This is a genomic window from Pseudomonas sp. PD9R, assembly GCF_019200975.1.
GTDB lineage: Bacteria > Pseudomonadota > Gammaproteobacteria > Pseudomonadales > Pseudomonadaceae > Aquipseudomonas.
Genome location: NZ_JAHTMR010000003.1, coordinates 517,139 through 570,629 on the forward strand (window position 1 = coordinate 517,139; position 53,491 = coordinate 570,629).

The window sequence follows — 53,491 nt, forward strand, 5'->3', positions numbered from 1 at the left end:
CCTCGACCATAACATCGGTCGACTGATCGATTACCTGCGTCAGAGCGGGCAGTACGACAACACACTGATCGTGTTTATGTCGGATAACGGCGCGGCGGGGGAGAACCACGCCCAGTTCTATCCGCCGGGTGCGCATACCGATAATAGTTACGCCAACCTTGGGCAGAAAGGTTCACAGATCGACTATGGCTTGCGCTGGGCCGAGGTCAGTGCTGCACCGTTCCACCTGTTCAAAGGCACCACCGCAGAAGGCGGCATCAGCGTGCCGGCGATTATCCGGATGCCCAAGACCCAGCGTCGTCAGGGTGTGGAGCGTGGCATTGTCCGAGTAGATGACCTGGCACCGACCTTTCTGGAACTGGCGGGAATCGCGGTGCCCACCGAAGCGCCAACAGGCACGAGCAAACACCCGATTACCGGTAAATCAATGCTGCCGATGCTCGCCGGCAAAGGCAGCCCTCACACCAATGACAGCCTGGCCGGGGAGCTGTTCGGCAATGCTTATTACCGCGAGGGCAGCCTCAAACTGTTGGGCATGCGACCCCAGGCAGGCTTTGGCGACAACGCGCAGCCATTGCAATGGCAATTGTTCGACGTGGCGCAAGATCGTGGGGAAACCACTGACCTGGCTGCCTCCCAACCGGATACGGTACAGCGGTTGAAGGAGGCTTGGTTGAAGTATGCCGAGCAGGTGGGGGTGGTGTTTGCTGCGCATTGACCTGAGCGCTTAGATGCCCGCGTGAAATTTCGAGGGAGGGCTGCCTTTATGCACTCGGTCAGATGCATGATGGCAGACACCGTACATGAACCCTTTTTGATCTGCCCATAAATAACATCTCCCAACTCATACAGAGGAATACCCACTAGGGTCTTCCACGGGGTCAATCCAGTCCCCAGTTGCTTCCATCCGATTGGGCTAAATCAAGTATCGTGAATGTTGTGTTGGTCTTTGGTAAATTCGGCCGACAAACAGACTGCTTGGCACGCAGCTTCAGATACTGAGCTTTAAATTCGGAAATCTTCATGGCAAAGAAATCAATAGCATCCTCCACCGACACATCGGTGACAGCAGCCAAGAAGGGTTCCAGCCTGACCTTGATCGATGTTGCCAAGGTGGCGGGTGTTTCGCCGATGACCGTTTCCCGGGCATTGCATCGACCGGAATTGGTTACCGAGGATACTCGCGAAAAAGTTCGTGAAGCCGTGCGTAAGACTGGATATGTACCGAACATGCTGGCCGGGGGATTGGCGAGTAATAAAAGCCGTTTGGTCGCGATTTTCCTCCCGACTATCGCGAACTCAATTTTCGCAGACACCGTGCAAGCACTGATGGACCGCCTGACCCAAGCGGGCTACCAAACTCTGCTGGGTCTTACAGGCTACTCCGCCGAGCAGGAAGAAAACCTGCTTGAAGCTGTTCTTGGTCGGCGTCCGGACGGGATTGTTTTGACTGGCACACTGCACACCGAATCCAGTCGGCTACGCATTGCTCAGGCCGGTATTCCGGTCGTTGAGGCGTGGGACTTGAGCGAAGCGCCCCTGGATATGCTGGTCGGTTTCTCTCATGAAAAAGTGGGGGAGGAGACCGCACGGCATTTGTTGAAAAAGGGCTACAAGCGTTTCTCGGTGGTGACGATCAGTGATCCTCGCGGGCTGCGCCGTTGCAACAGCCTTATCGCGGAGTTGAAGCGCCACGGCATCGAACAAGTGCCCATGGAAGTGTTGGCGCCGCCAGCCACGCTCGAAGTCGGCAGGGAAGGGCTTCGACGGCTGTTGGAGCAACCAGTTCGACCCGACATCGTGGTGTGCAGCTCTGACACAGTGGCACAAGGCGTTTTGGCAGAAGCCGCCAGCCGAGCGATGAATGTGCCCTCTGACCTCGCCGTCATGGGATTCGGGGATTTGAGCAGCGCGGCACAAGTTTATCCATCGTTGTCGACCGTCAGCGTGGATGGCAAAAACATTGGTCTGCAAGTGGCTCAGGCACTGCTCGAGCGCTTTGAACAACCCAATGCCAGTCATCATCCTGTGCGAATCGATACAGGCTTCACCCTCATCGACCGCGCCAGTACCTAACCTGAAAAATCTCTTTTACCGACAAACGCACGGTTGAATGATTGCGCAATCAGTGTAATATCGGCTCAAAGGCTCTATCGACGGGGCCTTTTTTAGCAACCCACATGATTGCGCAATCATTGCCCGATCAAGCCGCTATCAGGAGCTGCAAGGGCCACAAGGATTCATTGCTGTACTCACAATAAGGAAAATAATAGTGATCAACCCTACGCAAGCGGTAGCGAAGACGAACGTCCGCTATCTAATCCTCGTGATGATTTTCATCGTCACAGTTTTCAACTACGTTGACCGGGCGACGCTGTCCATTGCGGCCCCCAGCATGCGCACTGATCTTGGCTTCGATGCCATGACCATGGGCATCGCCTTCTCGGCATTCGGCTGGGCGTACACATCGATGCAACTGCCTGGCGGCATTATCCTCGATCGATTTGGCTCTCGAGTCGTTCTCGGGATGAGCCTCATCATCTGGTCGGTTTTTACCTTTCTGCAAGGCTACGTTGACCTGTTCAGTTCGGCCTTTCTCGCGCTGTTTGTTTTGCGCTTCATGATGGGTGTTGCTGAAGCACCTGCGTTCCCCGCCAATAACCGTTTGACCGTTATGTGGTTCCCGCGCCACGAACGTGGTTTGGCCACGGCGGTGTTCCAGTCCGCTCAGTATTTTGCCCTGGCCGCCTTCACTCCCTTGATGGTCTGGCTGGTCAGCACCTGGGGTTGGCAGCACGTGTTTTGGGTGACAGGTGGCGCCGGTATCCTGATTGGTTTTATGTGGTTCCGGATGGTTCAGGAACCACGCAAAGACAAGCGTGCCAATCAGGCTGAGATCGACTACATCGAAGCTGGAGGTGGCCTGCCAACTATCGGTGACGTGAAAACGCCATTTAGTTGGAAGCGCATGAAGGCCATCGGTGGCAATCGCATGATGGCAGGCATCTATCTTGGGCAGTTTTGCCTGACGTCGATTACCTGGTTTTTCCTGACCTGGTTCCCGACCTACCTGATCGAAGCCAAAGGCATGACCATGCTGAAAGTTGGTCTGGTCGCAGCCATTCCACCTATCGCCGGGTGCCTGGGTGGCATGATCGGCGGCGTCTGGTCGGATTGGATGCTACGCAAAGGCTTCAGCCTCACCGCAGCCCGCAAGACCCCCATCATCTGTGGCTTGTTGCTCTCCAGTAGCATCATGGTCGCGAACTACACCCAATCGATCACCTTGGTGATTCTGGTGATGTCCGTCGCCTTCTTCGCCAAAGGCGTGGGCAACCTGGGCTGGTGCATTGTCGGTGACGTGTCCCCGGCGCGGGCCATGGGGGTCAGCGGCGCTATGTTCAACTTCTGCGGCAACCTCGCCAGCATTGTTACGCCTATTGCCATCGGCGTAATGATCAACCAGTTGGGATCCTTCGATGTCGCGCTGATGTATGTCGCGGGTATGGGATTGCTCGGCGCGTTTTCCTACCTGTTTATCGTCGGGCCACTCAAGCGCCTGCAACTTGATGATTTTGAAGAACTACCGGTCAACCCTGTCGAAGGCGCTCCGGTGAACACTCAGTTTTCAAATCCACGTACCTGATCTCTTTCAAGACCTCATCACTGTTAAGGAGAGCTCCATGCTCGCACAACAAGAACCTATCAAATCCTCCGACGATGATCGCATTGCATGGGTTCGGGTCTCTTCGGTATTTTTGCCTCTGGCCAATCCCATAAGCGATGCCAAGGTGCTAACGGGACGGCAAAAGCCGATGACCGAGATCGCGATCCTGTTCGCGGAAATCGAAACCATCGATGGTCACCGTGGCCTTGGTTTCAGCTACTCCAAGCGTGCAGGCGGGCCGGGTCAATTCGCCCACGCAAAGGAAATCGCTCCGGCGTTGATCGGGGAAAACCCGAGTGACATTTCCAAGCTTTGGACAAAGCTGTGCTGGGCTGGCGCATCCGTAGGCCGTAGCGGCATGTCGACTCAGGCCATCGGTGCCTTCGACGTGGCGCTGTGGGATTTGAAAGCCAAGCGCGCCAACTTGTCACTGGCCCGATTGCTCGGTGCTCAACGTGATTCCGTACGCTGCTACAACACCTCAGGTGGTTTCCTTCACACGCCGCTTGATCAGTTGATGAAGAACACCGACCTGTCCCGTGAGAAGGGCATTGGTGGTATCAAACTTAAAGTCGGGCAGCCGGATTGTGCCATCGATATTGAGCGTGTGAGCACCGTGCGCAAGCACCTGGGGGACAACTTCCCTCTAATGGTTGATGCCAACCAGCAATGGGATCGCCCGACTGCGCAGCGCATGTGCCGCCAGTTCGAAGAGTACAACCTGATCTGGATTGAAGAGCCGCTGGACTGCTATGACGCCGAGGGCCACGCCGCGTTGGCACAACAATTCGATACGCCGATCGCCACGGGTGAAATGCTCACCAGCGTTGCCGAGCACGCCGAGTTTATCAAGCTGCGCGGCGCTGACTTCTTGATGCCCGATGCACCACGAGTAGGCGGTATTACCCCTTACCTGAAGGTCGCCTCAATGGCCGAGCAAGCGGGACTCATGTTGGCACCGCACTTTGCCATGGAGTTGCACGTTCACTTGGCGGCCGCATACCCCACCGAACCGTGGGTCGAACATTTCGAATGGCTTGAGCCGCTCTTCAATGAGCGCCTGGAAACGCGCGACGGCCGCATGCTGGTTCCCACACGTCCTGGTTTGGGGCTGACACTCAGCGAGCAAGTAAAACCGTGGACCGCGCAAGAAGCCGAGGTGGGCACTCGTCCTTGAAGAACCTTTGGTCGCCCGGTGTGTATTGCACATCGGGCGGCCGTTTTAATCCGTATGCTTTCGTGCTCTCAACCACCTGAAGAAACATCTGCGAAAGGGAAGCTATCCCTGCTTCTTTACATGAAAAAGGGCATGTCCAACTGAAGTGTCCTGTCTGGCAGATCGACAAAAAATACAAACCACAATTGTGGTCAAGTCAAAGACTTCCTCTTGCAACAACTCATCGCCAAGGCCGGCGAAACAGAAGAGTCATTCAAAAGTTTCGCAGTATTATTCAATACATTGTTCGCTAAACCCTCTGAAACTGGCCTCTCAAAAATAACAACAGTTAGGAGGAAGTCATGAAGGTACTCAATATCTGCGCCAGCCTGCTTGTCCTTGCGACCACGTTCGCCAGCGTCGCACACGCGGCGGACAAACCAGAAATCAAGGCAAAAGTTGCATTGCAGGAGAGCGCTTCGTGGGACGGGACGCCTTATGAGTCTTACCCCAAGGGGCAGCCGCAACTCACGATACTGGAAATAACCATACCTCCCCACACGGCATTGCCTTGGCATCACCATCCCGTTCCGAATGCGGCCTACGTGGTGTCAGGGGAATTGACGATCGAGGACAGGCTATCGGGGACACGGCATAAGGTGGAAGCCGGGCAAGCATTCGCTGAGTCGGTGGGCGCCAGCCATCGCGGCGTAACCGGCGATCAGGCGGCCGTCGTGATAGTGACCTATTCGGGTGTCGAGGGCATCCCTCTGTCTGTTCCCGACAAAGGCGAAAAAGCCGAATTCGAACACGTCGAATAAACTGCCAGGTGGATGCGCCGCAAGGCCGGTTGTGCACCTTGCGGCCGTTTCGCCGTTTCATCGCGCCAACATGCCGCGTGCTCGACTAGAACACCTTGATCGGTACATTGACGATAAGCCTGAATTCATCGAGATTGCCTTCCAGTTGATATTCACTGGCACGGTGCGAAGAATAACTGGTGATCAGACTGATGTTCTTGAAGGTGCCCGATTGCACTGTGTAGCTGGCATTGGCGCCCACTTCATAGTGGCTTTCACCGCGCTGCTTGAGTACCGAGTTGTAGATGCCGTTCGGGCCACCGTCGTAATGACTGCCGTCGATGCCCATGCCCTTGATGTACCAGAGCGTTGTCTTGAAACCAGGTAGACCATAGGCGACCCAATCGTTGTTGTAGAACACCCCGATCGAGCGCTCATTGGGGCCGTTGAAGAAGGACATCATGGTATTGGGCAGGCTGATGGCATTGGATTCGTAGGGATAATCAAAATACTCGTCACCCTTGATTTGTTGCAGGCCTATCTTCAGCGAGTGGTTGCGCCATTGGGGAGTGATACTTACACCGTAGGCCTGCTGGTCGATTTTTCCGCCGATTTCGCGGCCACTGGACTGGGTGTTATAGGCGTCCAGTTGCACATCTACGTTCACCGATCCCCAGTTGGTTTTCTTGCCCAGGCCCAAATATTCGCGATCCCAGATGTCGTCGAAGCGAGAGACATAGGCGCTGCTGCGCCAGCCACCGGCAGAGATATAGTCGGCCCCGGCGTAAGCGTTGAAGTCACTGGTGACCAGGGGCGAACCGTAAGTGGGAGTCAGGTCCTGGCTTCCGGCCCCAGTCCGCGGCGAGCCCTTGTCGAAGTAGCCAGACTTGATCGTTAACCCTTCGATGTCACGACTTTCCAGGGATATCCCATTGAAAGTTGAAGGCAATGTACGGGTGTCGGTGTAGGACATCATCGGTGTCCTGACTTGCTGCCTGCCAATCTTGAGCAGTGTGTCGGCGACCTTGAACTTCAGCGTCGCGATGCCGAGTTTGCTCCAGTCATCAACCACATCGCCGTCCTGGTTGACCATCAATCGATTACTGCCGCCTGCCGCCGCTGTTCGGCTGCGCTCCAGCGCCACTGCGGAAAAGGTCGAAAGATCCAGCCCAAACTTCACCGGTCCCTCAGTGAAGCCAGAGACGAAGTCGAGTCTGACGCCTTCCAGCCAGGCAGTACGGTCACGCAGCTTGCGTACACCCTCTGGTGTCTGCAGTTTGAAGTAAGTGGCTCTGTGGCCGACTTCATGTGAGTACCATTGACGGGTATTGAGCGTCAGTGAACTGTCTTCCAGAAAGCCCTGTTCCTGGGCATTGACGGGGGAACTAGAAATAGCGGCCGCCAGCGAGCCGACCTTGAAGAGCGCCAAATTAACTTTGCGATACATAGACTTTGCCTGTTGTTGTTTTTAGGGCAGATAAGAAAAAAGTCGCCGAGTCATCGTTATGAATAGTTATTGCGCGGGCAGGGCGTCGCCCGACTTGTCCACCAGACCGCGGGCGGCCTGATGGTGGTCGTTCAGATAATTAGTTGCCGATTTAGCGGCTCGGGCACTTGGAAGTCATCAAACAGCAATGAAGTTGTATGCCGGAGCCTGCGGCATCAGTTGAGATAATCCTTCACAAGTTTCAGCCAGCAATCGGAGCCGATGCGAATCAGCTCGTCATTGAAGTCGTAGTGCGGGTTATGCACTGAGCAGCCATGAAACTCGCCGTCGCCGTTGCCCAGGAAGAAGTAGCAGCCGGGGACCTCAGTCAACATCCACGCGAAGTCTTCTGTCGCCATGATCTTCGCAGCGTGCGGCAACAAGTGGCCGGGCTTGAATAGCGGCTCCAGGCATTGGCGAAGCATCTCCGTCTCCTCCGCCGTATTGACGAGCGCCGGCGCCAGTTGCGTGGTTTCAAGTTCGATTTCGACGCCGAACATCTGTTCATGGCCTTGGGCGATCTCCGCCAAGCGCTGATTGATTTTGCCTTCGGTCTGCGCTGTGTCGGTACGCACGCTGATCAGCATCGATGCGGTGTCGGGAATGATGTTGTAGACGGTGCCAGCTTCGACCATGCCAATGCTGATCACGGCGTGCTCATCAACGCTGAGATTGCGCGACTTCACTGTCTGGATCGTGTTGATCAGGCTGGCCAGCACCGGTATTGGATCGACAGCGCGCTCGGGCATTGCGCCATGACCTCCGCGACCTTTAATCAACACGCTCACGCATTCCGAAGAGGCCATGGTGGGGCCCGCCTGTACCACAGCGGTCCCCACAGGAATTCCCGGCAAGTTGTGCAAAGCAAAGATCGCATCACAAGGGAAACGTCTGAAAAGACCGTCATCCATCATGGCCTTGGCTCCGCCCAAGCCTTCCTCGTCAGGTTGGAAAATCAGGTTGAGCGTGCCATTGAAGTCAGGCGACTGAGCCATTCGCCACGCTGCAGCCAGCAGGATAGCGGTATGGCCATCGTGGCCGCAGGCGTGCATGCGTCCCTCGATTCGGCTGGCATGGGCGAAGCGGTTTTTCTCCTGCATCGGCAGGGCGTCCATGTCGGCCCGCAGGCCCAATCGGCGAGTGCCGCTGCCTCGACGCAGTACGCCGACCACGCCATGTCCACCGATGCCGCGATGAACTTCGTAGCCCCAGTTTTCGAGCTTGCTTGCCACCAACTCGGCGGTCAGCGGGGTGTGCTCGCCCAGTTCAGGGTTCTGGTGGATTTCCCGGCGCAGCTGGATAAAGGCATCCAGGTCCAGTTCGCCGCGGGTTTGGTTCAATGCGTTCATCAGGTCACTCCCGACCAGGGTTTTCGGGGAATACAGCCAGGCACGCCAAACTGATGGCGCCGCCGACAAGCAGGTACAGTGCTGGCGCCTGGGGGTTATCCAGGGCCGTTGTGAGCCACGTGGCGATCAATGGGGAGAAGCCGCCGAACAAGGTAACGCCGAAGCTGTAGCTGACTGCGGTGCCCAGCGCGCGGCGATTTTTCGGAAAGGCTTCCATGATCAGGGCGAAGAAGGCACCCGAACCGATGCAGCCAGGCAGCACCAGAATCGCGATGACGAACATCGCCACCCACAAATTGGTGCTCAAACCGAGCAGGTAGAAGGCTGGCCACGCCAGTAGCACGGGCAGGGTGATCGTCCAGGCCAGCAGTTTCTTGCGCAGCCCGTGGCGATCCGCAAAGCGCCCGGCCAGGGGCGTGATGACAGCCAGACAGGCACTTGCCACGCAGGCGATCGCCAAGGCGCTACGTTGCGGGTAGCCCAGGGTGACCGTCAGGTAAGCAGGCAAATAGAAAATGAACAGGTAGATGCCGATGGTGGCGCTGGCCATCAGGCCGATCGCCAGAAGGGTGTGACGCAGATCGATGTGATCGCGCAACCGACCGTCGCGTTTAGTCGGTTGGGCTTCGTGAGTTTCCGGCAGGCATCGACGGATGTACCAGCCCAGCGGTCCGATGAGCAGCCCCAACATAAAGGGGATGCGCCAGCCCCAGCTTTCAAGCTCATCTACGCTCAGCGTATTGGTGAGCAGTAAACCGAGACCGGCCCCCACCATGGCCGCGTAGCCTTGGCTGGCAGCCTGCCAACTCACATTGCGACAGCGATTGGCGGTAGCGCTGGATTCCATCAGATACACCGACGCGGTGCCTATTTCACCTCCAGCTGAAAAACCCTGCGTGAGGCGGCCCGCCACCAGCATCAAGGTGCCGAACAAGCCGATATCCTGATAAGAAGGCGCGAAGGCAATCATCGCTGTGCCGAAGGTCATCAAGCTGATCGTGAGGCTCAAAGCGGCTTTCCGACCACGGCGGTCGGCAAAGCGACCAATCACGAGAGCGCCCACCGGGCGCATGAGGAAACCCACGCCAAACGTGGCCAGCGACATCAGTAGCGACGCCATTGCAGACTGTGCGGGAAAGAAGTTCTTTGCGATCACCACAGCGAAGAAGCTGTAGATCGTGAAGTCATACATTTCCAGGGCGTTGCCTAGAGCGCAGGCGACGGTGGCTTTCCTGGAACCGATCACGGAGGGCGTCACGGCGCAAAGGAGGGGGGGCGCTTGCAGAGTAGTCATCGATTTTTCCTGTGACAGTTTTGTTGTGGCCCGAATATCCGGCAAACACTGTCACTGCGCACTTGCGCTTTTCTTCGATGATTAACCGTTAGTTAAGATGCAGGGTCGCCTCTGCGAAAGACGGCGCCAGTTCGGTGCGATATTGCCCGATTATCGATCACGCGCACTGTTTGACGACAGCGATTCAGTCGACGTGGCAAGCGTCGCAGGTGGCTGTTGTATGTTTGAACCCAAATTTCCTGCGAGTCACGGCGTCCGGCCCCAGGAAACGGGGACAGACTTAACCGTTGGGCATATCGTTGCGTTTTTCTTAAGTTGTTTGAATCGATTGCGCATTAGCGCGAGGTATCGATTGATTGATTCTTTGAGAGCACGCCTTTGATCGCGTAGTAAAGGTCGCTGGCTGTCGTTGTCAGAGCGTTGCGGTCAATACAGACCAGGTAGATCGGGTATTCGGGGATGCTTTCTTCGATCTTGACCTGTATCAGATCTTCATTGAGCCCTTTGGGCAGTGTATTTTCCATTCCGGCTTCACTGAGCGTCATGAAAGCATCGGCGTGGTGCAACAGATCCAGCGCCAGCAATACCGATGAGCACTCGGTTATTCGCTGCGGCGGAGGGATCTCATTGTCTTCGAACATTTGATAGAACTGGGATGAGTGATCGTCGATGGCATCGAGGCTGATCCAGTTCGCGAATTGCAACTGACGCAGCGAGTGGGAATGGCGCAGAGGATTGTTTTTTCGACAGACCACCAGGCCCTGCATGCGGCTCAACGCTTCCCAATCCAGGTTCAGCCTTTGTGTGTGCTGCTGCGAGGTAATGGCGAAATCCAGCGTACCGTCCCGTAGTCGCTGCAGCATGTGGTTGGGACGAAGGTCCACCAGGCGAATCCGGACACGCGGATTCTTCGTCTGGAACCCGGCAATGCATTCTCCCAGTCCTTTGAGCACTGAGGTCAGGGAAGTGACACCGATGCTGACCTCACCGACCTGCATATCCTTGATGTTTTCAGCCTCCAGTTGCAGGCGTCGCATGCTCTCGACCGTCAACTGTGCATGGCGAATGATGCGGCGACCTTCGTCGGTGAGCGACATTCCCCTGTGGGAACGCTGCAGCAGAGCCAGGCCCAGTTCGCTCTCCAGGTCCTTGATCGATCGGCTGATGGCAGACTGGGTGACATGCAGTATCTGCGAGGCTTCACTGATGCTTCCGGTTTGGTGGATGGCTACCAGTGCCCTGATTTGATGGAATTTCACTTAACGACAGGTCCTTGCGGGGCGACGAAGGTTCAATCGCTTTCATAGTGTCATGCCTGTTACTGCCGCAACAATGCGCTAAGTGGCTGAAGCAGTTGAACACCAGGATCAGTTTTCGGTTAGCGACAACACGCCGATATCCCCTCTGCACAAAACGGATAGCGATATGCGCAAAGCGGATATTGCCACTCTCTCGATCTCAATACCCTCCATTTGCATCCTGCGTAACAGTGCTGTGCATGGCACGTAACAATGCGGCCGCCATCCGCGGAGCGTTGCCTGCACCGCTCATAGCAGCATGCTGAAACGCCCGAACGAACAATAAAAAAAACAATAAGAGACCGATGTCATGCGAAAAATAGATGTACACGAGGTTATCGACAACGCACGTTTCAACCGCTTTCACTGGACGGTGTTGTTCTGGTGCTCCCTGATCATCATCTTCGATGGCTACGACCTGGTGATCTACGGAGTGGTCTTGCCGACACTGATGAAAGAGTGGGGGCTGAGCCCGTTGGAGGCCGGGGCGCTGGGCAGTTATGCGCTGTTTGGCATGATGTTCGGGGCGCTGTTTTTCGGCCCGCTGTCGGACAAGATAGGGCGCAAAAAAACCATCACCATTTGCGTGATGCTCTTCAGCGGCTTCACCGTGCTCAACGGCTTTGCCACGAGCCCCACGACATTTGGCATCTGCCGGTTCATTGCCGGCCTTGGCATCGGCGGCGTAATGCCCAACGTGGTGGCGCTGATGAACGAGTACGCGCCGAAGAAGATTCGCAGCACCCTGGTCGCCATCATGTTCAGCGGTTATTCGGTGGGCGGCATGCTCTCGGCGGGCCTGGGTATCGTGCTTATTCCCAGCTTCGGTTGGCAGGCGGTGTTCTACGTGGCAGGGCTGCCGTTATTGCTGCTGCCATTGATCATGTATTTCCTGCCGGAATCGGTGGGCTTCATGCTGCGTCAGGGCCGCAATGAGGAGGCGCGCAACGTACTGCAACGGGTCGACGCACGCTACGCCCCACAGTCCGGCGACATCCTGCACATGACTGAGGTGAAGGGCGTCGGCACCCCTGTACTGCAACTGTTGCGCGAAGGCCGCGCCTTGCGCACGCTGATGCTTTGGTTAGCGTTTTTCTGCTGCCTGTTGATGGTCTACGCCTTGAGTTCCTGGTTGCCGAAACTCATGGCCAACGCCGGTTACAGCCTGGGCTCAAGCTTGTCCTTTCTGCTGGTGTTGAACTTCGGCGCTATTTTCGGTGCGGTGGGTGGGGGCGTATTGGGCGACAAGCTCAACCTTCCAAGGGTGCTGGCGGTGTTCTTCGCGATTGCCGCGGTGTCGATCACCTTGCTCGGTTTCAAAAGTCCGACCCCTGTGTTGTACCTGCTGATCGCTATTGCCGGCGCCACCACCATCGGTTCGCAAATCCTCCTGTACGCCTGTGCAGCGCAGTTCTATTCCATGTCCATTCGTTCCACTGGGCTTGGCTGGGCGTCGGGTATCGGCCGTAACGGTGCCATTGTCGGCCCTTTGTTAGGCGGCGCGTTGCTGGGAATCAGTTTGCCGCTGCAACTCAACTTCATGGCGTTTGCCCTGCCAGGTGCGGTAGCTGCACTCGCCATGGCCCTGTATGCCATCAGTAGCGAGCGAAACGCCTCCAGCGTCAGCGAGCCGTTGTCGGCGGCCAAGGCCTGAGTACGCAAGGAGCTGCTTGATGAAAGGCTTAATGCGTGACTTTTCGCTGTCCGCTGCGGTTGCAGGCTTTATTGCCACGATAATCTCCTATGCGGGGCCCCTCGTGATCATTTTCCAGGCGGCGGACACTGCGCATCTGTCTCGCGAACTGCTGTCGTCCTGGGTCTGGGCGATCTCCATTGGCAGTGCGCTGCTGGGGATCGGCCTTAGCCTGCGTTACCGCGTGCCGATCATCATTGCCTGGTCGGCACCAGGCTCGGCCCTGCTGGTGGCGTTGCTGCCGGGCATCTCGATGAATGAGGCCGTCGGCGCCTATCTGCTGAGCAGTCTGATGATCTTTCTGGTCGGCATCTCGGGCGCCTTCGACCGCGTCATCAGCAAGCTGCCCGGCGCCATCGCAGCGGCAATGCTGGCGGGGATTCTGTTCCGTTTTGGCACTGGCCTGTTCGTGTCATTGCAAGGCAAGCCCGGGTTGGTGCTGGCAATGTTCGCCACCTACCTGGCGTGCAAGCGGCTGCTGCCGCGTTACGCGGTGATGGCGGTACTAGTGGTGGGCTGTGCCATCGCCATGCTCACCGGCCAATTGCACCGCGAAGCCCTGGTGTTCGGCCTGGCGACGCCGGTTTGGGTCACCCCACAGTTCAGCCTGAGTGCAACCTTAAACGTCGCCTTGCCACTGGTGATGGTGGCGCTGACCGGGCAGTTCGTGCCGGGCATGGCGGTGTTGCGCGCCTCGGGTTACGCCACACCGGCCAGCCCGATCATTGCTTACAGCGCGCTGGGCACGGCGCTGTTGGCGCCCTTTGGTTGCCACGGCCTCAACCTGGCGGCGATCACTGCCGCCATCTGCACTGGCCGCGAGGCCCACGAAGAGCCGGGCAAACGCTATGTCGCCGGTGTGGTCGGCGGCCTCTGTTACCTGGTGCTGGGCATCTTTGGCGCAACCCTGGTGTCGCTATTTGCAGCCTTCCCCAAAGAGCTGATCGCCGCCCTGGCAGGGCTTGCCCTGTTCGCTGCAATTGCCGGCGCGCTGACCAATGCCATGGCCGTACCCAATGACCGTGAAGCGGCGCTGGTGACGTTTCTCACCACCGCCTCGGGCATGTCGCTGTTCGGTTTGTCCGCCGCGTTCTGGGGGCTGATTTTCGGCATGGTCGCGCACCTGCTGTCGAGTACGCGGCGGCCGCCCCTTGCAACCTCACCCAGCAGCGTTCGGGAGAAGACGCGCTGACCTGTATTCGCCACGCCTTACCTATTCATAACAACAATAAGAGCACACCGATGACGTCAACCATTCATGCAACTCGCACACTATTTTCCGCGGCTGTCGCCTTGGGTAGCGCCAGCCAACTGATGGCCGCCGAGGGCGGTTTTATCAAGGATGCCACCGCCACCTTGCAGGCACGCAACTACTACTTCAGTCGGGACTACTCAGACATTGTCGGCGCTAACCAGCAATCAAAAGCGGAGGAGTGGGCCCAGGGCTTTATCCTCAATGCCAAGTCGGGTTACACCCAAGGGCTGATCGGAGTTGGCGTCGATGTCATAGGCCTGCTTGGGCTCAAGCTCGACAGCAGCCCGGACCGGGTCAACACCGGCCTGCTGCCGGTGCAGAGTGATGGCCGCGCGGCCGATGATTACAGCCGCCTGGAAGGCACACTGAAGCTGCGTTACTCGAAAACCGAACTGCGCATCGGCGAACTGCAACCCAACTTGCCGGTGCTGATTTTCAGCGACATCCGCCTGCTTCCGCCGAGTTACCAGGGGGCGAGCATCACTTCCGCCGAGATCAATGGCCTGACGTTGCAAGGTGGCCATTTGAGCTCCACTCACCTGCGCAACGAGGCCGGCGACGAGAAGATGCAGGCCATGCTCGGCTACGTGCCTCAGCGCCAGGTCAGCAGTGACGCCTTCAATTTTGGTGGCGGCGATTACGCCTTCAACAACAAACGCACCAGCGTCAGTGCCTGGTACGGGCAACTGGAAGACATCTACCATCAAGGCTTCCTGGGCCTGAAACACAGCGAGCCCTTGGGCAGTTGGACCCTGGGTGCCAACCTCGGCTATTTCGACGCCAGAGAGGATGGCAAGAAGCTGCTGGGCAACATCGACAATCAGGCGTTTTTCTCCCTGTTGTCGGCCAAGTATGGCGGCCATACCTTCTACGTCGGCTATCAGGGTATGTACGGTGAAAGCGCGTTTCCTCGGGTATTTGCCAACATCTCCCCGCTGGGCAACGAAGTACCGACCTATGAGTTCGCCTCCACCGACGAGCGCTCCTGGCAGGCTCGCTATGACTACGACTTCGCCGCCCTCGGCGTGCCGGGCCTGACCAGCACCGTACGTTACATCGTCGGAAACAACGTCGACACCGGCAAGGGCTTTGAAGGCAAGGACCGAGAACGCGACCTGGACCTCGGTTACGTCGTGCAGAGCGGTACCTTCGCAGGGCTAGGCGTGCGGGTGCGCAATGCCATGGCGCGCTCCAATTACCGCAGCGACATCGATGAGAACCGGCTGATCCTGAGCTACACCTGGACGTTGCTGTGAGTGACCTGGGGGCAAGTATGAGCAATAAAGTCTGGGCGCGATTGGCCCTGGTTGCAGCTGGCAGCGCAGTTGTGCTGCTCGCTGCCGGCAACGGCATGCACCTGATGTATGCCGGCGTCATCGACCTGTTGCTGCTGGCGGCGGCGGTGCTTTATCACCGTCAGCCAGTACGGGTGGTCGAAGTGCTTGTACAGAGGGGGCCGGACCCGGTGATGTCCAGTGCTCCAGTACCGCTCGCGTCGTTGCCAGTGGCCGAGCCCGCTTGGCCAGGCGCACAAGTGAAGTTGGCACTTGAACACTTGACTCAAGTGGTGCTGCAAACTGAAGAAGACATGCGCTTTGCCAACCAATTGGCACGTGGCGCGGGCGAGCGGGTACAGGCTAGTGCCGTGAGCATGCAGTCTTCGGCAGCCGTGCTTGGAGATCTCGATCAGTATCTGCAGCGCCTGGATCAGGTATTCGATGAGCTAGGCAGCCAGTCGGTACGCATCGGTGCGATTGTCGGCAGCATTCAGGACATCGCCCGGCAGACCAACCTGCTGGCGCTCAATGCGGCGATCGAGGCCGCACGGGCAGGTGATCATGGGCGCGGTTTCGCAGTGGTGGCGGACGAGGTACGCAATCTATCGCGTCAAGCCGCGGACTCCAGTGCGCAGATCCGGCAGATCGCCACTGGTCTTGAAAAATCGGCAGAGGATGCCCGTCAGGGACTTGAGCAGCTTACCGATTCAACGCGTTTGGGCCTGGACAAGGCCGAGGTCGCGTTGCAGTCGATGGGGGAGTTACGCAGTGGTGCGGTCGCCAGGTTGGAAGTGGTCGAGCGCGTTATGCAGCGTTTGGCCAGTTTGCATGAGTTGGCACTGCAGGCAACCCGGATAGCGGTCTGAACAAGGGGGCGTCCCGGTATCTCAAACGCCCGAGCACATGCCCATCACCTGGTAGGTAACTTTATGGCTTTCACCCTGGTGGTCGATGTAGACCATCGTCGCCGGCACGACGTCGCATGCAGTCGAGGTATCGGTTACCGAAATGACCTTGGCGATATCCAGGGTTTGAGGTTCCGGGGCCGGATTGCTCTCGGCGGCCATTACGGCAGTTGTGGTCAGGGCCAGCAGTACGCTCAATAAAGTCTTCATGCTTGTTCTCCGTCGTTGTTTGATGAGTCAATTTTATTCTTCTGCAGATACGGATAAAGAGGGCTGTACTTGATGCAGCGTTACATCAGATGCAACAGTCGTTGCCATGGGAGGGTTCATGGACTTGCTTAACAGCCTGCGTGTATTTGTGCGTGTAGCCGACGCAGGCAGCTTTACCACCGCCGCACAGGCGCTGGATTTTTCCACGGCACAAGTGTCTCGGCTAGTGGCTGATCTTGAGCAGCACGTGCAGGCACGCCTGCTGCAGCGCACCACCCGCCGTTTGAGTCTGACCGAAGCGGGTGAACGCTTTCTGCTGCGGGCGCGGCAAATTCTGGACGACATGGCCGAGGCCACCGCGGAAGCGCGTGGCGCTCACCTCAAGCCCAGTGGCCGCTTGCGTCTGCACTGTTTGACTGGGTTGGGCGTGCTGATGACGCCACTCATTGCCCGCTACTGTGAGCTTTACCCGGACGTGGTGGTTGAATTGACCTTGTCACAGCGCAACCCCGACCCCCTTGAAGACGGACACGACGTGGTCATCTCCATTGCTCAGGAGTTGGAGGATTCACAATTCGTTGCCCAAACGGTAGGGCGCATTTTCAGCATGCTTTGCGCATCGCCTGCGTACATTGCGCGTCGGGGCCTGCCCACTCACCCGGAACAACTGAATCAACATAGCTGCCTGCGCATGCTTGACCCATTGTACGGCGATGAGTGGGCGTTCCGTGACAAGCAGGGCGAGCATTCAGTGGTGCCCGGCAACACCTTTCAGAGCAACGTACCCGAGGCGATGGTGAATGCGTCGGAGGCCGGGATGGGGATCAGTCTGTTGCCGTTCTACACCGCAACCCGATCGCTGCGCGAGGGCACATTGCTGCGCCTGCTGGGCGACTACCGGCTCAGGGAGCGAAACGTCTATGCACTCTATCCTTCCAAGCGGTTTCTGGATGCCAAAGTGAAGACCTGGGTGGACTTTCTCAAGGCGGAGTTGCCCGGGCTTTTTTCCGGACATGAGGTCACAGCCAATGATGTTCGGTATTGGGGAGTGGGCTAGCTGATAAGGCCAACATTCTCGGAGGGTGTCTTGGTGATTGGCCGACGCGCGGCTTCATTACTGCAAGGCCGATGAGCAAAAAAGCCTGGAAACATTTTTCTCGCGATACTGTTTGGGCGTCATGAACAGTTTTTCCTGAAACAGTCGGGTCATATGGCTTTGGTCCGAGAACCCGCAATCCATGGCCACAGCTTTCAACGGAATATCGCGCACCGTCGACAAGATGCGCTCGGCCTTTTTCAAGCGTCGCGACTGAACGTACTGATGGGGAGATGTGCCATACACCGCCCCGAACACTCGTACAAAGTAGGACGGACTCAGGTCGACGATGGCGGCCATGTCTTTGACCGAAATTGGGCAGGACAGATGTGAATCGATGTATTGCTGAAGCTGGTCGCGTTTGAGGTTTGTCAGGCGAGACGCTTGATCGCTGTCTCTGAGGTCACACCGCACGTACTGACGCAGCAGATGGATGCACATCTGTATTTCCAGCGTCTGAGCGAAGATGCTGCTCCCCGGTTCGCCACTCAAGCACTCCATTTCATAGGTCGCCATGAGTCTGGAGAGCTTCGCGTCGTTGACGAGCGGGCAGTGGTCGACAAAAACACGGTCAACATCCTGTTGGAATACTTCATTGGCAACCTTCGCCATCATCGTTTGCGAGATGTAGATATGACTGACTTCGATATCGTTCATCCAGTACCACCTGGATGATTCGCCTCGGGTCAAAATGGTGACGTCGTTATCGCCAACGGACCATTTTTGCCATTGCTTGCCATCGTGAAACCCCAGATTGGATGTTCCCGATTTCCATCTCACCAACTCGTAATCGCGCATGCAGGGGATGCTGACTTCTGTTTTGTCAAAACGATAGCCGCGGATCGACATGCCGTTGTCGGGGGCAGTCTCGACGGTACCCTTGATCGTGACCTCACCAGGGATAACGTCCAGCATTTTTTCTGGCGTTAGCAGGATGGCACTCATCACAACTCCCTTTTTATTTGTATTGGCTGTGGAGTTTTTATCAGTACTTGGCAGTTTCTGAGTGTTGATGGCGTAGCGTTTTCACAATCAAAAACTAACACATCCTTCAAGTTTGTAAGCAAAACAGGCTTGCCATCGATCGGGGAATCTCCATCCGATCTACGGCAAGCCTTTGCTTACCTCACCTGTTTTTGGTGATCACCAGGCTCGGTCAAATCCGGTCGCCATCGGCGCAGGTCAGTGTGGCGCTCGTAGGCCTGCGCGCAAGGGTAAGTCACCAGTTCAATCGTGCTTCCCCAAGGCGTGCGGGTGTAGACGTACCGATTGCCTTCCCCGGTGTCACCACCCGGGAGCTTGCCCGGGCGGCTGAGCAGGATGCCACCAGCCTTCTCCAGGCGATCGGCGGCGGCGTCGATATCTTCAACGTAGATGCAGATGTGCTGAATCCCCAAATCACTGGGAACGACAGGCTGCGACTGCTGCACCCCTGTATAGGAAAACAGCTCCAGGTTGGGGCCGTTACCCAGGCGAAGCATGCGGATTGCGGTAATCACCGCACCTGGTGCGATGCCCAATCCCACCTCAACCTCCGGCCCCCCCAAAGGCGCATCAAGCATGTCGTAAAGCTTCTCCGCCCCGAAGGCCTCGACGAAGAATCGGGTTGCCGCTTCCATATCGGGAACGGTGATACCTACGTGTTCGATCGCACGAACATTCATGCCAACTCTCCTATTTTCGCTGCTGCCCAGAAACCGGACTGGGTCGCCTCATACATCCGCCCGCCACGGGACCTCGTTCCGATGCTATGGACGCAAATGTCATCGACGGACGACTCCAGGACAGTCGAAGCAATGCGAGCGGTGGCCATCACCACGTAGCCATCATCGGGTTTCGCGCCCCCTGTGCGGATCGATACGTCCAGGCCCTTTAGTAGACCGGTGAGATGGTCACGCTGCATATCATTGGTATCGACGCCGACCGCATCAGTGGGTGAAACAAGGCTGACCTTTTTGCCTTGCTCGGCCATCCACAGGGCAGCGAACATTGCCGTTTCGGTTTCACCGAATACGGTGACTTCGTCAGCCACCGGAAGAGTTCCGTTTGCCAGCATGTCAGCAACATCCGAACCGTGGTCCTTGGCAACGGTCCCCGTGGCAAGGAGTACGGTGTCCCATGAGGTCAAGTCAAAATCAGTTGCATCGGTATTGAGGTGCACGTCGACGCCCACGCGTTCGAGTTCGGTCTCGTAAAAGTTGATCATGTTCTTGACCTCCATGCGAAACGGGCTCGCAGCCGCCCAAGCATGGAGTTGACCGCCGATGCGATCCGCTTTCTCGACCAACCGCACGTGATGTCCGCGCTCAGCGGCCAGGATCGCGGCTTCACAGCCAGACGGCCCGCCACCGACGATCAGCACGCGCTGCTGTTTCGAAGCAGGGCGACGAGCGTCACTCGCGCGGCGTTCCTGGCCGAGAGTAGGGTTTATCACGCACTGGGTGCCCTTGCCGTTGAACATCCACCGTGAGATGCATTCATTGACCGCCAGGCAGCGCCGCACACTCTGCGGTTGCCCGCGCCGTGTCTTGTTGACTGTTTCGGGGTCCGCCAGACCCGATCGACCCAAGGCCACAAAGTCGAGCTCGCCGTCGGACACGGCTTGCGCCATCTCGTCGAACAGCCAGGTGAGGCGACCGACGCCGATCACCGGGATCGAGACACGCTGTTTCACCAATTTGGCGTAATTGACCAGCGATCCTGGCGCGACCATCGGCAACAACGTCATCGCCGTGTCGTAGTTCCCGGCACTGACATCCAGGGCGTCGACGTAAGGTTCGAGCATTTCGCAAAAGGCCAGGCCATCTTCCAGTGAGAGGCCGCCCTCGTAACGCTCCATCACGCTGAGCCGATACAGGATCGGATAATCCGTACCGACCTGTTCGCGGATCCCACGCACGACTTCGAGGGCGAAACGGGCACGATTTTCCAGGGAGCCGCCCCAACGGTCGGTGCGTTTGTTGGTGAAAGGGGAGAGAAACTGACCGAGCAAATAGCCATGTGCACCGTGCAGCTCAACGGCATCAAAACCAGCAGCCACGGCGCGCCGTGCACCCTGGACATATTTGTCGATCAGCCCGGGAATTTCATGTTCTTCGATGGCTCGCGGCGGGGTGCCGAAGGCGCTAGTGATGCCTGCTGTCGGCGCCAGTGGCGGTTCGTTGCGTTCGGTATTGCCCTGGGAATTCTGGCGCCCGGTGTGGTGCAACTGCACCGCAATCTTCGCGCCTTCGCCGTGGACCGCGTCCACCAGATTGCTGAGTGCGCCAATGAACCTGTCGTGGTCGATTCGCATCGGATGGCCAGCCGTGCGCCCGACTTCCCAATCGATCGAGGTGTTCTCGGTGATGATCAGGCCAACTCCGCCACGGGCGCGGGCCCGATGGTATTCGATGAGCTTATCGTCTACCTCACCGAAGGTGCTGGCGAACTGAGTAAAGATCGGCGCTTGCACAAAACGGTTGCGCAATTGCAGGGTGCCGATCCGCCCGGGCTGGTAGAGCGCCGAGGCAGGGCTGTCTGAAGCCACAAGATTTCGGATGTCTGGGTGTGCCATTGCCATCTCCTCATTATTTTTTTTGTTTTGAGGTTCGAGCATGGAGTGAGAGCCGGCATGAGTATTGAACGTTTATGCCGAGGTGTTGAAGAATCCTGCTTTGGCGTCGTGGCTCAGGTGCCTTAATCAGAAAACAACTCAAACATCAGCTGGCGAAGCCAACGATTGGCGGGGTCTTTGTTATAGCGTGCGTGCCAGAACAGGTTGATTTCGATGTTCGGCAATTCTACAGGCGTCGGTAGAACCGCGAGGCCAAAGGGTTGTTCGCAACTGCTGGCGAATCGTTCAGGCACTGTTGCAACTAAGTTGGTGCGTTGAAGGATGTGGCCAACCGCAACGAAATGGGGAACCTCCAGGCGTATGTTGCGCTCGATACCGGCCCGCGCCAGAAACGTATCGACTTCGCCGTGTCCTGTGTTCGCCGCTACCACGCGAACGTGCTCATAACTGCAAAAGCGCTCAAGCGTTAACGGTTCCAGGGTAGCGGGGTGATCCTTACGGCACATGCAGACATAGCGATGGTGAAACAGGCGCTGCTGAAAAAATCCGGCTTGCAGGTGTGGCAGTAATCCAACGGCGAGGTCGATCGCACCGTTTTGCAACCCTTCGGCCAGGGTATCGGATGTGTTGCGCAGCGTGCTGATCGAGCAGCCCGGCGCGCGTTCAGCCAGCGCGTCCATCAGCCGTGGCATGAAGTAGATTTCACCAATATCGGTCATTGCCATGGTAAATCTGCGATTGCTGTTGAGCGGGTCGAACGTGTCCTGTCGGCTCAGTGCATCGCGTAAGGTCTGAATGGCCAGTGCGACGGGTTCGGCCAACTGCCGGGCATAAGGCGTGGGCTCCATTCCCTGATAAGTGCGCACGAAAAGCTCGTCGTTCAAGGTGACACGCAGGCGTTTCAACGCGTTGCTGACAGCGGGCTGGGTCAGATCGAGATTATCCGCCGCGGTCGATACCCGCCGGTCAACCAGCAGTTGGTTGAATACCAGAAGAAGATTGAGGTCAAGCTCACGTAATTCCATAACGCCTCGTGCAGATTGCGTACTCATGAGGGCGATAGATCTCTGCCCGTTATTGGGTCTGAACCGCTCTAAATTCGCCGCTGCAAGGATCCCAAGCCTAACAAGCGCCTACCATTGCGTCCATTGAGAGATATTCGGGCCTTTTGCTTAGTCTCGAGCTTTATTCACGTTCGAAATAATGAGTATTCGCCTGGCTGCATTTATCCCGGTTGTTGGTTTGCCCATGATCGAATTCATGCCCGGTTCTGAACGCTCCGCGTCCATCTGGCAGCTCGCAATTTTCCGGAGGCGTCAGATTCTCCGGCTCTATAACAATGACAAGAAGAGCGAAGCCATGCGTACGATTGATGTATCAGCCCTGATTGACGGGGCACGGTTCAATGCCTTCCATGCGCGCGTGCTGTTCTGGTGCGCGCTTATCATCATTTTCGACGGTTATGACTTGGTCATCTATGGGGTCGTGTTGCCCTCACTGATGTCCGAGTGGGGACTCAGTTCGTTACAGGCGGGTGCGTTAGGTAGCTGTGCATTGGTGGGCATGATGCTGGGTGCGTTGTTTTTTGGTTCATTGTCGGACCGTATAGGCCGACGCAAAACCATCATGATGTGCGTCGCCATCTTCAGCGCAGCGACAGCGATCAATGGCTTGGCACGGAGCCCCGAGGCGTTTGCGTTATGTCGGTTCATCGCCGGCCTTGGTATCGGCGGGGTGATGCCCAACGTTGTGGCGTTGATGAACGAGTACGCGCCAAAGAAATCCCGCAGCACGTTGGTCGCGATCATGTTCAGTGGCTACTCGTTAGGGGGCATGCTATCGGCGGGCCTGGGCATGGTGCTGATCCCACAATGGGGATGGCAAGCGGTGTTTTATGTAGCACTGATTCCTCTGTTGGCCTTGCCATTGCTGATACGACAATTGCCGGAGTCGATGGACTTCCTTCTGCGCACCGGGCAGACCGTCAAGGCCCAAAACCTGCTGGCACAAGCCGAGCCGTCTTATGAACCAACCGCCAATGACCAGTTGAACCAGATGGTCGCCAAAGGCACGACTGTGTCGATTGCACAGCTGTTCCAGGACGGGCGCAAGTTGAACACCTTCATGCTGTGGCTGGCGTTTTTCTGTTGTTTGCTGATGGTCTACGCACTGAGCTCCTGGCTGCCAAAACTCATGACTGCCGCCGGCTATGGATTGAACTCCAGCCTGGCGTTTCTGCTGGCGTTAAACGTCGGCGCGATTATTGGCGCGGTGGCCGGTGGCTGGCTGGGGGACAGGATTGGAATCGCCAAGGTCTTGTTCGCTTTTTTCAGTTGTGGCGCATTAGCCCTGAGCCTGTTGGCGCTCAAGGCACCGTTACCGGTTCTTTATCTGCTCATCGCCATCGCAGGGGCGTGCACCATTGGCACGCAGATTCTGGCCAACGCCTGCGCGGTGCAGTATTACCCCGCGCATATCCGCTCTACAGGCCTGGGGTGGGCGATGGGCGTTGGTCGCACCGGAGCCATCATCGGCCCTTTGCTGGGAGGCGCACTGCACGCTTCATCACTGCCGCTGCAGGCGAGCTTTCTCATCTTCGCAGTACCGGGGCTGATCGGTGCCATCGCTATTCTGGTCTTTCTCCTTCAGAACGCATCAGGTCGCCGGGCTGCTCCATCCAGACAAACCGCGTTGCAGTAACGATGGCAGGCGAAGTCAAGGACGACCTCGCCTGGCGAATGCCTGCTTAAGCGCAAAAGTAATATTCACACTCATGATGGGATGTATGGGTGTTGCGGTATTTATCAATAGCGCTCGGATGGCGATGATTTGGTTACTCCAATAACAATCAGACTCATGGGTAACTTGCTATGCGTACTTCTCAATCCAAACTGCAAATCGGCATCGTTGGCGGTGGTATCGCCGGCGTGGCTCTGGCCCTGGACCTGTGCCGTCATTCGCACCTGAACGTGCAGTTGTTCGAATCGGCTCCAGCCTTTGGCGAGGTCGGAGCGGGTGTCTCCTTCGGCGCCAATGCTGTTCGTGCCATCGCGGGCCTGGGTATTGCCGAACCCTACCGCAAGATTGCCGACCAGACCCAAGACCCCTGGCAGGACATCTGGTTCGAATGGCGTCGTGGTGAAGATGCCGGTTATCTGGGCGCAAGCCTGGCCGAAGGGGTAGGGCAGTCATCGGTACACCGTGCTGACTTCCTCGATGCGCTGGCCAGCCAGTTGCCGGACGGAGTCGCTCAATTCGGCAAGCGCGCCGTCAGTGTGGAGCAGGATGCCGAACAGGCTCGCGTACTGTTCACCGATGGTACTGAGCATCGCTGCGATTTGCTGATCGCCGCAGACGGTATCAAGTCCTCGATTCGTGATCATGTTCTAAACGGTCTTGGCCAACCCCTGGTGGCGCCGCGTTTCAGTGGGACCTGCGCCTACCGTGGGATGATCGACAGCCAACAGCTGCGTGCGGCCTACCGTGCCCGGGGTGTCGATGAGCACTTGATCGATGTCCCGCAGATGTACCTGGGGCTTGATGCTCATATCCTCACGTTCCCCGTTAAACAAGGCCGGCTGATCAACGTTGTGGCCTTCATTTCCGATCGCAGCCGCCCTGATCCAACCTGGCCAAGCGATGCTCCGTGGGTGCGTAATGCCAGCCAGGAAGAAATGCTCTCTGCCTTCAATCATTGGGGAGACGCTGCACGGGTGCTGCTCGAATGCATTCCGGCACCCACCCTTTGGGCGCTGCATGAACTCGAAGAGTTGCCAGGCTATGTGCACGGCCGCGTAGGTCTGATCGGCGATGCGGCGCATGCGATGTTGCCGCACCAAGGCGCTGGCGCAGGCCAGGGATTGGAAGATGCCTGGCTTCTGGCCCGGTTGCTGGCCGATCCTCAGGTCCTGGACAGCCAGCCACAGGCGGTGCTCGAAGCCTACGACGCCATCCGTCGTCCCCGTGCCTGCCGTGTGCAGCGCACCTCCTGGGAAGCCGGGGAGCTTTATGAAATGCGTGATCCAGCTGTGGCCGATGACGAACAACTACTGAGCAAAACCCTCGCCGAGCGCTTCGACTGGCTGTGGAATCACGACATGCAGTCCGACCTTCAGGAGGCCCGTGCCCAGTTGGGCTGGCGAGCAGTCGCGTAATGATTTGAACCGACATGCACGGGAGGAGCATCCAGCGGCTCTCTTCGTGGATACCAATAAGTCAGGTGAATCAAGATGACCGTAAAAATTTCTCAACTGCCGCAATTGCAGCAATTCTTCCGCGAAGCCTCAGGACTGGACAACAGCGAAGGCGATCCACGCCGCAAGCAGATCGTCTTACGCTTGCTGCAGGAAGTCGCCCGAGTGATCGAGGATTTGCAGATCAGCGATGATGAATTCTGGGGGGCGGTGGACTACGTCAACCGCTTGGGTGCCAAAACCGAAGCAGGTTTGCTGGTCGCCGGACTCGGCATCGAACATTTCCTTGATCTGCTGGCGGATGCCAGGGACGCAGAGGCAGGCCGGACCGGAGGCACGCCACGCACCATTGAAGGTCCCTTGTACGTAGCAGGCGCGCCACTGTGTGAGTACCAAACTCGAATGGATGATGGGAGCGAGGATGGCACAGCAACAGTGATGTTTCTGGAGGGCCGCGTCACCGCCCTTAACGGCGAACCGATCGCCGGAGCCACCGTGGACTTGTGGCAAGCCAACACCCAAGGCAACTACTCATACTTCGATAAGAGCCAGACGGAGTTCAATTTGCGTCGCCGGATTCTCACGGACGCCAATGGTTGTTACCGGGCTCGCAGCATCGTGCCTTCGGGGTACGGTTGCGATCCAGCCGGCCCCACTCAGGAATGCCTCGATCAGTTGGGCCGCCACGGGCAGCGGCCAGCGCATATCCACTTCTTCATTTCTGCCCCAGGGCATGAACATCTGACCACGCAGATCAACTTGTCCAATGACGAGTACCTGTGGGACGACTTCGCTTATGCAACACGTGACGGGCTGATTGGCGAAGTCATTTTCGTCGATGACGAGGAACAGGCTGCTGCCAATGGCGTGACAGGACGCTTTGCCGAGATGACGTTCAATTTCAGCCTGCGTCCGGCCGCGAACGAAGCCGCCATCCATCGCAGCCAACGCCCGCGAGCTTTGCAGCCCGCCTGACAGGCCGCTGTTTTCTCGACTTCAACGAACTACTGCAAGGAGACAACAATGTCCCAGAACGATGCACCATCGATGAAAGTCCGTGCCGCCGTGCTGCGCGCCTCGGGAGCCCCATTGGAAATCGAGGACGTCTTGCTTGAGGCACCTCGGCCAACAGAAGTGCGCGTCCGTGTGGTCGCCACAGGCGTTTGCCACACTGACATGGTGGTGCGGGATCAGCTGTTTCCTACACCACTGCCCATCATCCTTGGCCATGAGGGTGCGGGTGTGGTGGATGCGGTCGGTTCCGCGGTCACCACGGTACAACCGGGCGATCACGTGGTGATGACCTACATGTCCTGCGGTCTCTGCCTGCCTTGTGAAACGGGTCACCCGGCGCACTGCACTCACATGCACCCGCTGAACTTCGGTGGAGGCCGACTCGATGGCAGTTCCTCCGCTTGCGGGTGTGGCAATGACCACGCTATCCACGACCATTTTTTTGGCCAATCCTCGTTTTCCACTTACACGATTGCCAACGAGCGCAACGTGGTCAAGGTCGCGAAACAGGCGCCACTGGAACTGTTGGGGCCGCTGGGTTGCGGCATCCAGACGGGCGCAGGATCGGTTCTCAATGCACTCAAGGTCGAGGCCGGATCGAGCTTCGCCGCCTTTGGTGCGGGCGCAGTCGGCCTGGCGGCGGTAATGGCCGCGAAGGTCGCTGGCGCTACGACCATCATTGCTGTGGACGTCACCCCAAGTCGCCTGGAACTCGCGCTGGAACTGGGGGCCACCCACGTCATTAACAGTCGCGAAGAAGATCCGGTTCAACGTATTCAGGCCATCACCCAGGGCGGAGTCAATTACAGCCTTGAATGCTCCGGTCGTTCCGAGGTGCTTCGTCAGGCGATCGACGCACTCACCACGCTGGGCACCTGTGGCATCGTCGGCGCCACCAAAATGGGCACCGAGGTGGCCTTCAATATCAACGACGTAATGATCCCCGGCAAACGGATCATGGGCATCGTACAAGGCGATGTCGTTGCCAATGCCTTCATTCCGAAGCTGGTTGATCTCTATCTGCAGGGCCGATTCCCTTTCGACAAGCTCTGCAAGTTTTACGAGTTCGATGAGGTGAACCAGGCGATGGCCGATAGCGAGCGCGGTGTCACCATCAAGCCGATTCTTCGCATGCCAGTCCCTGCTTCGGTCTGACTTTTTCGATCTGCAAAGGAACCCGCAATGACCGTTCAACTCGTGATAGACAATCAAAAACTCGACGCCTCCAATGGCAAGACTTTCCAACGCGTCGATCCGCTCAGCGCTGCGACCGTAAGCGTAGGTGCAGCTTGCAGCGTCCAGGACGCCATCCGTGCTGCCGAATCTTCCCAGCGCGCTTTTCGGACGTGGTCCAAAACCGGCCCAACCGAGCGTCGGCGTATTCTGCTGGCGGCGGCTGATGCACTTGAATCGAAAATGGCGCAGTTCTGCTCGGTCATGGCCGAAGAGATCGGCGCGTCGCAGCTGTGGGCACAATTCAACGTGGGCGCATCGGCCAACCTGCTGCGTGAAGCCGCTGCCCTGACCACGCAAATCAAAGGCGAAACCATTCCTACCGACAAACCTGGCGCACTGTCGATGACGTTGCGCCAACCGGTGGGCGCAGTGCTGAGCATCGTCCCCTGGAATGGCCCGGTCATTCTTGGCGCACGCGCCATTGCCTATCCACTGGCGTGCGGCAACACGGTGATTTTCAAGGGTTCGGAAAGCAGCCCGCGTACGCATGCGTTGTTGGCCGAAGCGTTTTACGATGCCGGTCTGCCTGCGGGGGTATTGAACTTCCTGATCAGCGCGCCAGAGGACGCCGCTGCGGTGACTGAAGCGTTGGTCGCGCATGACATTGTGCGTCGAGTGAATTTCACCGGCTCGACCAAGGTCGGCCGCATGATTGCCCAGACCTGCGCCAGTCATCTCAAACGCTGCCTCCTGGAGCTGGGTGGCAAAGCACCTTTCATTGTTCTGGATGACGCGGATATCGACGGGGCAGTCAACGCTGCTGTTTTCGGAGCGTTCCTGTACCAGGGACAAATCTGCATGTCGACCGAGCGTTTCGTGGTCGATGAAGCGGTAGCCGACCAATTCGTTTCCCGTTTCGCAGAGCGAGTACGGTCGCTGGAAACGGGCGTTCCATCAACGACTCCAAGCTGCGTGATTGGCCCGATGATCAGCCAAGGCTCTGTACAACGGATCAATCATTTACTCGATGACGCCATTGGAAAGGGCGCTGACATCGTGGCGGGCGGCTTGGCGGAAAATGCCTTGATGGGGCCGACACTGGTCGATCGGGTTACCCGTGCGATGTCGATCTACGACGAAGAGACTTTTGGTCCGGTGACAACGATCGTCCGGGTGAAGGGCGCCGAGCAAGCGCTGGAGGTGGCTAATGACACCGCCTATGGTCTTTCGTCATCCATATTCAGTCGCGATGTCACGCGGGCATTGGAACTGGCTGGCCGACTGGATGCCGGCTGCGTACACATCAATGGCGCTACCGTACAAAACGAACCGCAGGCCCCGTACGGAGGAATGAAGAAGAGCGGTTATGGCCGATTCGATGGCAGTGCCGTCATCGAGGAGTTTACCGAGGTCAAGTGGGTCACGGTTGAACCCTCCAACCAGCCGTATCCATTCTAAATTTGAAACCGGCGCGTAATGCGCCGGTTTTTTTTTGACCACGTGACGCAGGGACCTTAGTCAAGCAGGTCGGCAATGGATTCGGCTGCCAATTGATAGGATCGGCAGCGTGCGTCGCCATCATGAATCCTCGCATCGATAATGAGCTCATCCGCCCCCGTGGTCGCGATGAACTGGCGTAGCCAACTGCCAACATCATCCTTGTCGCCTACGGCTGTGCAAGACATGGCTTGAGCCAGATTGTGGCGATCCATATCGGCGAGTCTTTCCATAAAACCTTCTTCCGGGCGCGGCAGAGCACCTGCCTTTCCCGCGTACAAATTGCTCACCCAATGACGATGTGAACTCGCCAGGTAATCGGCTTCGGCGCGTGATGGGGCAGCGAAGACATTGGCGCCAGCGATGACGTAGGGGTGGTCGAGCAATTCCGATGGCCGGAACGAGGAGCGATAGTGCTCGATGGCTTGCATCAGGAATCGAGGTGCGAAATGTGAAGCGAATGCGTAAGGGAGCCCCATTCTCGCAGCGAGGTCCGCACTATTGAGGCTCGAACCCAGCAGCCATATCGGAACGTCATGGGTTTCAGGGATTGCACGCACCAGCTGATTTCCGTTGTCCGCCAGATAGTCCGTCAATTGCTCAATGTCTTGCTCGAAGTCGCGCTCGGAGGCGTCACCGCGCATGGCTCGAATAGCCAGTCCTGCTGATCCAGGTGCTCTGCCAATGCCTAAATCGATACGGCCTGGAAACAAGGTATCCAATGTCCCGAACTGCTCCGCCACCATCAACGGGGAGTGGTTGGGTAGCATGATTCCGCCAGAACCGACTCGCAGGGTGCTGGTGGCCGCAGCGAGATGCTGGACGAGCAAGGTGGTCGCCGAAGAAGCAATCCCCGGCAGGTCGTGGTGCTCGGCGATCCAGTAGCGTTTGTAGCCGTGGGCTTCCACGTGGCGCGCCAGGGCGGTGGCGTCGGCAATGGTGTGGGCAAAGGTCTTGCCTTCGCCGATCATCATGAGGTCAAGCACAGAAAGGGCGGTCATTGCATGTTCCGTTTTTAAGGTGAGGTCTGTGACGCGGCCATCCGCTACTTCAGCGGGAAATCCGACCAGGACGGATGCCGTGCCAGGCGTTGATCGACTTCCCGTAGCGTTGCCAGGCAGCGCTGGAGCTTGAGGTAAATGTCCCCCCCATAATCCCAGCCGAGCACGCCAATGCTGCCGGTATAGCCGACGCGATTCAGCGCGGCGATCAAGGCGAAGTTGTCCATCTCCCCGCGGTCGACCGGCTCCATGGTCGCCACACCGCCCCAGCCCAGTTGCGAAAGTGCGCTGCCAGAGGTCACCACTTGCATGAGCCAGGGTTTCATCGCGGCGAGGCGCTGTTCCAGTTCGCCTTCCTGGCTGGCGTACCAGTGATAACCATTGAACGAGGCCCCCAGGCATGGGTGAGCAAAGAGTTCGCAAATCTGTACGACTTGCGTAGTGGTCTGGGTGACGTGATGAAGATGCGGATACAACGCAATGCGTAATCCGCGTCGTTCGGCAATGGGCAGCAGCGACTCGATAAACCGCAGTATGGCTTGGGTGCCATTGACTGAGGTCTGAATCGCCAGTTCGATCAGCTCCACACCCTCAACGGTTTCAACGATACGCCGTATCAGGGCATCGTTGCGCCCCTCGTGCAGCACCAGGTAAAGGCCCTCGATGTACAGGCCATGGTTTTCCCGGACGCTGGGCAGCAGGCTGAGGTCAGTCAGTGGTGTGCCACCCCAGGCAGCGACAGTAATGCCGTCGTAGCCGATCTCGGACAACATTTCGCACTGCGTCTGAAAGGCGTATACGCCCATTGACGAGTAGAAGAAGGAATCGAGTGCATGGATGCGCTGAGCCATGATTTATCTCCTGGCTCAGTGCGGCGAGTCGGTCAGGACAGCCCACTCAGGGTGGGCGGCCAACCGTTGTTCCATCGATCGGAAGGCGGTGACTGAGCGGCGCAGATTGCCGTAGACGTCGCCGCCCATGCTTTCCCAGCCGAGCACACCAAACCGTCCATCAAAGCCGCGCCGTTCGAGCGCGCCCAATAACACGAAGTTGTCCATTTCTCCTTCATCGAGCGGTTCGATGGTTGCCAGGCCGCCCCATCCGAGCGGGGAGCGCCGGGTGCCAGCCATGTTTACCTGTTTCAGCCATGGCCACATCGCGTCGAGGCGCTGCTCCAGGGACTGCTCTTCAGTCGCGTACCAGTGATACCCGTTGAACACGATGTTGAGGCGCGGATGGTTGAATTCCCTGCATAGGGCCACCGCCTCGGTGGTCGTCTGCATGCCGTAGCGGGCGTGCGGGTACAGGCTGATCTCCAGGCCTCGGCGCTCGCAGATCGGCAGCAGGCGCTCGAGCATTCGGCGGTCAAAGTGCGTGACTTCGTCGCCGGAGTGCAGGGCCAGTTCGATTGTGGTACAGCCCTCGATGGTCTCGAACAGGTTGGTCACAAACGATTCGAGACCCCTACGATAGATCAGGTAGACCGCACCCACGTCCAGGCCCCAGGTGGGTTTGACCTGGGCGATCGACTTCAGGTCTTTGCTCCAGGCAGACATTGTCAGCCCCTGGTAGCCGAGTTCGGCGAGCATCTCGCACTGCGCCGCCAGGGGATAGGTCCCCAAGGCTGTCTGGAAAATGAAATCCATATGATGCAAAAGACGATTCATGAGTGGGTCTGCGCGGTTGATGGGTTGGCGGGTAAGGACGCACTTGGAAAGTGCGGCAAGAGGTATTCGCCCAGCTCGTCGATGACTTCCGAGGCGTGGCGTCGCTGGGGTTTGAAGTGCAGGGCAACATGACCGACGCCCTGATCCTGTTGACGTTTCCAGTGTTCGATCAGCGTGTTTCGCCCGGCACGCAGCACGCGCCCCGCCTGCAGAGGATGGTTTGGATCTCGGTCGAGGTCGAACAGAGTGCCGTAGCCATAGGGCTTGTAGACGTTGTCGCCACAGGCTGCACGCCACCGCTTGATGATCTGGGGAATCAGGACAGGATTGGAAATGTAGGAAAGGATGCCGTCACTGTTCTCGCCAACCCAATCCAGTGACTGACCCGCCTGGCCAACGATGATGGTTGGCATACGTGTGCCCACTGGTTTGGGAACGAGGTCAATCTCTCCATTCAACTGGCCATAAAACCGCGACGGGTGTACGGCCCAGTGTGTTTCCGAGGCGGCGCGAATGATTGCCAGTGCGTCACGGAAACGCTCCGCGCGGTTGCCGAAGTCGAGTCCGAAGGCGGGGTATTCCACCGGCCGATCGCCAGTGGCCAGGCCGAGGATAAATCGTCCCCCAAGTAGCTGATCGATACTCGCGGCCTGCTTGGCAACGATCAATGGGTCGCGCAGGGGCAGGACAATGCCGGCAGTACCGATGGCTATCTGCTTGGTCACGGCAGCGAGGAAGCCGGCATAGACCAGCGGATCAAGGATTTGAGCCACGTCACCGAAGTTCGGATCGTAGAAGGGCACGTCCCGAAGCCAGATGGCGGAAAACCCCGCCTCGTCAACCTTATGAGCTAGTTGCGCGTGATCCTGCAGGGTCGGGCCTGGGCTATTGGGGTAGCTTTCCAGCGGTGCAATAAAACCGAATGTCAAATGGCAGGGTTGGAAAACGCGCGCGAAGCCGGGATGTTGTTTGAGCTCCGGCGCAAGCTCATAGGGGGAAGGCATCGAAGTCATTCGAGATCTCTCGTGTAGTCAGATGACGGCAACTTCGCAGGGCGATATAGCGAGGTGAAGTCACAATGGCGCTGACTATAAGTTGTATGATACGAAAGAAAAACAGGATGAAATTCCGATCATTTGCGAATAAAACGCTCAAATAGACTGGGGTGACCATGGATCATTTTGGAGCGCTCAGCGCGTTCGTTCATGCCGCGCAAACGCGCAGTTTTACCGAAGTTGGACGCAGAACCGGTGTGTCTTCATCGGCGGTTGGCAAGGCGGTTGCGCGTCTGGAGGAAGAGCTGGGTGTAAGGCTGTTTCACCGGTCCACGCGCGCCATCACCCTGACGTCCGAGGGCAGTCTGTTTCTGGAACGCTGCCATCGAATCTTTGCCGAGTACGAGGTTGCCAAACGGGAGCTCACCCAGGCTGCCGGTAAACCCCAGGGGAAGTTGCGCCTTGGTTTGCCACAGTTGGGGATGAGGTTGATGCCTCACTTGATTGCGTTTCAGCAGGCATACCCCGAAGTGGAGTTGGAGCTGGAATTCAGTGATCGGTTGGTCAACGTGATCGAGGAAGGTTTTGATGCCGTGATGCGTATCGGAGAGGTTGAAGACTCGCGGCTGATGATGCGCAAGCTCAACGGCTACAGTCATCGCCTGGTGGCATCTCCACATTATCTTTCACTACGGGGAGTTCCTTCACGGCCATCGGAATTGTCCAGCCATTCGTGCCTGCGTTATCGATACCCCACCAGCGGCAAACTCGACGCCTGGCCTCTGGTGGTAAAAAAGGGGCAGGCCAGTGTTGAGCTGGGACAGTCGGCTACCGCCAACGCGATTGAGCCGTTAATGGCAATGGCCGAGGCGGGGCAGGGAATCGCATGCCTCCCTGATTTTTTTGTCGAGGACGCCATCGCTGACGGGCGATTGGTGCCGGTATTGGATCGCTACGTTCGCGACCACCGCACCTTCAGTATTCTCTGGCCCTCCAGTCGCCAGCCGTTGCCCAAGATAAAGGCGTTCGTGAGCTTTATGTCATCGCGCCTGACGTGATTCGTTGCGGTTGACCCAAACGCAAGCAGCCGACGCGCTGGGAGAGGGCGTCGGCAGACTTGAGTTAGCAGTGACTTACGCTTGGCTGGACGCTTTTGTCGCCATGGCGCCGTCACCCAGCAATGCGACGACCAGTGCTGTCGCCGAAAGGTAAACAGGATATTCCCAGCCACCATTGGCGTTGGTGAAGCTCCAGCCATTGCCGAAGTGGACGGTCGCGGCAACGAACAGTTGGACCACTGCCAGGGCGGCCACCCAGCGCGCATAGACACCCAGTACCAGCATCAAGCCGCCGATCACTTCAAAGGCCATGACCGGGTAGGCCAGGAAGCCCGGGAAACCGATGGATTCAAAAAAGCCTGCGGTGCCTGCCGGGGTGAACACAAGCACTTTGGTCAGGCCGTGTGCAATGAACATGATGCCGAGGGCCAGGCGCATAACGAGTGCGGCATACGGAGCGGTGCGTGAGTCGATCATGGTGCGGTTCCTTGTTTACTTGGAGAGTGACAGCGTGTGGGTCAGCCATTGCGAGAAGTCCGCCAGTTCTTCAGCGACGATCTCGTGGGCCATGTCGTAGAAGTGCGTTTCGTGGACGACGCCGATTCGATCCAGCCAGGCGTCCGCTTCCTTCGCCCAGGCCAATGGCAGGACGTTGTCTTGATGACCATGGGCGACAAACGCGCGGACGGACTTGAGCCGGTCGGTGGAGGCAATTCGCGGATCAAGTTCACGCAGCATTCGGCCGCTTAAAATAGCGAAACCGGCAACCAACTCGGGCTCGGTAAGCCCAAGGCTTGCACTCATGATGCCGCCCTGGCTGAAGCCGGCGATCACGGTCGGTAGCTTGGGCAGTGCTTCGATGAAGCGCTGCAGCAGTTGGCGGCTGGACTCCGCTTGCTCTTGATTGAAGGAAGGGCCGTTGCCGGTGAACGTCACCTGGTACCAGGCGTAGCCCTGTGGGCCAACTTGCAGCGGACCGCGCAATAGAATCACTTCCAGCTCTTGCGGCAGCGATGCGGCCAATGAGGCGAGATTCGCTTCATTTGACCCGACACCATGCAGTAAAAGCAGGCGGCCCCTGGGCGCCGAAGTGCTGCACTCTTTGCGGAAAAACAGGCCCGTTTGCGGCTCGCGGGACGCGTCAGAAAAAATCGTGTCAGCCATAGTCTTCAACGCCTTAACTGGTTTGAATGGATTCAGATCCATCATTGTCGATTGAGGTAAACAGGTAGCTGTCCATCGCCAGCACCCCGTAGCTCACGCCACCTTCAACGACACGCGTTGCATAGTGTTCGCCGGCCGCACCGAGGGCGATGAGCAAGGGTAAAAAATGCTCATCAGTCGGGTGGGCGCGTTCTGCGGAAGGGGCGTGCTGCCTATAGTCCAGTAGCAAATCGGTGTTGCCCGCCTGTAGGTTTTGGGCTGTCCAGGCAGCAAACTCTTTCACGTAGTCAGCCCCATGGGTGGCCGCCCCCCGAAACTCATACAAGTTATGGGTCAGACTTCCGGAAGCCACGATCAACACGTTTATCTCGCGCAGTGGCGCGAGGGCTTTGCCCAATTTCCAGGCCTGGTAAGTGTCTAGGCCGGCAGGCATCGAGACCTGAACGATGGGAATGTCAGCTTCAGGTGCCAGATAAAGCAGCGGCACCCAGGCGCCGTGGTCCAGACCTCGACGGGCATCAAGCCGAGATTTCCATCCGGCATTCTGTAGCAGACCCACGATATGAGCGGCGAGGGTCGGAGCGCCCGGTGCGGGGTAGCGCAACTGATACAAGGCGTCGGGAAATCCCCCGAAATCGTGAATAGTTTCGGGGGCGGTGCTCGCTGTCACGCTGATTTCGCCGCGAGTCATCCAGTGTGGGGAAAGGATGACGATGGCATCAGGTCGCGGTAGTTCGCGACCGAGTTCGGCCAGACGTTGACCCGCCAGACCAGGCTCGATGGCAAACATCGGAGCGCCATGAGACACAAACAGCAGGGGGAACGAAGTGTTCAGGGTGAATGCTCCTCAAATGGTTTGATGGTGCGTTTCGATGAGCCCAGTTTATAGATTGAGTTGCTGAGATAAATAAGGCCAAATGCGACTAACCGTTCCACTTATCGAGACAATCATGGACAGAGCATTGGAGATGCAGGTCTTCTGCACCGTCGTCGACAAAGGCAGTTTTGTCGGGGCGGCCGAACCCCTGGACATGTCGAAGGCGGCCATCTCACGCTACGTGAGCGGTCTTGAAGGGCGACTCGGTGCGCGGCTTCTGCACCGCACGACCCGCCGGCTTTCATTGACGGAGGAGGGGCGTCAGTTTTATCACCAGGCGCGTGAAGTCCTGGCACTGATGGATCAGGCCGAGGAGGCCGTATCGTCCACCGCACCGGAACCCAGTGGCGTTTTGAGGGTGAATGCACCGGTCAGCTTCGGTGTGCTGCACTTGGCGCCGTTGTGGGGGGACTTCATGAGGGCTTACCCCAACGTCGAGCTGGACATCAATCTGAACGACCGACTGGTGGATCTTGTAGAGGAGGGCTTCGATGCCGCCGTTCGTATTGCTCGCATGGAAAGCTCTTCCCTGATAGGGCGTCGATTGGCAGGCACCCGGATGTGCCTGTGCGCTTCACCTGACTATCTGGCGAACCATGCTCAAGTGCGCACGCTGGCAGACTTGGCCGAGCACGGAGTGATTGCATATACCAACTTCGCCAGCGGCAATGAATGGCAGTTCATGGGCCCTGACGGCAGCGAAAGTGTGCGCACCCGCTCGATTGTTCGCTGCAACAACGGCGATACCTGTCGCAGTATCGCCTTGGCGGGGGGCGGCATTGCCTTGCAGCCCAGTTTCATGGTGGCCGAGGATTTGCGGACGGGGGACCTGATTGAGATCCTGCCCGAGTACCAGTCTGTCGAACTGGGTATCTACGTGGTGTATCCCACCCGCAAGCACCTGGCGACCAAGGTCCGTGTACTGATCAATTTTCTGGCGGAGCGATTTGCCCATCCTAAATGGGAACAGTAGATGCGATTTCTCCGGACAGGGGGTCACCGCTTATCCAGAAAGCCTCGCAGATCGGTCGCGAACTTTTCCGGATTCTTCAATGCCAGGAAGTGATCGCCCTGTTCCGCCTTGGTGTACACATGCAGTGCAGATCCCGCGATGACCGAATTCATCCAGCGTTGGCTGTCCAGCCAGTCGCTGTATTCGCCGGTGAAAATGGCGGTTGGAACATCAATCTTTGTCTGGATGACATCCCGCCAATCGTTGGTGACGTGATCGAACAGCACGCGCTCCATAAACGCCATGTCATCCTTCACAACGGCCTGAGCCAGGCTGATGGCGTTGTGGAACCAGGGTGAGTCCAGGGCAATGGCCCGTTCCAGCACCCGAGTCGCGCTGATCAGTTGGTTGGTGGGCGTTCCCTTGGCGTAGGACGCAATCATGCGCTCTGGCGAGGTGGTAAACGCCCCGGCTTGCAGTCGCTCCAGTTCAGTCCAGTCTTCATGACAATAAACCGAGGGCGCCTGGTCAATGATGCTCAACGTGCGCATGCCTTGTGTACCGAACAGGTCGACATACGCCCACAGGATCGACGCGCCCATCGACCAACCGCAGTAATCGGCTTGGGACACGCCCAAGTGATCTGCAAACTGTTTCACGTCCATGGCATATCGGGAAATCCGATTGCCAAAGGCGACCTTTTCGGAGAGTCCCTGGTTTCTGACATCCAGTACGTACACGTGATAATGCTGGCTGAGGATGTGCATGAGGTGGAAATACAACGCGCCGTTGGCTGACCATCCAGGGATGAAAATCAGCGGCGTGCCCGCACCGGCTTCCCAATAGGCGAGGTTGACCCCGTCGCTGCTGACAAAGCTGTTGAGTTGCAGGCCTTCGAAGTCAGAAGCCCGAACAGGTTGACCTGGGATTTCATGGGGAAAGTGAAAGTCCTCGCCGAGCAGCGAGAGAAGTGATTGATTGTTCAGTGGATATTTCAAAGTGCAATCCCATCCAGTTGAAGAAACGGCGCAGTTGATTCAGGGCGCATCGGGGCGACTCTCATCCACACCGGCATATCGACGCCGAGCGGAGGCTGCGAAGAGATTTACGGCGATGCAAATTGCCAGGACCAACGCTGAAAACAGCATCGCGTGGGATAGCCCGGCGGAAAAAGCGACCTTATCCGTATGAGCGATCATCGTGCCGAATACAGCGACGCCAATCACACCGCCCAGTTGCCTGGCGGAGGCCATCAAGCCGGAGGCGATGCCCGCGTCATGCTGTGTGACCGAGGACAGCATCGAGTTGGTAATGAACGGTACTGACATGGCGCTGCCAATACCTACCAGCATCAGCGCACCATTGAGCAACCACAGCGAGCTATTGGAAGTGGTTTGCGACAGCGCGATGAATCCGACGATCTGAACCGTGAAACCCGTCGTGATAATACGAGTGGCACTGAACCGCCTGGCGAACCTTGACGAGAGCATCGTAGAAAGTGTCAGCACCGCCGTCAGCGGGATAAACGACAACCCCGTTTTCAATGCGTCGTAGTGCAGGAAGGCTTGAAAGTAAATGCTGAAAACGAAGACCGTTCCATAAAACGTCAGATTGATCGCAGCGCCTGCGAGCGCCATGCTCCCCAACACTTGGTTTTTTGCCAGGTGAGCGGGCAGCATCGGATGTTTTACCCGACGCTCGATCAGAACAAATGCCACCGAAGAGATCGCGGCGATGGCCATCGCGGAGAGCGTTTCGCTTGCCCAACCTTTGGCACTGAATTCGGTCAAGCCATAGGTCAGTGATGCCAGGCAAATCGCAATACTGATTTGCCCTTGAATATCGACGTGCTTATCAACCCGAGGGGAGGCGGGGGCATAGTGCAGAATCAACCCGATAGCCAACAGGCCGATCGGAATATTCAGCAGAAATACGCTTCGCCAGCCGAAGTACTCGATCATCAAACCGCCGATCACGGGACCGGCAGCCAATGCGATACCCCCACAGGCACCCCAGAGCGCAACAGCGGCACGACGCGCATCGGGGTCATGAAATGACACGCGAATCAGGGTTAGTGATGTCGGTATCAGGAAGGCCGCGCCGATACCCTGCACGATGCGCATAGTGATCAGCATCGTCATGCTGCCTGCGAGACCACATCCAATGGAGGCGAGGGTAAAGAGAGCGAAGCCCCCTGCAAAGACGGACTTTGCCCCCCACTTGTCGCCCCATGCACCACCCAGGATAAGCAAGGCAGAAAAAGGCAACGCGTAGCTGTTGATGACCCACTGCAGGCCGGTGAGGTCGGTGCCAAACGCGCTCTTGAGGGCGCCCAGGCCGACGTTGACGACGCTGACGTCGAGTTGAACGACAAGGAATCCCAAACAGGCGGCGATCAAAATCGCGCGTAGCGAGACGGGTGATATGGGGTGTGCGGTCACTGGTTTACAGTCCAGGCATGTTGTGGTCGTGTGTTGCTCAGCAACGGCCAGCAAAGCCAGGTAGTGCCTGGCGCTCGCTGGCAGCACTACTTATACGAATTGCAAAACGTCGTTAACAGCTTTCCGGGGCTTTTGCGGCCAGTTGGCCGTGCCAGGGTAGCCCACGGTGATCAACATCACCGGGATCTCCGTCGCGGACAAACCGAACGCTTGCGCCACTGCCGACGGGTCGAACCCGATCATGGGGGTCGAAACAAGGCCTTGCCCTTTGGCGGCGAGCATCAGGGTCATGGCCGCCAGCGAACCTGAACGGATAGCTTCGTCGCGTTGTAACTGCGGGTTTTGCTGATACATGCCTAGGGCGGCTCCCAGCCACATATCATAGATCGCCTGGTCAATGATGCCGGCATCCAGTGTCGGTTTCAGGGCTGAAGGCAGGGTTTCATGGGGATTGAGAGTGCCACAGACAATAAAGGTCACGGCGGCATCCATGACTTTCTGTTGACCGTAGGCCAATGGCAGCAATCGTGCCTTGGCTTCACTGCTGCGAACGGCCAGGAACTTCCAGTTTTGCAGGTTGAAGGCGGAGGGGGCGTGCGTAGCCAGATCGATCAGGTCGGTGACCTGTTGGTCCGTCAACTCGCGTTCAGTGTCATAACTGTTGGCGGAAATTCGCGACTTAATAACTTCAGCAATAGCAGACATGGTGATCTCTGTACGGGAAAGGGGAAGTGCGCAGACCCTGTTTGTCGTGAGCCTGCGCAGTCAATGAACTTAGCGACTGAAGCCGTCGAAAGGAGTCATGTAGACCGCGCCGAACGGATCCAGGCGTTTGCGGATTTCTGCATCTGGGATGCCATAGACCACCAGACTGGTGACGGTGCACAGCTCAAGGAAACGCTTGCCGAACGGTGCAAAGGTGGTGTCTACGTGACTGACAACGGCATCGGCGTTGTAGCGTTCAAGGATGTGAACGGTGCTGTTGTCTTCGTTGACGCTGTATTCGTAAACCAGCGTACCGGGCTCGGTGCGGGTGGCTGCCACGATGTTCGAAATCAGCGCCTTGAACTCTCCAAACGCTTCGGGTTTTACAGCGAGGGAGAACAGGCAGGAGATATATGGGTGCATGAGTAGCCCTTGCGTCAGAGGCTTCATGAAAAGCCTGTTGAGGATGCATCGCTGGTCAAGCCGATGCATTCGGTGCTGATGGGGGTCAGGATTTCTTGGGCGCGTCCCCGAACAGTTTGCCGGCGCCAGCCCAATCCGAGGCGGCGACGTCCTCGAAAATGACGTAGATGTAATTGGCATCTGTACCGGTGTGTTTAACGATGCTTTCGGTGATGTCGGCGGCAACAGCGGCTTTTTGCGCGTGTTCTTTACCTTCAAACCAGCTCACTCGTACGACGGGCATGATGATGTCCTTTTGGGCGTTGATCGGGAGAGGAGTGCACGACGTACGATCACGATCTGCACTGCTGTATTTCTGGAATCTATTCTACTGGCGAACATACTGGCGATAAACGGCCAAAAACTATAATGTGGGTAGACTAACACTCTACAATTGGCGAGCAGATATGGTCCCTATCGATTCGTTTCAAGGCGTCATCACGTTCGTCGTGGCTGCCCGCTCGACGAGCTTCACTGAGGCTGCCGAGCGCCTTGGCCTGTCGAAATCTGCCGTGGGAAAAGCCATTGCGCGCCTGGAAGAACGCTTGGGCACACAGTTGTTCCATCGCACAACGCGTCGCATTTCCCTGACCGCGGATGGTGAGGCCTATTTCGTGGCGTGCTCTACCGCCCTCGAAGAAATGGGTGCCGCAGAGAGCGGGTTGGGGCCCGGTGGTGGTGAACCGTCCGGACGTCTGCGAGTCGACATTCCTGTGGCATTCGGGCGCCGGGTCGTGGCCCCATTGCTGTTTGAGATCGCCAAAAAATACCCGGCCTTGCAACTGAACCTGACGTTCTCCGACCACTTGGTTGATCCCTTCGAGGAGGGCATCGATTTGCTGGTCCGCTTCGGAGAACTGCAAGACACCAGCGGTCTGGTGGCGCGGCGGCTGACCCGACAACGCTGGGCCATTTGTGCCGCCCCCGACTATCTGACGCGCTTTGGCATTCCGCAGACCCTGGAAGACTTGAGTCAGCACCGTTGCATTGTCGGGCATCGACGCGGCCAGCCGCTGTCATGGCGGGTCATGCAGGCGGGGCAGACCGTACGATACGCACCACCGTCGACCCACCAGATTGGCGACGGGGAAGCCATGATTCTCGCGGCGGTCGCCGGCACAGGCTTGTGCCAGATGCCACGTAGCCTGTTCCAGGACGATATCCAGGCGGGCAGGTTGGTGGAGGTTTTGCAAGTGTATGAACCAGAAGCTGTCGATGTGCATGCCGTGTGGCCAAAGGTGTCTCACCTAAGGCCGAAGGTCAGGTATGTGGTCGATGAGCTGGTCAAGCTATGTGCGCATTTGCAGTGATGTAAACGGCTTCCGGGCGGGGTTTATCGCTGGATGACTCATCGCCACAGGGGTCGTAAATGTGACTCGGACTACTTACCACGCTGCGTACTGACAATGCCATGTTCCAGCATCGTTGCCAGCAATACGTCAGTCTTGTTGCGCAAGTGATCTTCCATCAGCGCACGCAGCTTCTTGCCATCGCCTTTCTTCAGATACGCCAACATCTGTTCATGCTCGGTCACCGCCTGCATCCATCGTCCGGGTGTCGGGTTCAAGCGGCGGCGCACGTGGCGCAGACGTGCATTGAGGTTGCCGAACATTTCGCTCAGGACCTTGTTGTCGGCAATGCGCAGGATCTCCAGGTGGATCTTCTGGTTGAGATCGAAATAGCTGGCCAGATCCGCCTGTTCATGGGAAAGCCGCATGGCCGCTTGCAAGAATTCCAGGTGGGCAATGTCGCTCGCCGAAATTTTCTGGCAGGCCTGCTCGCCGGAAAGGCCTTCCAGCGCCGCCAGCAAGGTGAGCATGTTGGCAGCTTCATCCAGCGACAGACTGGCGACCCGAGCCCTTCGCGTCGCAGAAATTTCCACCAGGCCTTCGCGGGCAAGCATTTTGATTGCTTCGCGCAGGGGCGTGCGGGAAACCTCCAGTTCCTCGCAGATCGCGCGCTCCGACAGGGGCGCCCCCGGCTGCAACTCACCGCTGATGATTTTCTCGCGCAGGGCCAGGTAGGCGGTTTCGTTGATCTGTGGCTTGAACTCGGCCATCGGGTCACTCTCTGTCTTTGGTATCCCGAATCTTAACCGGACAGACCAACGGCGTCATAAAGATCTTGCGTAAATTTCTGTCGTGATTATATTTGGGATACCAATTTATGAAATTGGCATCCCAAATATAAGAATTTACCTAAAGGTGTCTGCATGAACAGCCTCTCCCCATCGCCCGATGTGGTCCTGGTCGAACGCAACGGCCCGATTGCCACCGTGGTGCTCAACCGCCCCGAAAAGCTCAATGCCACCACCTTGCAAAGCTGGCAACTGCTGGCCGCTGCCATGCGCCAACTCGACGCCGATGACAGCGTGCGCTGTGTGGTGATTCGCGGCGCCGGCACCCAGGCCTTCGCGCCGGGCAATGACATTTCGGAATTTGAAACCCATCGAAACTCTGTCGATCAGGCCCGGGATTACGGTCGGGTGATGCACGACGCACTCAAGGCCATCGATGCCTGTCGCCACCCGCTGGTAGCGATGATCCATGGCATTTGCGTGGGTGGCGGGCTGGGTATCGCGTCCCTTTGCGACATTCGCATCTGTGGTGAGTCGAGCCGTTTCGGTGTCCCCGTCAACAAGCTCGGGCTGGCCATGGCCCATGACGAAATGGGCGGCCTGATGCGTATCGCCGGGCCCGACGTGACGCTCGAGATTCTGTTGGAAGGGCGCGTGTTCGGTGCCCAGGAGGCGCTGGAAAAACGCCTGGTCAGCCGAGTGGTGGCCGATGCCGAGGTTGAAGCCAGCGCCTTGCAGAGCGCCCAGCGGATTGCCGCCGGCGCACCGTTGGTGGCGCGTTGGCACAAACAGTTTGTTCGCCGCCTGGTGAACCCGGCGCCGCTGACCGATGAGGAATATGAAGAAGCCTTCGCCTGCTTTGGCACCGAGGATTTCCAGATCGGCTATCAGGCCTTTCTGGCCAAGCGCAAACCCGTTTTCGGAGGGCAATAACATGGCCGGACCACTGGCAGGAATGAAAGTCATCGAGCTGTCGCACATCATGTCTGGCCCAGTCTGCGGAATGATGCTGGCCGACATGGGGGCTGAGGTCATCAAGGTCGAGAAAATGGATGGTGGCGATGACTGTCGACGCTTCGCGCCGATCCTGGACCATGGCGAATCCGCCTCGTTCATGATGCTTAATCGCAACAAGCGTGACATCGCCCTGAATCTCAAGACCGAGGGCGGCAAAGAAGTGCTGCGCCGAATGTTGGCCGACGCGGATGTGGTGACTGAAAACTACCGCAACGGCACCATGGAAAAACTCGGCCTGGGCTATGACGTCCTCAAGGAACTCAACCCGGGGCTGATCTATTGCTCGGTGTCCGGCTACGGACGCACCGGCCCGTTCGCCGACAAGGGTGGCTTCGACCTGATTGCCCAAGGCTTGTCGGGGATGATGAGCAACACTGGCGAACCGGGGCAGGACCCGATCAAGGCCGGCTCGCCGATTGCCGACATCAATGCCGGAATCCTGGCTGCCTTGGGCATCGCTGCCGCCTATGCACACAAACTGCAGACCGGGCGCGGCCAAGTGGTCGATACCTCGTTGCTCGAAGCCGGTTTTCAGCAAATGTATTGGCCGGCGGCCAATTACTTTTCCGAAGGGGTAATCCTGCCCAAGATGGGCTCGGCCAACTCCACCAGCACGCCTTATCAGGCATTTCGCACCCGCGATGGCTGGATCAATATCGGCGCGGCCAATCAGGGCAACTACGATCGCCTGCTGCAGGTGCTGGACGCCCCGGAAATTGCCAATGACCCGCGTTTCGCCAGCAACCCGGAGCGCATGCGCCACCGCGACGCACTTGTAGCGCTGATTACTGCACGCCTCGTGCAGGACACCACCGATAACTGGGTCACGCGGCTGGATGCCGTCGGTCTGCCGGTGGGTGCCGTTCTGGACATCGCCCAGGCAGTGGCGCATCCGCAGATTCTGGAACGGGAAATGATCGTTGAAACCCACCACCCGGTGACTGGCTCGGCCCGCAGCATCGCCTTGCCGATTCGCTTTTCCGAAACCCCCAAGCAAGTCAACCGACCGGCCCCGCTGCATGGCGAACACACCCTGGAGATTCTTCACGAGTACGGTTTCGATGCGCAGCGCATCGCCGAACTGAGAAATGAGGGGGCGATTTTGGCCGCGGTCGGCTGACCGACGGCAATTCCCCGTAACCCAAACATCGAGTTATCTACAACAACAAAAAGGTAGCGAACATGAACAGGTTCAAGCTCAAGGCAACCACCACCGTCATGGTGCTGCTGTGCCTGATGTACTTCATCACCTACGTCGATCGCGTCAACGTCAGCACCGCCGCCGGACAGTTCAGCACCGAGCTGGGATTGAGCAACACTCAGTTGGGCTTCATCTTTTCGGCCTTCGCTTACCCCTACATGATTTTCCAGTTCATCGGGGGTTGGGTCAGTGACCGTTTTGGCGCCAAACGCACCCTGATCGCCTGCGCCTTTGTCTGGGCCACCGCCACAGTGCTCACCGGCATGGCCGGCGGCTTCATGAGCCTGGTCGCGGCGCGCATGTTGCTGGGACTAGGGGAGGGCGCGACATTCCCTGCGGCCACCAGCGCCATGGCGGCCTGGGTATCGAAGGAGAAGCGCGGTTTCGCCCAGGGCATCACACACTCGGCGGCACGCCTGGGCAATGCCATGGCACCGGTCATGGTCATGGGCCTGATGACCGCCTACGACTGGCGCTTCGCCTTCTACCTGCTGGGTGCGGTGAGCTTCGGCTGGGTGGTGTTGTGGTTCGTGGCCTACACCGAAAAACCCGCCGATCACCCGCGAATCACCCCCGAAGAGGTGGCTGCACTGCCCCAACCGAAGGTGCGTCAGAAGGACGCTCCCGGAACCTACGCGCGGTTGTTCAAACGGATGCTTCCGGTCTCCAGCGTGTACTTTTGCTACAACTGGATTCTCTGGCTGATGCTCAGTTGGATCCCGATGTACTTCATGCATAACTACAAACTGAACATCAAGGAAGCCGTGCTGTTTACCTCCGGCGTGTTCTTCGCCGGAGTGGTTGGCGACCTGCTTGGCGGCTGGATCAGCGACAAGATCCTGCACCGCACAGGTAATCTCAAGCTGGCTCGAACCTGGCTGGTGGCGATTTGCATGGGACTGACCGGGCTGGCGCTGATTCCGGTACTGTTATTCCAGGAGCCCATGTATTCGCTAATCTTCCTGGGGCTGGCGTTGTTCTTCAATGAAATGACGGTTGGACCGATGTGGGCCATCCCAATGGACATCGCCCACGACCGCGCCGGCACTGCCAGCGGCATCATGAACGGCACCGCAGCCACCGCCACCATCATCAGCCCGCTGCTGGCCGGCTACCTGATCGACAGGACCGGTGACTGGAGCCTGCCGTTCATGGTCTCGATCGGTGTACTGGCATGCGGGGTCCTGCTGACCTTTACCATGAAGCCGCAAAACGCATTCGAAGCGAGAACGACGCAGTCTACGCAGTTGGATTTGAACCCGGCAATTTGATAACGACCACTGCGTGATCTCCATGGCGTTAAATACAACGACTTGATTCAGGCTGGCAAGTGGGGAGGCGCTGAGCAGCGCCGGCCTCACTTGAAAGTCTTCTGCGTCATGGAAATAACCAGAGCAATACTGGCGACAATGATGACTGCCCAGAAATACTCCATGCTCGCGACCAGGGTTGATTGTTGGTGTAAGGATTGGGCAAGTGTCGCTACCGAAATCTGGCTGGCGGGGCCCGCACCAACGGTAGGTGTGAGTGCCTGGGCCAGCATCTGAGTCTGTTCCAGATAGAGCGGATCGCCTGCGCTGAAGTGACCGTTGAGGTTGTTGTATTGCACGGTGGTGCGCCATTGCAGGAACAAGGTCGCAACGGTTGTGCCGAGTGCCATGGCTATCTGCGCCAGCATGCTTTTGATCTGATAGGCGTGGGCGAACAGCGTGTCATGGTGTGTCACATCGCGAAATGTCTGCATGGCCGCCGTGGCGAGTACCAGCATCACGAAACAACCGTTAAGCACCAGCGCAGGCAAGATGTTTGCCCACATATTCGCGCCAGGCGTAAGGGCGGAAGCCATCCAGCCGAAGCCGACCAGCGCTGCGAACCCGGCCACGAAAAACTTCTTCGGAGCGGGGAATTTGGGAATAACCACGGACATGATGCCCCAGGTGACTAGCGCTCCCGCCAACCCGAAAGCCTGAAACGTACCGATTGTGTCCCATGAATAGCCCAGCCCGGTCTGCAGAAAGTACGGCAAGATGTAATTGTTGCCGCCCAGCACTATGTAGGTGAAGCAGAAGAGGGCCACCCCTAGCATGTAGCGGTGTTGCATCAGGTCTTTAACCTTGAGAAAAGGCGCATGTTTGCCGTGTTCGGCATGGAAAAAGATATAGATGCCCAGCGCAGCGAGTAGCGCAAATGCGATGAGAATGAATGATTCGTTGTAAAAGTCGTAGTAGGAGCGTTGAAGGACATAAAGAAGGAAAAAACTGCTGACCGCTAACAAGAGGATATTTGCCGGGCTGGAGGGCGTTCTTTCATCTTCCGGCGCAAGGGTATTGGGCAGAAAACGCGTACACAGGAAAGCTGCGATCACAGCGCCGGCGGCCAATATCCCGAAAATGGCGTGCCAGGTGTCTTCAACCACCACAAGTGACGAGAGGAATGGCGCCGAAGCTGTACCGCCAGCCAGACCGGTAGCAAACACCTTGATCCCGACAAAACGCCCGGGGCCAGGCGGGAGCAGGTTGACCATCAAACGCGCGGATGTCATGAACGATGCGCCACCCAATGCCATGATCACGCGACCGACGGTGAAGGTGCTCAGATCCGTCCCCACACCACACACGAATGCGCCCACTACGTAAATGCTGATCGAACCCAGCATGAAGTTACGCCAACCCAGCCGCTCGACCAGCCAGCGCTGCTTGGAGATGACCACGACGGCGATGCACGCATACAGCGCAGCGACAAGCGTGAACTCTTCGGGACTGGCGTCTATTTCCCCGCGGATTGGCGCCGAGGCAAAAGCAATCATGCCTGCTTGCAAATACTCCAGCGCGCACAACAGTCCCACCGTCAGTAATAAGGCGGCATTCTTTCTGTACATGGTTTGGCCCCGTTACAGATTCAAATCTTTGGAGCCAGGACGATCTGCGTTAGCAATGATCACTTGCTCGACGATGTCGTTGGCATCTTTAAGCTCGTTGTTAAAAATGTCGGTGCTATAAGCCGGTTGCGGCGGTGTTCGAGTGTTAAGCACGGGGCCGCTGGTATCAGAGGTGTCCACCGAAACTCGCATGGACAAGCCGAGGCGTAGCGGATTTCGTGCAACTTCTTCAGGCTTCAGTGCTATTCGCACAGGCACGCGCTGGGTGACTTTGATCCAATTGCCTGTGGCGTTTTGCGCCGGCATCAGGGAGAAAGCGCTTCCCGTGCCAGCATCCAGCCCGACAACCGTTCCATGGAAATCCACATGGCGGCTGTAGGCATCGGCGCTTAGATGGACGGATTGCCCAATACGCAAATGTTCGAGTTGAGATTCTTTGAAGTTGGCGTTCACCCAAACCTGATCCATGGGCACAACTGACATCAGTGCCACGCCCGGGCTGATCCGCTGCCCAACTTGCACGCTACGTTTGGTCACGATGCCTGAGGTAGGGGAGTAGACCTGCGTGCGGTGCCGTGAGATGTAGGCATCACGCAGATTGCTTGCAGCAACGAGAACGTCAGGGTGGGTTCGAAGCGTCGTGTTGTCCACCATAGCAAGGCGAACTGCCAAGGCATGCCGAGTGCCTTCCAGGCCCGAAACAGCATTCTTGAGAACTTCTTCGGCATGGCTGATCTCCTCTCGGGAAACTGCCCCGCTGGAGGCAAGCTGATTGCGGCGGCGTACATCATCCTGTGCCTTGCGCACGTCGTTTTGTCTTTGGTTGACCTCGGCCTGCAACTGCTGCACTTGATAATACTGAGTGCGTGCCTGCCGTACAGCCCGGGCCAGGTTGGATTTGGCGCGCTCATATTGAATCTCGGCGTCCACGGCATTCAGTGTGACAAGTGGTGAATTAGTGTCGACGTGATCCGTATTGTCGACACTGATGACCGTCACCGTACCGCTGACCTGAGAAGTCACCTGAACGATGTTACCGTCGACATAGGCATCGTCGGTGGTTTCTGTTCCCTGCTTCAGCACGTACCACCCTGCCAACGCCGCCACCAACAGCGCGATGACCAGAATCAAAAGGAGTCGAGGCATGAAGGGGGCTTTTCGTGTTACGGATTCAGTAGTGGGGGAAGTATTGGACGTCATGATTTATCAGCTACGGTAGAGTTTGCATTGGCGGTCATGGGCATTTCCGGGCGGTACCCACCACCCAGAGCCCGGCTCAAGTTGGCTTGCAAGGAAATCGCTCTGGACTGCAAGTCGACCAATTGGCGTTTTTCAACGAGCGTGGCGTTCTGTGTCGCCAAGACTTGCAGATAGGTCGCCAGGCCCGCGGCATAGCGCTTGTCCACGAGATCCGCTGCGGCCGCTGCAGTCGCTACAGCCTCGTTCTGTTGCGCCAGGCGCTCCTTCAACCAGCGAAGCGAAGACAATTGATCGGCGATGTCACGCAGCGCGTCGATGACCGTCTGGTTGTAGTTTTCAACAGCGAGATCGTATGCCGCATCCTGCGCATCGAGGTTGCCGCGCAAGCGGCCCCCTTCGAAAATGGGCAGACTGACCGCCGGCGCCACTCCCAAAATGCGGCTACTGTGATCGTTGAACGTGTCGAAAGCCAGGCTTTGCAATCCAACGAAAGCCGTCAAGTTCACGTCCGGGTAGAAGCGCGCCTTGGCAACATCAATCTCATGACCAGAGGCCTCCACGCGCCAGCGTTGAGCCACAACATCCGGTCGATGACCGATCAGTTCAGCCGGGATATTCGACGGCATCACGACCGTGGCGCTTGCTTGCAGGTGAGGTCGGTTAATCGTGCGTCCACGGTCAGGCCCTTTGCCTAGCAGTGATGCGAGTTTATTTTGATTGAGTTCGATGGACTCTTTGAGCGCTGCAATATTGGCTCTACTGGCAGGCAATGCGGCCTGTGACTGCTTGATGTCAATTTCCGTACCGAGCTCGGCGACGAAACGCTTTTTAGTAAGTTCCTCAATCTGTTCCTGCTGATTGAGCAGGGCCTGTGCCACGTCGATTTGTTCATAGACATTTTGCAAGGCGATATACGTTTGTACGATCGAGGAAGAGAGTATTAGAGAAGCAGCGCGCTCATCCACTTCCAATGCCTTTCGCCTGCCCACAGCCGCCTCGACTGAAGAGCGGTTCTTGCCCCAGAAATCCAGTTCATAGCCGACATTCAAAGTCCCTTGGTGGACGTTCTGCCATGTGCCCTTTGCAGGCGCAGGGGTTGTGCCATTGGAGCTGAACCGCTCGCGGGTAACACTCATGGACGCGCTGACGTCAGGGAACAACTGGGCACCCTGTATCGCTTCCAGTGCGCTGGCCTGGTGGACACGCGCTGCGGCGGAACGAAGGGTAGGGCTGTTGCTGAGCGCTTCACTTATCAACTCGTCAAGTTGAGGATCTTTGAAACTGCTCCACCAGTTGTCAGTGGGCCATGAAGCCTCGGAGAGCTTGATTCCACTATTGGCAAGCGTCTCGTTGACCTCCGTAGGCTGCAACATGCGTGATTGCGGTTTCAGATCGCTGAACGTGCATCCAGAAAGCATCACCAGCGCCATCGCTATCGACGCGATCCTGCCTGATTTCGGGAAGGGCAACCTGTCCTTTGCGCCCTGATTAAATGGACTTCTCATTAACGATTCTCTGAAGCATGCGGTGAAAATAAGAGAGGGCAGGGCTTTCGCCAAAAAAATTAATAAACACTGTTAGTGTCGTTATGCTCATTAAAAAACCGCCGAAGCGGTATTGCCGATTTATCGAGACCTCAAGCCCTTCACGATGATGGCAACGGCATTGTCGATGTCATCCAGGTTTTCGAGGTCTGCGGTGACCAGGTGAAGCCAGGACGTCCCGGTCAGCATCGAGACGGCGCTATCAATGGCGGGGCTTTCCTGGATTTCCGCCGACTCCACTGCCCGGGCAAAGATCTTTCGTAACGTGCGCTCGCGGCGGGGTAGAAACTCTTTGCGGAACTCCTCAAGCGCTGTCGACTCGTGCTGGATCTCGGCAATCAAGCTGCGCAAGGTCTCGCCCGCGCTCGATGTACGCCACCAGTGCCAGAGGGAGCGCAAGTGAACGATTAGGTCTTTCTCCAGATCACCGGTGTTCGGCTGTGTCACAAACGTCAGGGCGGTGCGTTCATACACATCCCTGAGCAGCGCGCTCTTGCTCTTCCACCAGCGATAGATCGTAGGCTTGCTCGAGCCGGCACGTTCCACCAGCGCGTCCATCGTGAATGCCTGATAGCCACGCTCCTCAAGGATCGCAGCTGCGGCCTCAAGAATGGCTTCTGTGCTCTGAGGGCTGCGTACAGCACCGATGGAGGATCGGCTACGCGCTTTGGCAGGTTTGGGCTGGTCGGGCTTGGAGGTCATATGCTGCTCTGACTGGTTTTGCGAACGTAAAAAGCGTCAATAGAAACTGTCGGTATTTATAAGTTAAAAAATAAATTCGGTCAATAAGAGAAGCCCGCTTCAACTATTCAAGTTGTGAATAGTGAGTATGGCATTTAAATATGATCTATTTCGGGAGTTGCTGTTACAGTAATTAATCGAACTACCTATTTGGAGGCGTGAGTGGTTACGCATTTAATTGACGCATTTAATGTGCTTGAGAGCGTTAATAAAGCGATGGGGGAGTGGATAGAAAAATCCATTGCCAGCCACAACCTGACAGTTCTGGATTTTCGAATTCTTGATAGCCTGGCCCAGGGTGCCGTAACGACTACGAGTCAGTGCGCCAGTCATCTGAATATCATGCACTCCAAAATATCCTTGAGTACTGAAAAACTCGAAAGAGCAGGCTTTGTGCAACGTCGACGCGACCGGCCGGATAGACGAATGGTTGCATTGCAGTTATCAGACGAAGGCCTCGAAATCTATGAGCTTGCTCTGGACGCATTGAATGAGCAGTGGCAAAACCTGCTGGGCAATGTCGGCACCGATGTAATGCAGATGGCTGCACTTTTCGCTGGCCCGACTTTGGTCCCCATTGGGAAGTTGATTAAAAATTCGCTACAGGAAAGAAATTCATCGGTTAAATAGACAGGGTGGCAATACTCCTTCAGTCGCGGCGGCAATTGAATTCCAATGCCGCCGCGCGGCTATCCAGCAATCGTTCAGTCAAACCGCTAGATTTCTTAGAGTATGTCTAGAGGGTATTCGATGAAAGCCCGGACTTCATTCAAGTTAGGGCCGACATCGCGGTCTGCCCGGTAGATCGAGTTGCGCAACTTGAATGACAGATCCTTGAATGAGCCTTCCTGCACCACGTATTTGACCTGGTTGAAGAACTCACGCTCCGTACCGTCTTGCTCCCCCCCGGCATCGATGTTGCTGCCGCGCACATAAGCAGTCTTGTAAGTGAGCCCTGGTACCCCGAACTCCGCGAAATCCAGTTCGTAACTCAGTTGCCAGGACTGCTCGTCTTTCAGGTTGAAGTCGGAGTAGTAAGAGTTGGCGACATAAATGGCACTACCACCGTCGCCGTAGTCATAGGCATAGCCGGCATCGCCGCTGTTACGCTGATGGGCGACGATAAACGCATGCGCACCGACGCTGTATTTGGCCGCCAGGCTCCAGATTGTGTTGGTGTCATTGACGCCGTCGCCACCAAAATCCAACGCCGCTTGAGAGCCATCGGCATAGTCGGTGCGGTAAATGTTGAAGTCGAGGTTCAACGCCTGGGACTCGGAAAACGGCACGGTATAGTTTACGTTGCCGTAGTACTTCTTGTAGGTGTCCTTCACGTCAGAGTGATATGCCGCGACACTTAAGGCGTCGGTCACGCTGTAGGTGCCGCCAATCACATCGATACTTTTGAGGTGGTTCGGGTCCCGTGCCGGATCGCCCATCGGGCTATCCGCAGTGAATCGCCCCGCATTCAACTCCAGCCCTTCGATTTCCTTGCTCGTGACAAGAGTGCCAGTGAATGCTTGGGGCAACAGGCGCGAATCGTCATAGGCCAGCACCGGCATGGACGGGAACTGGTTTCCGTAGCGCAATACGGTGTTGGAGAAACGCAGTTTCAGAGTAGCCCCCGCTTCCGAAAGGTCATCGACAGGGCGGCCATCGCTGTCGGCGTCGAAAAAGGCCGTGTAGTTGCGCCCGCGACCGCTATCGAGCTTCACACCGAGCAAGCCATAGAGATCCAGGCCGACACCGACGGTTCCCTGGGTGAAGCCTGACTGGAACGTACCAATAAAACCCTGGCCCCATACCTTGGCGTCATTGGTGTGGTTTTTGTAGTCGCGATCGAAGTAGGCGTTTCGCAACAGCAATTTCAGGTCACTGTCTTCAATAAAGCCCTTGGCGTCGGACTGATCACTGGCAAACGCATAAGACGTGCTTGCCGAGATCAACGTGCACGCGATCGCGACATGTTTAGGATTAAACATCAGATACTCCCAATAGCTGTTTTCTTGATTTCGGTGTTGGCAGGAGGCTGCAAAAGTCGTTGATAACCACAATTGAAGGTGGGTTATTGGCGGGGGCAATTGTTCGTCTAGGAGTTCCCACCCGTTGCAGCGGGACGATAAATACTATTGGAAGCGGCTCAGGCATAAGTCCTATTTACGATTCCAATAATCAATAAAATCAATAATGTAGGATTCAATAGTACGGGTAAGCTAGCGGGGATGAATGCACAGGGTGCGGCTTGCGCACGAATGCAGGTGTATCTCCACTTCATCACTCCTTTGATGCACTTTTTTGGCCCGCCCACGCGCGGGCCTTTTTTTAGGTTCATCACGGATTGCCGGGAAAGACGCTCTTGATCTTCATGAAAAAGAATTCGCTATCCCGGTAACCGTACGCCATCCGCTTGATGACCTTTATTCGATTGTTTATTCCTTCCAACTGACCGGTGTGCATCGGCCAGCGAACCCGACTCACGATGCCCCGCCAGTAAGCCTTTAGCCGTTTGGCAAACTGGATCAGAGCAGGTATTTCGCTTTCATGAGCATGGCGCAGCCATTGCTTCCATGCCGTTCTCCAGCTCCAGGC

The 53,491-nt window shown here is 57.3% G+C and carries 50 protein-coding genes and 1 pseudogene (1 of these 51 only partly in view); 22 read left to right on the forward strand and 29 right to left on the reverse strand.

The window, feature by feature from the left end; translation table 11 throughout:
* On the forward strand, nucleotides 1-718 hold the 3' end of the coding sequence (locus KUF73_RS09910; RefSeq protein WP_218437852.1) for an arylsulfatase. The gene continues 938 nt to the left of window position 1, outside the view; only the last 718 of its 1,656 coding nucleotides appear in the window; its start codon lies off the left edge, out of view; its stop codon occupies nucleotides 716-718.
* Nucleotides 719-881: 163 nt separating this feature from the next.
* Here KUF73_RS09910 and KUF73_RS09915 read toward each other — a convergent pair whose 3' ends face one another.
* Nucleotides 882-1,076, reverse strand: a complete 195-nt coding sequence (locus tag KUF73_RS09915; RefSeq protein ID WP_218437915.1) for a hypothetical protein — start codon at nucleotides 1,074-1,076, stop codon at nucleotides 882-884.
* On the opposite strand from KUF73_RS09915, the gene KUF73_RS09920 reads away from it, so the two are divergent.
* From KUF73_RS09920 to KUF73_RS09935, 4 genes are all read left to right on the forward strand, one after another.
* Complete coding sequence (locus tag KUF73_RS09920) at nucleotides 1,024-2,076, forward strand: LacI family DNA-binding transcriptional regulator (RefSeq protein ID WP_218437853.1); 1,053 nt, start codon at nucleotides 1,024-1,026, stop codon at nucleotides 2,074-2,076. The genes KUF73_RS09915 and KUF73_RS09920 overlap by 53 nt on opposite strands.
* A 253-nt stretch (nucleotides 2,077-2,329) precedes the next feature.
* The gene (locus tag KUF73_RS09925) at nucleotides 2,330-3,646 is read left to right on the forward strand and encodes an MFS transporter (protein ID WP_256345541.1); all 1,317 of its coding nucleotides are present in this window, start codon (nucleotides 2,330-2,332) and stop codon (nucleotides 3,644-3,646) included.
* A gap of 37 nt (nucleotides 3,647-3,683) precedes the next feature.
* Nucleotides 3,684-4,844: a mandelate racemase/muconate lactonizing enzyme family protein gene (locus tag KUF73_RS09930; RefSeq protein WP_218437855.1), complete on the forward strand. Its 1,161-nt coding sequence runs from the start codon at nucleotides 3,684-3,686 to the stop codon at nucleotides 4,842-4,844.
* Nucleotides 4,845-5,185: 341 nt separating this feature from the next.
* A complete protein-coding gene (locus KUF73_RS09935) occupies nucleotides 5,186-5,644 on the forward strand; it encodes a cupin domain-containing protein (protein WP_218437856.1) in 459 nt (152 codons plus the stop codon).
* Between the two features lie 85 nt (nucleotides 5,645-5,729).
* Here KUF73_RS09935 and KUF73_RS09940 read toward each other — a convergent pair whose 3' ends face one another.
* The 4 genes from KUF73_RS09940 to KUF73_RS09955 form a co-directional block, all read right to left on the reverse strand.
* Nucleotides 5,730-7,070, reverse strand: a complete 1,341-nt coding sequence (locus KUF73_RS09940; protein WP_218437857.1) for an OprD family outer membrane porin — start codon at nucleotides 7,068-7,070, stop codon at nucleotides 5,730-5,732.
* 215 nt (nucleotides 7,071-7,285) lie between these two features.
* A complete protein-coding gene (locus tag KUF73_RS09945; RefSeq protein ID WP_218437858.1) occupies nucleotides 7,286-8,458 on the reverse strand; it encodes a M20 aminoacylase family protein in 1,173 nt (390 codons plus the stop codon).
* A gap of 4 nt (nucleotides 8,459-8,462) precedes the next feature.
* The gene (locus tag KUF73_RS09950) at nucleotides 8,463-9,752 is read right to left on the reverse strand and encodes an MFS transporter (RefSeq protein WP_218437859.1); all 1,290 of its coding nucleotides are present in this window, start codon (nucleotides 9,750-9,752) and stop codon (nucleotides 8,463-8,465) included.
* Between the two features lie 335 nt (nucleotides 9,753-10,087).
* Nucleotides 10,088-11,011 carry a LysR family transcriptional regulator gene (locus KUF73_RS09955; protein ID WP_218437860.1) on the reverse strand — a complete coding sequence of 308 codons (924 nt, stop codon included), beginning with the start codon at nucleotides 11,009-11,011 and terminating at the stop codon, nucleotides 10,088-10,090.
* A gap of 349 nt (nucleotides 11,012-11,360) precedes the next feature.
* On the opposite strand from KUF73_RS09955, the gene KUF73_RS09960 reads away from it, so the two are divergent.
* The 4 genes and pseudogenes from KUF73_RS09960 to KUF73_RS31670 all read left to right on the forward strand — a co-directional run.
* Complete coding sequence (locus KUF73_RS09960; protein ID WP_218437861.1) at nucleotides 11,361-12,704, forward strand: MFS transporter; 1,344 nt, start codon at nucleotides 11,361-11,363, stop codon at nucleotides 12,702-12,704.
* Nucleotides 12,705-12,723: 19 nt separating this feature from the next.
* Nucleotides 12,724-13,935: a benzoate/H(+) symporter BenE family transporter gene (locus KUF73_RS09965; RefSeq protein WP_218437862.1), complete on the forward strand. Its 1,212-nt coding sequence runs from the start codon at nucleotides 12,724-12,726 to the stop codon at nucleotides 13,933-13,935.
* Nucleotides 13,936-14,057: 122 nt separating this feature from the next.
* Complete coding sequence (locus KUF73_RS09970) at nucleotides 14,058-15,254, forward strand: OprD family porin (protein WP_256345542.1); 1,197 nt, start codon at nucleotides 14,058-14,060, stop codon at nucleotides 15,252-15,254.
* A gap of 494 nt (nucleotides 15,255-15,748) precedes the next feature.
* Nucleotides 15,749-16,141: pseudogene (locus KUF73_RS31670) on the forward strand (methyl-accepting chemotaxis protein); the annotation flags it as partial.
* A 21-nt stretch (nucleotides 16,142-16,162) separates the two neighbouring features.
* On the opposite strand, the gene KUF73_RS09980 reads toward KUF73_RS31670, so the two are convergent.
* Nucleotides 16,163-16,390, reverse strand: coding sequence for a DUF2790 domain-containing protein (locus KUF73_RS09980; protein ID WP_218437865.1), 228 nt, complete (start codon nucleotides 16,388-16,390; stop codon nucleotides 16,163-16,165).
* 118 nt (nucleotides 16,391-16,508) lie between these two features.
* Between KUF73_RS09980 and KUF73_RS09985 the strand changes: the two genes are divergently transcribed.
* The gene (locus KUF73_RS09985) at nucleotides 16,509-17,447 is read left to right on the forward strand and encodes a LysR family transcriptional regulator (RefSeq protein WP_218437866.1); all 939 of its coding nucleotides are present in this window, start codon (nucleotides 16,509-16,511) and stop codon (nucleotides 17,445-17,447) included.
* A 57-nt stretch (nucleotides 17,448-17,504) separates the two neighbouring features.
* On the opposite strand, the gene KUF73_RS09990 is transcribed toward KUF73_RS09985, so the two are convergent.
* From KUF73_RS09990 to KUF73_RS10005, 4 genes are all read right to left on the reverse strand, one after another.
* On the reverse strand, nucleotides 17,505-18,431 hold the full coding sequence (locus KUF73_RS09990; RefSeq protein WP_218437867.1) for a helix-turn-helix transcriptional regulator: 927 nt from the start codon (nucleotides 18,429-18,431) through the stop codon (nucleotides 17,505-17,507).
* Nucleotides 18,432-18,607: 176 nt separating this feature from the next.
* Nucleotides 18,608-19,150, reverse strand: coding sequence for a VOC family protein (locus KUF73_RS09995; RefSeq protein ID WP_218437868.1), 543 nt, complete (start codon nucleotides 19,148-19,150; stop codon nucleotides 18,608-18,610).
* Nucleotides 19,147-21,042 carry an FAD-dependent oxidoreductase gene (locus KUF73_RS10000; protein WP_218437869.1) on the reverse strand — a complete coding sequence of 632 codons (1,896 nt, stop codon included), beginning with the start codon at nucleotides 21,040-21,042 and terminating at the stop codon, nucleotides 19,147-19,149. The genes KUF73_RS09995 and KUF73_RS10000 overlap by 4 nt, the downstream gene beginning before the upstream one ends.
* Nucleotides 21,043-21,164: 122 nt before the next feature.
* Nucleotides 21,165-22,067 carry a LysR family transcriptional regulator gene (locus KUF73_RS10005; protein WP_218437870.1) on the reverse strand — a complete coding sequence of 301 codons (903 nt, stop codon included), beginning with the start codon at nucleotides 22,065-22,067 and terminating at the stop codon, nucleotides 21,165-21,167.
* 334 nt (nucleotides 22,068-22,401) lie between these two features.
* Here KUF73_RS10005 and KUF73_RS10010 point away from each other — a divergent pair, with 334 nt between their 5' ends.
* The 5 genes from KUF73_RS10010 (at nucleotide 22,402) to KUF73_RS10030 (ending at nucleotide 28,883) form a co-directional block, all read left to right on the forward strand.
* Nucleotides 22,402-23,742: an aromatic acid/H+ symport family MFS transporter gene (locus tag KUF73_RS10010; RefSeq protein ID WP_218437871.1), complete on the forward strand. Its 1,341-nt coding sequence runs from the start codon at nucleotides 22,402-22,404 to the stop codon at nucleotides 23,740-23,742.
* A 170-nt stretch (nucleotides 23,743-23,912) separates the two neighbouring features.
* Nucleotides 23,913-25,196: a salicylate 1-monooxygenase gene (salA, locus tag KUF73_RS10015; protein WP_218437872.1), complete on the forward strand. Its 1,284-nt coding sequence runs from the start codon at nucleotides 23,913-23,915 to the stop codon at nucleotides 25,194-25,196.
* A gap of 75 nt (nucleotides 25,197-25,271) precedes the next feature.
* Nucleotides 25,272-26,210, forward strand: coding sequence for a catechol 1,2-dioxygenase (catA, locus tag KUF73_RS10020; protein WP_218437873.1), 939 nt, complete (start codon nucleotides 25,272-25,274; stop codon nucleotides 26,208-26,210).
* Between the two features lie 48 nt (nucleotides 26,211-26,258).
* Nucleotides 26,259-27,404, forward strand: coding sequence for an NAD(P)-dependent alcohol dehydrogenase (locus KUF73_RS10025; RefSeq protein WP_218437874.1), 1,146 nt, complete (start codon nucleotides 26,259-26,261; stop codon nucleotides 27,402-27,404).
* 27 nt (nucleotides 27,405-27,431) lie between these two features.
* Complete coding sequence (locus tag KUF73_RS10030) at nucleotides 27,432-28,883, forward strand: aldehyde dehydrogenase (RefSeq protein WP_218437875.1); 1,452 nt, start codon at nucleotides 27,432-27,434, stop codon at nucleotides 28,881-28,883.
* 56 nt (nucleotides 28,884-28,939) lie between these two features.
* Here the strand turns inward: KUF73_RS10030 and KUF73_RS10035 are convergent, their stop codons facing one another.
* From KUF73_RS10035 to KUF73_RS10050, 4 genes are read right to left on the reverse strand one after another with little or no spacing between them, the layout of a single operon-like run.
* On the reverse strand, nucleotides 28,940-29,923 hold the full coding sequence (locus KUF73_RS10035; protein WP_218437876.1) for an LLM class flavin-dependent oxidoreductase: 984 nt from the start codon (nucleotides 29,921-29,923) through the stop codon (nucleotides 28,940-28,942).
* Nucleotides 29,924-29,967: 44 nt separating this feature from the next.
* A complete protein-coding gene (locus tag KUF73_RS10040; RefSeq protein ID WP_218437877.1) occupies nucleotides 29,968-30,774 on the reverse strand; it encodes a sugar phosphate isomerase/epimerase in 807 nt (268 codons plus the stop codon).
* A 15-nt stretch (nucleotides 30,775-30,789) separates the two neighbouring features.
* On the reverse strand, nucleotides 30,790-31,590 hold the full coding sequence (locus KUF73_RS10045) for a sugar phosphate isomerase/epimerase (RefSeq protein WP_218437878.1): 801 nt from the start codon (nucleotides 31,588-31,590) through the stop codon (nucleotides 30,790-30,792).
* Nucleotides 31,587-32,603 (reverse strand): LLM class oxidoreductase, encoded by a 1,017-nt coding sequence (locus KUF73_RS10050; protein ID WP_218437879.1) that lies wholly within the window; start codon nucleotides 32,601-32,603, stop codon nucleotides 31,587-31,589. The genes KUF73_RS10045 and KUF73_RS10050 overlap by 4 nt, the downstream gene beginning before the upstream one ends.
* Before the next feature lie 158 nt (nucleotides 32,604-32,761).
* Between KUF73_RS10050 and KUF73_RS10055 the strand changes: the two genes are divergently transcribed.
* Entirely contained in the window at nucleotides 32,762-33,643 is an 882-nt protein-coding gene (locus tag KUF73_RS10055; protein ID WP_218437912.1) for a LysR family transcriptional regulator, read from the forward strand.
* Between the two features lie 75 nt (nucleotides 33,644-33,718).
* Here the strand turns inward: KUF73_RS10055 and KUF73_RS10060 are convergent, their stop codons facing one another.
* Genes KUF73_RS10060 through KUF73_RS10070 form a run of 3 tightly spaced genes read right to left on the reverse strand, consistent with a single transcriptional unit; the run spans nucleotide 33,719 to nucleotide 35,642 of the window.
* Nucleotides 33,719-34,120 (reverse strand): DoxX family protein, encoded by a 402-nt coding sequence (locus tag KUF73_RS10060; protein ID WP_218437880.1) that lies wholly within the window; start codon nucleotides 34,118-34,120, stop codon nucleotides 33,719-33,721.
* Between the two features lie 15 nt (nucleotides 34,121-34,135).
* Nucleotides 34,136-34,807 (reverse strand): alpha/beta hydrolase, encoded by a 672-nt coding sequence (locus KUF73_RS10065; RefSeq protein ID WP_218437881.1) that lies wholly within the window; start codon nucleotides 34,805-34,807, stop codon nucleotides 34,136-34,138.
* Between the two features lie 13 nt (nucleotides 34,808-34,820).
* Entirely contained in the window at nucleotides 34,821-35,642 is an 822-nt protein-coding gene (locus tag KUF73_RS10070; RefSeq protein ID WP_218437913.1) for a class III extradiol ring-cleavage dioxygenase, read from the reverse strand.
* A gap of 115 nt (nucleotides 35,643-35,757) precedes the next feature.
* On the opposite strand from KUF73_RS10070, the gene KUF73_RS10075 reads away from it, so the two are divergent.
* Nucleotides 35,758-36,657 (forward strand): LysR family transcriptional regulator, encoded by a 900-nt coding sequence (locus KUF73_RS10075; RefSeq protein ID WP_218437882.1) that lies wholly within the window; start codon nucleotides 35,758-35,760, stop codon nucleotides 36,655-36,657.
* A 23-nt stretch (nucleotides 36,658-36,680) separates the two neighbouring features.
* Here KUF73_RS10075 and KUF73_RS10080 read toward each other — a convergent pair whose 3' ends face one another.
* The 5 genes from KUF73_RS10080 to KUF73_RS10100 all read right to left on the reverse strand — a co-directional run bounded on the left by KUF73_RS10080 (nucleotide 36,681) and on the right by KUF73_RS10100 (nucleotide 40,488).
* Nucleotides 36,681-37,634, reverse strand: a complete 954-nt coding sequence (locus KUF73_RS10080; RefSeq protein WP_218437883.1) for an alpha/beta fold hydrolase — start codon at nucleotides 37,632-37,634, stop codon at nucleotides 36,681-36,683.
* Nucleotides 37,635-37,673: 39 nt separating this feature from the next.
* Nucleotides 37,674-39,077 carry an MFS transporter gene (locus tag KUF73_RS10085; protein ID WP_218437884.1) on the reverse strand — a complete coding sequence of 468 codons (1,404 nt, stop codon included), beginning with the start codon at nucleotides 39,075-39,077 and terminating at the stop codon, nucleotides 37,674-37,676.
* A gap of 90 nt (nucleotides 39,078-39,167) precedes the next feature.
* Entirely contained in the window at nucleotides 39,168-39,782 is a 615-nt protein-coding gene (locus KUF73_RS10090) for a nitroreductase family protein (RefSeq protein WP_218437885.1), read from the reverse strand.
* A 69-nt stretch (nucleotides 39,783-39,851) separates the two neighbouring features.
* Nucleotides 39,852-40,205, reverse strand: a complete 354-nt coding sequence (locus KUF73_RS10095; protein WP_218437886.1) for a putative quinol monooxygenase — start codon at nucleotides 40,203-40,205, stop codon at nucleotides 39,852-39,854.
* An 85-nt stretch (nucleotides 40,206-40,290) separates the two neighbouring features.
* On the reverse strand, nucleotides 40,291-40,488 hold the full coding sequence (locus tag KUF73_RS10100) for a 4-oxalocrotonate tautomerase family protein (protein WP_218437887.1): 198 nt from the start codon (nucleotides 40,486-40,488) through the stop codon (nucleotides 40,291-40,293).
* A 163-nt stretch (nucleotides 40,489-40,651) separates the two neighbouring features.
* Between KUF73_RS10100 and KUF73_RS10105 the strand changes: the two genes are divergently transcribed.
* Nucleotides 40,652-41,554: a LysR family transcriptional regulator gene (locus KUF73_RS10105; protein ID WP_218437888.1), complete on the forward strand. Its 903-nt coding sequence runs from the start codon at nucleotides 40,652-40,654 to the stop codon at nucleotides 41,552-41,554.
* A gap of 71 nt (nucleotides 41,555-41,625) precedes the next feature.
* Here the strand turns inward: KUF73_RS10105 and KUF73_RS10110 are convergent, their stop codons facing one another.
* On the reverse strand, nucleotides 41,626-42,303 hold the full coding sequence (locus KUF73_RS10110) for a GntR family transcriptional regulator (RefSeq protein WP_218437889.1): 678 nt from the start codon (nucleotides 42,301-42,303) through the stop codon (nucleotides 41,626-41,628).
* Nucleotides 42,304-42,456: 153 nt separating this feature from the next.
* Between KUF73_RS10110 and KUF73_RS10115 the strand changes: the two genes are divergently transcribed.
* The 3 genes from KUF73_RS10115 to KUF73_RS10125 all read left to right on the forward strand — a co-directional run bounded on the left by KUF73_RS10115 (nucleotide 42,457) and on the right by KUF73_RS10125 (nucleotide 45,810).
* Nucleotides 42,457-43,254: an enoyl-CoA hydratase/isomerase family protein gene (locus tag KUF73_RS10115; protein ID WP_218437890.1), complete on the forward strand. Its 798-nt coding sequence runs from the start codon at nucleotides 42,457-42,459 to the stop codon at nucleotides 43,252-43,254.
* A gap of 1 nt (nucleotide 43,255) precedes the next feature.
* The gene (locus KUF73_RS10120; RefSeq protein WP_218437891.1) at nucleotides 43,256-44,458 is read left to right on the forward strand and encodes a CaiB/BaiF CoA-transferase family protein; all 1,203 of its coding nucleotides are present in this window, start codon (nucleotides 43,256-43,258) and stop codon (nucleotides 44,456-44,458) included.
* Between the two features lie 62 nt (nucleotides 44,459-44,520).
* Complete coding sequence (locus KUF73_RS10125) at nucleotides 44,521-45,810, forward strand: MFS transporter (protein ID WP_218437892.1); 1,290 nt, start codon at nucleotides 44,521-44,523, stop codon at nucleotides 45,808-45,810.
* 86 nt (nucleotides 45,811-45,896) lie between these two features.
* Here KUF73_RS10125 and KUF73_RS10130 read toward each other — a convergent pair whose 3' ends face one another.
* The 4 genes from KUF73_RS10130 to KUF73_RS10145 all read right to left on the reverse strand — a co-directional run bounded on the left by KUF73_RS10130 (nucleotide 45,897) and on the right by KUF73_RS10145 (nucleotide 50,863).
* Nucleotides 45,897-47,417, reverse strand: a complete 1,521-nt coding sequence (locus tag KUF73_RS10130) for an MFS transporter (RefSeq protein WP_218437893.1) — start codon at nucleotides 47,415-47,417, stop codon at nucleotides 45,897-45,899.
* A 12-nt stretch (nucleotides 47,418-47,429) separates the two neighbouring features.
* On the reverse strand, nucleotides 47,430-48,617 hold the full coding sequence (locus KUF73_RS10135) for an efflux RND transporter periplasmic adaptor subunit (protein ID WP_218437894.1): 1,188 nt from the start codon (nucleotides 48,615-48,617) through the stop codon (nucleotides 47,430-47,432).
* Nucleotides 48,614-50,122: an efflux transporter outer membrane subunit gene (locus tag KUF73_RS10140; RefSeq protein ID WP_218437895.1), complete on the reverse strand. Its 1,509-nt coding sequence runs from the start codon at nucleotides 50,120-50,122 to the stop codon at nucleotides 48,614-48,616. The genes KUF73_RS10135 and KUF73_RS10140 overlap by 4 nt, the downstream gene beginning before the upstream one ends.
* Before the next feature lie 120 nt (nucleotides 50,123-50,242).
* Nucleotides 50,243-50,863: a TetR/AcrR family transcriptional regulator gene (locus KUF73_RS10145; protein ID WP_218437896.1), complete on the reverse strand. Its 621-nt coding sequence runs from the start codon at nucleotides 50,861-50,863 to the stop codon at nucleotides 50,243-50,245.
* Between the two features lie 201 nt (nucleotides 50,864-51,064).
* On the opposite strand from KUF73_RS10145, the gene KUF73_RS10150 reads away from it, so the two are divergent.
* Nucleotides 51,065-51,532 carry a MarR family transcriptional regulator gene (locus tag KUF73_RS10150; RefSeq protein WP_218437897.1) on the forward strand — a complete coding sequence of 156 codons (468 nt, stop codon included), beginning with the start codon at nucleotides 51,065-51,067 and terminating at the stop codon, nucleotides 51,530-51,532.
* 95 nt (nucleotides 51,533-51,627) lie between these two features.
* On the opposite strand, the gene KUF73_RS10155 is transcribed toward KUF73_RS10150, so the two are convergent.
* Together KUF73_RS10155 and KUF73_RS10160 are read right to left on the reverse strand one after the other, a co-directional pair.
* Nucleotides 51,628-52,884, reverse strand: coding sequence for an OprD family porin (locus KUF73_RS10155; RefSeq protein ID WP_218437898.1), 1,257 nt, complete (start codon nucleotides 52,882-52,884; stop codon nucleotides 51,628-51,630).
* Nucleotides 52,885-53,233: 349 nt separating this feature from the next.
* On the reverse strand, nucleotides 53,234-53,491 hold a 258-nt coding region (locus tag KUF73_RS10160; protein WP_218437899.1), incomplete at its 5' end, for a transposase.

Coding starts and splice junctions, on each gene's coding strand:
- KUF73_RS09920 (WP_218437853.1), top strand. CDS start 1,024: ATGGCAAAGAAATCAATAGCATCCTCCACCGACACATCGGTGACAGCA.
- KUF73_RS09925 (WP_256345541.1), top strand. CDS start 2,330: ATGATTTTCATCGTCACAGTTTTCAACTACGTTGACCGGGCGACGCTG.
- KUF73_RS09930 (WP_218437855.1), top strand. CDS start 3,684: ATGCTCGCACAACAAGAACCTATCAAATCCTCCGACGATGATCGCATT.
- KUF73_RS09935 (WP_218437856.1), top strand. CDS start 5,186: ATGAAGGTACTCAATATCTGCGCCAGCCTGCTTGTCCTTGCGACCACG.
- KUF73_RS09940 (WP_218437857.1), bottom strand. CDS start 7,070: ATGTATCGCAAAGTTAATTTGGCGCTCTTCAAGGTCGGCTCGCTGGCG.
- KUF73_RS09945 (WP_218437858.1), bottom strand. CDS start 8,458: ATGAACGCATTGAACCAAACCCGCGGCGAACTGGACCTGGATGCCTTT.
- KUF73_RS09950 (WP_218437859.1), bottom strand. CDS start 9,752: ATGACTACTCTGCAAGCGCCCCCCCTCCTTTGCGCCGTGACGCCCTCC.
- KUF73_RS09960 (WP_218437861.1), top strand. CDS start 11,361: ATGCGAAAAATAGATGTACACGAGGTTATCGACAACGCACGTTTCAAC.
- KUF73_RS09965 (WP_218437862.1), top strand. CDS start 12,724: ATGAAAGGCTTAATGCGTGACTTTTCGCTGTCCGCTGCGGTTGCAGGC.
- KUF73_RS09970 (WP_256345542.1), top strand. CDS start 14,058: ATGGCCGCCGAGGGCGGTTTTATCAAGGATGCCACCGCCACCTTGCAG.
- KUF73_RS09980 (WP_218437865.1), bottom strand. CDS start 16,390: ATGAAGACTTTATTGAGCGTACTGCTGGCCCTGACCACAACTGCCGTA.
- KUF73_RS09985 (WP_218437866.1), top strand. CDS start 16,509: ATGGACTTGCTTAACAGCCTGCGTGTATTTGTGCGTGTAGCCGACGCA.
- KUF73_RS09990 (WP_218437867.1), bottom strand. CDS start 18,431: ATGAGTGCCATCCTGCTAACGCCAGAAAAAATGCTGGACGTTATCCCT.
- KUF73_RS09995 (WP_218437868.1), bottom strand. CDS start 19,150: ATGAATGTTCGTGCGATCGAACACGTAGGTATCACCGTTCCCGATATG.
- KUF73_RS10000 (WP_218437869.1), bottom strand. CDS start 21,042: ATGGCACACCCAGACATCCGAAATCTTGTGGCTTCAGACAGCCCTGCC.
- KUF73_RS10005 (WP_218437870.1), bottom strand. CDS start 22,067: ATGGAATTACGTGAGCTTGACCTCAATCTTCTTCTGGTATTCAACCAA.
- KUF73_RS10010 (WP_218437871.1), top strand. CDS start 22,402: ATGCGTACGATTGATGTATCAGCCCTGATTGACGGGGCACGGTTCAAT.
- salA (WP_218437872.1), top strand. CDS start 23,913: ATGCGTACTTCTCAATCCAAACTGCAAATCGGCATCGTTGGCGGTGGT.
- catA (WP_218437873.1), top strand. CDS start 25,272: ATGACCGTAAAAATTTCTCAACTGCCGCAATTGCAGCAATTCTTCCGC.
- KUF73_RS10025 (WP_218437874.1), top strand. CDS start 26,259: ATGTCCCAGAACGATGCACCATCGATGAAAGTCCGTGCCGCCGTGCTG.
- KUF73_RS10030 (WP_218437875.1), top strand. CDS start 27,432: ATGACCGTTCAACTCGTGATAGACAATCAAAAACTCGACGCCTCCAAT.
- KUF73_RS10035 (WP_218437876.1), bottom strand. CDS start 29,923: ATGACCGCCCTTTCTGTGCTTGACCTCATGATGATCGGCGAAGGCAAG.
- KUF73_RS10040 (WP_218437877.1), bottom strand. CDS start 30,774: ATGGCTCAGCGCATCCATGCACTCGATTCCTTCTTCTACTCGTCAATG.
- KUF73_RS10045 (WP_218437878.1), bottom strand. CDS start 31,590: ATGAATCGTCTTTTGCATCATATGGATTTCATTTTCCAGACAGCCTTG.
- KUF73_RS10050 (WP_218437879.1), bottom strand. CDS start 32,603: ATGACTTCGATGCCTTCCCCCTATGAGCTTGCGCCGGAGCTCAAACAA.
- KUF73_RS10055 (WP_218437912.1), top strand. CDS start 32,762: ATGGATCATTTTGGAGCGCTCAGCGCGTTCGTTCATGCCGCGCAAACG.
- KUF73_RS10060 (WP_218437880.1), bottom strand. CDS start 34,120: ATGATCGACTCACGCACCGCTCCGTATGCCGCACTCGTTATGCGCCTG.
- KUF73_RS10065 (WP_218437881.1), bottom strand. CDS start 34,807: ATGGCTGACACGATTTTTTCTGACGCGTCCCGCGAGCCGCAAACGGGC.
- KUF73_RS10075 (WP_218437882.1), top strand. CDS start 35,758: ATGGACAGAGCATTGGAGATGCAGGTCTTCTGCACCGTCGTCGACAAA.
- KUF73_RS10090 (WP_218437885.1), bottom strand. CDS start 39,782: ATGTCTGCTATTGCTGAAGTTATTAAGTCGCGAATTTCCGCCAACAGT.
- KUF73_RS10095 (WP_218437886.1), bottom strand. CDS start 40,205: ATGCACCCATATATCTCCTGCCTGTTCTCCCTCGCTGTAAAACCCGAA.
- KUF73_RS10100 (WP_218437887.1), bottom strand. CDS start 40,488: ATGCCCGTCGTACGAGTGAGCTGGTTTGAAGGTAAAGAACACGCGCAA.
- KUF73_RS10105 (WP_218437888.1), top strand. CDS start 40,652: ATGGTCCCTATCGATTCGTTTCAAGGCGTCATCACGTTCGTCGTGGCT.
- KUF73_RS10110 (WP_218437889.1), bottom strand. CDS start 42,303: ATGGCCGAGTTCAAGCCACAGATCAACGAAACCGCCTACCTGGCCCTG.
- KUF73_RS10115 (WP_218437890.1), top strand. CDS start 42,457: ATGAACAGCCTCTCCCCATCGCCCGATGTGGTCCTGGTCGAACGCAAC.
- KUF73_RS10120 (WP_218437891.1), top strand. CDS start 43,256: ATGGCCGGACCACTGGCAGGAATGAAAGTCATCGAGCTGTCGCACATC.
- KUF73_RS10125 (WP_218437892.1), top strand. CDS start 44,521: ATGAACAGGTTCAAGCTCAAGGCAACCACCACCGTCATGGTGCTGCTG.
- KUF73_RS10130 (WP_218437893.1), bottom strand. CDS start 47,417: ATGTACAGAAAGAATGCCGCCTTATTACTGACGGTGGGACTGTTGTGC.
- KUF73_RS10135 (WP_218437894.1), bottom strand. CDS start 48,617: ATGACGTCCAATACTTCCCCCACTACTGAATCCGTAACACGAAAAGCC.
- KUF73_RS10140 (WP_218437895.1), bottom strand. CDS start 50,122: ATGAGAAGTCCATTTAATCAGGGCGCAAAGGACAGGTTGCCCTTCCCG.
- KUF73_RS10145 (WP_218437896.1), bottom strand. CDS start 50,863: ATGACCTCCAAGCCCGACCAGCCCAAACCTGCCAAAGCGCGTAGCCGA.
- KUF73_RS10155 (WP_218437898.1), bottom strand. CDS start 52,884: ATGTTTAATCCTAAACATGTCGCGATCGCGTGCACGTTGATCTCGGCA.